The 57671-nt window shown below is 41.1% G+C and carries 55 protein-coding genes and 3 pseudogenes (2 of these 58 cut by a window edge); 17 read left to right on the top strand and 41 right to left on the bottom strand.

The window, feature by feature from the left end:
• The 13 genes and pseudogenes from AC59HZ_RS24560 to AC59HZ_RS24500 form a co-directional block, all read right to left on the bottom strand.
• On the bottom strand, positions 1–1259 hold the 5' portion of the coding sequence (locus tag AC59HZ_RS24560) for an ammonium transporter (protein ID WP_496548378.1). It extends 58 nt beyond the left edge of the window; 1259 of the gene's 1317 nt are visible here — the first part of the coding sequence; its start codon is at positions 1257–1259; its stop codon lies off the left edge, out of view.
• A pseudogene (locus AC59HZ_RS24555) lies at positions 1259–1623 on the bottom strand (P-II family nitrogen regulator). The gene AC59HZ_RS24560 and the pseudogene AC59HZ_RS24555 overlap by 1 nt, the downstream one beginning before the upstream one ends.
• A gap of 175 nt (positions 1624–1798) precedes the next feature.
• Positions 1799–2017, bottom strand: a complete 219-nt coding sequence (locus AC59HZ_RS24550) for a hypothetical protein (protein WP_496548377.1) — start codon at positions 2015–2017, stop codon at positions 1799–1801.
• A complete protein-coding gene (locus tag AC59HZ_RS24545; RefSeq protein ID WP_496548376.1) occupies positions 2007–3221 on the bottom strand; it encodes a Ger(x)C family spore germination protein in 1215 nt (404 codons plus the stop codon). Before AC59HZ_RS24545 ends, AC59HZ_RS24550 begins: the two co-directional genes overlap by 11 nt.
• The gene (locus AC59HZ_RS24540) at positions 3218–4327 is read right to left on the bottom strand and encodes a GerAB/ArcD/ProY family transporter (protein WP_496548375.1); all 1110 of its coding nucleotides are present in this window, start codon (positions 4325–4327) and stop codon (positions 3218–3220) included. The genes AC59HZ_RS24545 and AC59HZ_RS24540 overlap by 4 nt, the downstream gene beginning before the upstream one ends.
• 14 nt (positions 4328–4341) lie before the next feature.
• Positions 4342–5832, bottom strand: a complete 1491-nt coding sequence (locus tag AC59HZ_RS24535; RefSeq protein ID WP_496548374.1) for a spore germination protein — start codon at positions 5830–5832, stop codon at positions 4342–4344.
• A 202-nt stretch (positions 5833–6034) separates the two neighbouring features.
• Complete coding sequence (locus AC59HZ_RS24530; protein ID WP_496548373.1) at positions 6035–6757, bottom strand: amino acid ABC transporter ATP-binding protein; 723 nt, start codon at positions 6755–6757, stop codon at positions 6035–6037.
• Positions 6754–7410 (bottom strand): amino acid ABC transporter permease, encoded by a 657-nt coding sequence (locus tag AC59HZ_RS24525; protein ID WP_496548372.1) that lies wholly within the window; start codon positions 7408–7410, stop codon positions 6754–6756. Before AC59HZ_RS24525 ends, AC59HZ_RS24530 begins: the two co-directional genes overlap by 4 nt.
• Before the next feature lie 82 nt (positions 7411–7492).
• Entirely contained in the window at positions 7493–8299 is an 807-nt protein-coding gene (locus AC59HZ_RS24520) for a basic amino acid ABC transporter substrate-binding protein (RefSeq protein ID WP_496548371.1), read from the bottom strand.
• An 89-nt stretch (positions 8300–8388) separates the two neighbouring features.
• Positions 8389–9909 (bottom strand): histidine ammonia-lyase, encoded by a 1521-nt coding sequence (gene hutH, locus AC59HZ_RS24515; protein WP_496548370.1) that lies wholly within the window; start codon positions 9907–9909, stop codon positions 8389–8391.
• A gap of 266 nt (positions 9910–10175) precedes the next feature.
• Positions 10176–11345, bottom strand: a complete 1170-nt coding sequence (locus tag AC59HZ_RS24510) for a M20/M25/M40 family metallo-hydrolase (RefSeq protein ID WP_496548369.1) — start codon at positions 11343–11345, stop codon at positions 10176–10178.
• Between the two features lie 21 nt (positions 11346–11366).
• The gene (hutI, locus tag AC59HZ_RS24505; protein WP_496548368.1) at positions 11367–12608 is read right to left on the bottom strand and encodes an imidazolonepropionase; all 1242 of its coding nucleotides are present in this window, start codon (positions 12606–12608) and stop codon (positions 11367–11369) included.
• A 150-nt stretch (positions 12609–12758) separates the two neighbouring features.
• Entirely contained in the window at positions 12759–14480 is a 1722-nt protein-coding gene (locus AC59HZ_RS24500) for an N-tau-methylurocanate hydratase (RefSeq protein ID WP_496548367.1), read from the bottom strand.
• A 309-nt stretch (positions 14481–14789) separates the two neighbouring features.
• Between AC59HZ_RS24500 and AC59HZ_RS24495 the strand changes: the two genes are divergently transcribed.
• Positions 14790–16511: a sigma-54 interaction domain-containing protein gene (locus AC59HZ_RS24495; RefSeq protein ID WP_496548366.1), complete on the top strand. Its 1722-nt coding sequence runs from the start codon at positions 14790–14792 to the stop codon at positions 16509–16511.
• 76 nt (positions 16512–16587) lie between these two features.
• Here AC59HZ_RS24495 and AC59HZ_RS24490 read toward each other — a convergent pair whose 3' ends face one another.
• From AC59HZ_RS24490 to AC59HZ_RS24475, 4 genes are all read right to left on the bottom strand, one after another.
• On the bottom strand, positions 16588–17109 hold the full coding sequence (locus tag AC59HZ_RS24490) for a YfiT family bacillithiol transferase (RefSeq protein WP_496548365.1): 522 nt from the start codon (positions 17107–17109) through the stop codon (positions 16588–16590).
• Between the two features lie 166 nt (positions 17110–17275).
• Entirely contained in the window at positions 17276–18220 is a 945-nt protein-coding gene (msrA, locus tag AC59HZ_RS24485) for a peptide-methionine (S)-S-oxide reductase MsrA (RefSeq protein WP_496548364.1), read from the bottom strand.
• Between the two features lie 109 nt (positions 18221–18329).
• Positions 18330–19766, bottom strand: a complete 1437-nt coding sequence (locus AC59HZ_RS24480; protein WP_496548363.1) for a hypothetical protein — start codon at positions 19764–19766, stop codon at positions 18330–18332.
• 39 nt (positions 19767–19805) lie between these two features.
• The gene (locus AC59HZ_RS24475; protein ID WP_496548362.1) at positions 19806–20666 is read right to left on the bottom strand and encodes a hypothetical protein; all 861 of its coding nucleotides are present in this window, start codon (positions 20664–20666) and stop codon (positions 19806–19808) included.
• Between the two features lie 274 nt (positions 20667–20940).
• On the opposite strand from AC59HZ_RS24475, the gene AC59HZ_RS24470 reads away from it, so the two are divergent.
• The 6 genes from AC59HZ_RS24470 to AC59HZ_RS24445 all read left to right on the top strand — a co-directional run bounded on the left by AC59HZ_RS24470 (position 20941) and on the right by AC59HZ_RS24445 (position 25254).
• Positions 20941–21414 carry a hypothetical protein gene (locus AC59HZ_RS24470; protein WP_496548361.1) on the top strand — a complete coding sequence of 158 codons (474 nt, stop codon included), beginning with the start codon at positions 20941–20943 and terminating at the stop codon, positions 21412–21414.
• Complete coding sequence (locus AC59HZ_RS24465) at positions 21411–21914, top strand: hypothetical protein (protein WP_496548360.1); 504 nt, start codon at positions 21411–21413, stop codon at positions 21912–21914. Before AC59HZ_RS24470 ends, AC59HZ_RS24465 begins: the two co-directional genes overlap by 4 nt.
• Before the next feature lie 154 nt (positions 21915–22068).
• Positions 22069–22491: an organic hydroperoxide resistance protein gene (locus AC59HZ_RS24460; protein ID WP_496548359.1), complete on the top strand. Its 423-nt coding sequence runs from the start codon at positions 22069–22071 to the stop codon at positions 22489–22491.
• A 144-nt stretch (positions 22492–22635) separates the two neighbouring features.
• Complete coding sequence (locus AC59HZ_RS24455) at positions 22636–23085, top strand: MarR family winged helix-turn-helix transcriptional regulator (RefSeq protein ID WP_496548358.1); 450 nt, start codon at positions 22636–22638, stop codon at positions 23083–23085.
• An 18-nt stretch (positions 23086–23103) separates the two neighbouring features.
• Positions 23104–24159, top strand: a complete 1056-nt coding sequence (locus AC59HZ_RS24450) for a glycoside hydrolase family 113 protein (protein WP_496548357.1) — start codon at positions 23104–23106, stop codon at positions 24157–24159.
• A 144-nt stretch (positions 24160–24303) separates the two neighbouring features.
• Positions 24304–25254, top strand: coding sequence for an isopenicillin N synthase family dioxygenase (locus tag AC59HZ_RS24445; protein WP_496548356.1), 951 nt, complete (start codon positions 24304–24306; stop codon positions 25252–25254).
• A 95-nt stretch (positions 25255–25349) separates the two neighbouring features.
• Here the strand turns inward: AC59HZ_RS24445 and AC59HZ_RS24440 are convergent, their stop codons facing one another.
• Both AC59HZ_RS24440 and AC59HZ_RS24435 read right to left on the bottom strand, forming a co-directional pair.
• Positions 25350–25829: a DUF2231 domain-containing protein gene (locus AC59HZ_RS24440; protein WP_496548355.1), complete on the bottom strand. Its 480-nt coding sequence runs from the start codon at positions 25827–25829 to the stop codon at positions 25350–25352.
• A gap of 12 nt (positions 25830–25841) precedes the next feature.
• Positions 25842–26180, bottom strand: a complete 339-nt coding sequence (locus tag AC59HZ_RS24435; RefSeq protein ID WP_496548354.1) for a hypothetical protein — start codon at positions 26178–26180, stop codon at positions 25842–25844.
• Between the two features lie 355 nt (positions 26181–26535).
• Here AC59HZ_RS24435 and AC59HZ_RS24430 point away from each other — a divergent pair, with 355 nt between their 5' ends.
• Positions 26536–26892: a hypothetical protein gene (locus tag AC59HZ_RS24430; protein WP_496548353.1), complete on the top strand. Its 357-nt coding sequence runs from the start codon at positions 26536–26538 to the stop codon at positions 26890–26892.
• Positions 26893–26970: 78 nt separating this feature from the next.
• Here AC59HZ_RS24430 and AC59HZ_RS24425 read toward each other — a convergent pair whose 3' ends face one another.
• From AC59HZ_RS24425 to AC59HZ_RS24415, 3 genes are all read right to left on the bottom strand, one after another.
• Positions 26971–27921, bottom strand: coding sequence for an endonuclease/exonuclease/phosphatase family protein (locus AC59HZ_RS24425; protein ID WP_496548352.1), 951 nt, complete (start codon positions 27919–27921; stop codon positions 26971–26973).
• A gap of 143 nt (positions 27922–28064) precedes the next feature.
• The gene (locus tag AC59HZ_RS24420; protein WP_496548351.1) at positions 28065–29021 is read right to left on the bottom strand and encodes an exonuclease/endonuclease/phosphatase family protein; all 957 of its coding nucleotides are present in this window, start codon (positions 29019–29021) and stop codon (positions 28065–28067) included.
• A gap of 252 nt (positions 29022–29273) precedes the next feature.
• Entirely contained in the window at positions 29274–29420 is a 147-nt protein-coding gene (locus AC59HZ_RS24415) for a COG4315 family predicted lipoprotein (protein WP_496548442.1), read from the bottom strand.
• A 284-nt stretch (positions 29421–29704) separates the two neighbouring features.
• Here AC59HZ_RS24415 and AC59HZ_RS24410 point away from each other — a divergent pair, with 284 nt between their 5' ends.
• Complete coding sequence (locus AC59HZ_RS24410) at positions 29705–30604, top strand: SDR family NAD(P)-dependent oxidoreductase (protein ID WP_496548350.1); 900 nt, start codon at positions 29705–29707, stop codon at positions 30602–30604.
• Between the two features lie 50 nt (positions 30605–30654).
• Positions 30655–31248 carry a TetR/AcrR family transcriptional regulator gene (locus AC59HZ_RS24405; RefSeq protein WP_496548349.1) on the top strand — a complete coding sequence of 198 codons (594 nt, stop codon included), beginning with the start codon at positions 30655–30657 and terminating at the stop codon, positions 31246–31248.
• 114 nt (positions 31249–31362) lie between these two features.
• Here the strand turns inward: AC59HZ_RS24405 and larA are convergent, their stop codons facing one another.
• From larA to AC59HZ_RS24390, 3 genes are all read right to left on the bottom strand, one after another.
• Positions 31363–32625 carry a nickel-dependent lactate racemase gene (gene larA / locus AC59HZ_RS24400; protein ID WP_496548348.1) on the bottom strand — a complete coding sequence of 421 codons (1263 nt, stop codon included), beginning with the start codon at positions 32623–32625 and terminating at the stop codon, positions 31363–31365.
• Positions 32626–32789: 164 nt separating this feature from the next.
• Positions 32790–33758 (bottom strand): 2-keto-3-deoxygluconate permease, encoded by a 969-nt coding sequence (locus AC59HZ_RS24395; protein WP_496548347.1) that lies wholly within the window; start codon positions 33756–33758, stop codon positions 32790–32792.
• 98 nt (positions 33759–33856) lie between these two features.
• Positions 33857–34162: a glycerate kinase gene (locus AC59HZ_RS24390; RefSeq protein ID WP_496548441.1), complete on the bottom strand. Its 306-nt coding sequence runs from the start codon at positions 34160–34162 to the stop codon at positions 33857–33859.
• 232 nt (positions 34163–34394) lie between these two features.
• On the opposite strand from AC59HZ_RS24390, the gene AC59HZ_RS24385 reads away from it, so the two are divergent.
• Positions 34395–35501: a CdaR family transcriptional regulator gene (locus AC59HZ_RS24385; RefSeq protein ID WP_496548346.1), complete on the top strand. Its 1107-nt coding sequence runs from the start codon at positions 34395–34397 to the stop codon at positions 35499–35501.
• A gap of 108 nt (positions 35502–35609) precedes the next feature.
• Here the strand turns inward: AC59HZ_RS24385 and AC59HZ_RS24380 are convergent, their stop codons facing one another.
• Together AC59HZ_RS24380 and AC59HZ_RS24375 are read right to left on the bottom strand one after the other, a co-directional pair.
• On the bottom strand, positions 35610–35966 hold the full coding sequence (locus tag AC59HZ_RS24380; RefSeq protein ID WP_496548345.1) for a nucleotide excision repair endonuclease: 357 nt from the start codon (positions 35964–35966) through the stop codon (positions 35610–35612).
• 106 nt (positions 35967–36072) lie between these two features.
• Positions 36073–36963 carry an SDR family oxidoreductase gene (locus AC59HZ_RS24375; protein WP_496548344.1) on the bottom strand — a complete coding sequence of 297 codons (891 nt, stop codon included), beginning with the start codon at positions 36961–36963 and terminating at the stop codon, positions 36073–36075.
• 191 nt (positions 36964–37154) lie between these two features.
• Here AC59HZ_RS24375 and AC59HZ_RS24370 point away from each other — a divergent pair, with 191 nt between their 5' ends.
• Positions 37155–39092 (top strand): electron transport protein, encoded by a 1938-nt coding sequence (locus tag AC59HZ_RS24370; protein WP_496548343.1) that lies wholly within the window; start codon positions 37155–37157, stop codon positions 39090–39092.
• Between the two features lie 216 nt (positions 39093–39308).
• On the opposite strand, the gene AC59HZ_RS24365 is transcribed toward AC59HZ_RS24370, so the two are convergent.
• From AC59HZ_RS24365 to guaD, 8 genes and pseudogenes are all read right to left on the bottom strand, one after another.
• Complete coding sequence (locus tag AC59HZ_RS24365) at positions 39309–40715, bottom strand: sensor histidine kinase (protein ID WP_496548342.1); 1407 nt, start codon at positions 40713–40715, stop codon at positions 39309–39311.
• A gap of 3 nt (positions 40716–40718) precedes the next feature.
• Positions 40719–41429, bottom strand: a complete 711-nt coding sequence (locus tag AC59HZ_RS24360; protein ID WP_496548341.1) for a response regulator transcription factor — start codon at positions 41427–41429, stop codon at positions 40719–40721.
• A gap of 81 nt (positions 41430–41510) precedes the next feature.
• Positions 41511–41867, bottom strand: coding sequence for a YxeA family protein (locus AC59HZ_RS24355; RefSeq protein ID WP_496548340.1), 357 nt, complete (start codon positions 41865–41867; stop codon positions 41511–41513).
• A 13-nt stretch (positions 41868–41880) separates the two neighbouring features.
• A complete protein-coding gene (locus AC59HZ_RS24350; protein ID WP_496548339.1) occupies positions 41881–43815 on the bottom strand; it encodes an FtsX-like permease family protein in 1935 nt (644 codons plus the stop codon).
• Positions 43816–44571, bottom strand: coding sequence for an ABC transporter ATP-binding protein (locus AC59HZ_RS24345; protein WP_496548338.1), 756 nt, complete (start codon positions 44569–44571; stop codon positions 43816–43818). It abuts the gene before it with no gap.
• Positions 44572–44818: 247 nt separating this feature from the next.
• Positions 44819–45157 (bottom strand): annotated as a pseudogene (locus AC59HZ_RS24340) (COG4315 family predicted lipoprotein); the annotation flags it as partial.
• 48 nt (positions 45158–45205) lie between these two features.
• A pseudogene (locus tag AC59HZ_RS24335) lies at positions 45206–45658 on the bottom strand (COG4315 family predicted lipoprotein); the annotation flags it as partial.
• Positions 45659–45805: 147 nt separating this feature from the next.
• Positions 45806–47179 (bottom strand): guanine deaminase, encoded by a 1374-nt coding sequence (guaD, locus tag AC59HZ_RS24330; RefSeq protein ID WP_496548337.1) that lies wholly within the window; start codon positions 47177–47179, stop codon positions 45806–45808.
• A gap of 250 nt (positions 47180–47429) precedes the next feature.
• Here guaD and AC59HZ_RS24325 point away from each other — a divergent pair, with 250 nt between their 5' ends.
• From AC59HZ_RS24325 to AC59HZ_RS24310, 4 genes are all read left to right on the top strand, one after another.
• Entirely contained in the window at positions 47430–48683 is a 1254-nt protein-coding gene (locus tag AC59HZ_RS24325; protein ID WP_496548336.1) for a dicarboxylate/amino acid:cation symporter, read from the top strand.
• A 109-nt stretch (positions 48684–48792) separates the two neighbouring features.
• Complete coding sequence (locus AC59HZ_RS24320; RefSeq protein ID WP_496548335.1) at positions 48793–49470, top strand: response regulator; 678 nt, start codon at positions 48793–48795, stop codon at positions 49468–49470.
• Between the two features lie 14 nt (positions 49471–49484).
• Complete coding sequence (dcuS, locus tag AC59HZ_RS24315; protein ID WP_496548334.1) at positions 49485–51080, top strand: DcuS/MalK family sensor histidine kinase; 1596 nt, start codon at positions 49485–49487, stop codon at positions 51078–51080.
• A 63-nt stretch (positions 51081–51143) separates the two neighbouring features.
• Positions 51144–52523, top strand: coding sequence for an NAD-dependent malic enzyme (locus tag AC59HZ_RS24310; RefSeq protein ID WP_496548440.1), 1380 nt, complete (start codon positions 51144–51146; stop codon positions 52521–52523).
• Between the two features lie 122 nt (positions 52524–52645).
• On the opposite strand, the gene AC59HZ_RS24305 is transcribed toward AC59HZ_RS24310, so the two are convergent.
• Positions 52646–52987 (bottom strand): zinc ribbon domain-containing protein YjdM, encoded by a 342-nt coding sequence (locus AC59HZ_RS24305; protein WP_496548333.1) that lies wholly within the window; start codon positions 52985–52987, stop codon positions 52646–52648.
• A gap of 174 nt (positions 52988–53161) precedes the next feature.
• Between AC59HZ_RS24305 and AC59HZ_RS24300 the strand changes: the two genes are divergently transcribed.
• Positions 53162–54079 (top strand): aldo/keto reductase, encoded by a 918-nt coding sequence (locus AC59HZ_RS24300; RefSeq protein WP_496548332.1) that lies wholly within the window; start codon positions 53162–53164, stop codon positions 54077–54079.
• Between the two features lie 79 nt (positions 54080–54158).
• Here AC59HZ_RS24300 and hxlB read toward each other — a convergent pair whose 3' ends face one another.
• The 5 genes from hxlB to AC59HZ_RS24275 all read right to left on the bottom strand — a co-directional run.
• A complete protein-coding gene (hxlB, locus tag AC59HZ_RS24295; protein WP_496548331.1) occupies positions 54159–54707 on the bottom strand; it encodes a 6-phospho-3-hexuloisomerase in 549 nt (182 codons plus the stop codon).
• Positions 54708–54709: 2 nt separating this feature from the next.
• Positions 54710–55345 carry a 3-hexulose-6-phosphate synthase gene (gene hxlA / locus AC59HZ_RS24290; protein WP_496548330.1) on the bottom strand — a complete coding sequence of 212 codons (636 nt, stop codon included), beginning with the start codon at positions 55343–55345 and terminating at the stop codon, positions 54710–54712.
• 64 nt (positions 55346–55409) lie between these two features.
• Complete coding sequence (locus AC59HZ_RS24285) at positions 55410–56387, bottom strand: LacI family DNA-binding transcriptional regulator (RefSeq protein ID WP_496548329.1); 978 nt, start codon at positions 56385–56387, stop codon at positions 55410–55412.
• Between the two features lie 160 nt (positions 56388–56547).
• Positions 56548–57183 (bottom strand): bifunctional 4-hydroxy-2-oxoglutarate aldolase/2-dehydro-3-deoxy-phosphogluconate aldolase, encoded by a 636-nt coding sequence (locus AC59HZ_RS24280; RefSeq protein WP_496548328.1) that lies wholly within the window; start codon positions 57181–57183, stop codon positions 56548–56550.
• 63 nt (positions 57184–57246) lie between these two features.
• Positions 57247–57671: the end of an MFS transporter gene (locus AC59HZ_RS24275; RefSeq protein ID WP_496548327.1), read on the bottom strand. It continues 856 nt past the right edge of the window; 425 of the gene's 1281 nt are visible here — the last part of the coding sequence; its start codon lies off the right edge, out of view — the gene reads right to left on this strand; the stop codon is at positions 57247–57249.

The following is a 57671-nucleotide window of genomic DNA, read 5'->3' as shown; positions in this document are numbered from 1 at the left end:
GTGGTTTCTTCGAAATTAAATAAACTAGTCGGCAGATCCGTGAAACGCTCCAATTCGTTGTATGCCGGAATACCGTGGTAGGACATGTCGAGACCCTCTTCTTCCTCCCGCTCTGTTGCCCGGAGGCCAACGGTTTTTTCGCAAACCTTCGCCATAAACGTTCCGCCAAGCAGCCCCCATACAATCACTACCGCTGCCCCTAAAAGCTGTATCTTTAAAAGCGAGAAATCACCCGTAGTCAACAATCCTGCCGAACGGTCAAACAACCCGACCGCGATCGTTCCAAACACACCGCTAAAACCATGGACAGCAACAGCGCCGACAGGATCATCCACCTTTACATAATCCACAAATAGCGTGGAATAAATCACCAGCAAACCGCTAACCGCCCCAATTAAAACTGCACTCCATTCGGAAACAAACGCACATCCAGCCGTAATTGCCACTAATCCTGCTAAAACACCATTGATCGTCATACTTGGATCAGCTTTGCCAAACTTCTTCATCGTTAAAAATAAAGCAGCCGAACCGCCGCTTGCTCCAGCTAACATTGTGTTGATCGCAATCGGTGCTAGGCTTGAGCTTGAGGCATCCAAGGTGCTGCCGGCATTAAACGCAAACCAACCGAACCACAGAATAAACGCACCAGCTGAAGCCAATGGAATATTACTAGGGGCAAAAACGTTCACGCTTCCGTCAGAATTGAATCTGCCCTTCCGTGGCCCTAACCATTTCGCCATTGCAAAAGCGGCAAAGCCGCCAACCGCATGAATCGCCGCCGAGCCAGCAAAATCCTTCATGCCTAATTTCGCCAGCCAGCCATCGCTATTCCAAATCCAGTGACCGGACAAAGGATAAATAATAATAGAAATAAGGGCAGCTGTGACCACATAGGCTTTAAAATTCATCCGCTCTGCCAGTGCACCCGAAATAATCGAAATACAAGCAACCGCAAATCCCATTTGAAAAAGCACAAACGCCACACCGGGCAATTCAATCGATAGGGTAATTTTTTCCGGGCTGCCAATCAGGCTTGTGCCAACGAAGCCAAAGGCATCCTTGCCAAACATAATCCCAAAACCAATCAGCCAAAACGCTAAGGCGCCAACCGTTAGATCGACAAAAATCTTCATCGTGACATTGACGGCATTTTTTGTCCGGACAAACCCTGCCTCCAATAAACTGAAGCCGCCTTCCATAAATAACACCATGGCCGAAGCTAGGACCACCCAAATGGTATTGACATACATAAGTTCCATTATGATCCCCCCTCTCGATTTACTAAATCATCGATATCATAATCAATCGTTCCCGTCCGAATATTGTACGCCTCAAAATCGGATAGACGTATATTTTCCCATCTCCATCTTCGCCTGTCTGGGCTGCCTGGACAACGGTGCGGATGGTCGACTCCACCAAATAATCGGAAAGCACAATTTCCAGCTTTACCTTTGGATGCAAGGTCACCTGATAATTTTTCCCGCGGTACACACCTTGGGTATCTTTCTGCTTCCCACGGCCAACCACTTGGGATACGGTAAAACCGGTAATACCTATCTTTTTCAAGCCCTTAATGGTATCTGTAAGCCTTTCAGGCCGAATAATCGCCTCAATCTTTTTCATAGAAACACCCCTATGTTACATTTCCTAACATCGATATGTAAAAATATATAACATAGACGAACTCTTCGTCAATGGAATTTTTCCACCAATGAGTCAATTCTGAATATTTAAATAATTATGTAAGCCCTTACATAAAAAAAATATCCCTATATCAGGGATATTGAGACTAAGCTATTTATTCAAGAAGTTTTCCCAGAGGCTTGTACAACACATCAATTAATTCCGAAGGACCGGGTACATTCGGGAAAAAGATTAACAGGTTTGCAATCAGCCATCCAAAGACTGAAAAAACAATTAAAACCACTCTATCTTTTTTTATTTTTGTGAACTGGGAAAGGACCATAAATAAAACAAGCAGAGTCGTCCCCAATAAGGAAGCCATTTCATTCTCCATTCCCCTTCTTACTAGAAATGAGCGGATGACCGGATTCCATTCCTTGCCTTTTAATTTTGATTTTCGGTACTATTGTTACTTTTACGTTTGGAAAAATTTCATTCCAACGATCTTTTTCTTTTTTCCATATCTCAGGATACTCGCGGTGAAAGGCGTCAGCAAACCCAAAAACATCGGCTTTCATATCCTTTTGAACTTCCTTTAATGTTTCGTTTACTCTTTTAGCTAGATTGCTCTTTAATTGCTGCTCTAAAGCTTTAACTACTATAGGATTCGCAACGTCTAAATCGGTTGTATTTTGCATGATATCATCGTCCGCTTCAGCCTTGAGTACAACTTCCCATTTGCCATTTTTTATTTTCGGAAGGATTTTTGTATTAGCCCGCAGTAATTTCATAGAAACATAACCTTTTGCACCTTTAGGTGTAAGGGTGATGGTAGAATACTTCACTTCGTCCCTAAGCCACAAAAGCCCCCTAGTAACGGAATCATTTATTTTACCAACCATTTTGTCCCTCTTAAATATCGCTGTTCCTGTAATATAAGCGATGGTTCGCTTTTCCTCCTGACCTTCGATTGGAGGAAGAATCTTGATCCACGGAATGGCCGTATCGCCAGCCTCACTTAGCAACATTTCCGCGAAATCTTTGGTGGTAACCGTCATACCTATTTTTTCTTCCCCCAATTCTCGAACCACTTCTGCAATATCACGTTCCAGCGGCGGAAGAAGACTTAATATTTTTCGAGCTCTCTCTTTGCTGATAAATAATTGAGATCGTTCTCGAAGCTCTGGCATACGAATAAAAAAATCGACATGCTCTGCAATTCCCTCTTTAGCGATCGCCTCATTAAAGATAAACACTTCGCAATGACTCCAGAAAATTTGTCGCGGCAGCTTTTCTTGAAGAATCGACATTGCTTCAGCAATGGTATTTCCTTGTGCAGAGCGTATCAACGTCTGCATAGTTCCGCCGCCTCCTGAGCCCTCCATTCCCTGCTCACTGCCGCTGCCGCCTTTCGGTATATACAAAAGAACCGTAAGCTCCAATTTTCCATTTTGTTTTTTATCAATTCCAGCACCTCTTATCAATGCCAGATCATTTACTTCCCTTCTATCCCAACAGCCCGCTAATAAAAAAACAAAAAGAATAAGAAAAAGAAAAAAGATTTTTTTAAGGGAGGCCTTCCCATAATGCCGTCTCATCCTGTTATTGACCCTTTCATTTGCTGTCTTTTCTTTTTAATTAATGCAATGGTAAGAAGGATGACCGGAATGCCAACCTGGATGGACAGTAAATAAAAGGCAGCTGTAGTACTAAGAAAATGTGATAGTACCTGCAAATTTGGTGCTGACCATGCCCCAAATAAAATTAATAAAAAGCCAATTGGGAGCACAATCGGACGAAAATCAGAAAGCTTAAGCCACTGGGCAGTCCCCAAAACAAGCGCATAATAAAAAACCGTAATTTTAAGAAATGTACCGGCAACCCAAAGGGCCATCACGATCGATTCCAAATGGGCCAAAAAATCAGCAATACTAATATACCGGGCCGCTACCATAACAGGATAGGTTAATGAAGCTGTCAATCTTCCAAATAACACAAGGGACATTACATTGGTTAGCACCATATAAAACATAACACTAAAAACCGATATCATTCCCCATTTCATCCCTTTATCCTGATCCCTTAAATAGGGAAAGAAAAAAGAAACAAGGATAAATTCACTAAACCAGCTTTGCAAGACAACCGAACCCTTTAGGGATGGCCCTAAGCCGTTTTCCAGCATCGGAAAAAAGTTTTTGGTATCCAAATCCTTTAACAGCATAACAAATATAACCAAATAAAGGACTAACAAAACGGGGACAATCATCTCCGAACATCTCCCTATCACTTCAAGGCCGCCATAGACAGCCATAGAGGAAACAATAATCATGGTCGAAAAAATAACGACCATGGGTGTCTGATGGAGGAAGGTGCCTGAAACAAATTCTCCATACTCACGGACGATAATGCCCGTTACATGAAAATAATAAAACACCAAAATCACGCCAACAATTTTCCCTGGAATTTTTCCGAGAATTTGCTCGCTGTATTCAAACATGGTTTCCTTCGGATAGAGCTTATGCAGTCGATAAGCAACAAATACGATCATAAAACCAATGAAAGATGCCCAAATCGGCGATAACCACAAATCTTGTTTGGCTGTTTTCGCAGTGATCGCAGGGACGAGCAGTAAACCGGTGGCTAAAATGGTCGGATTCATCATAAAGGCCATTTGTAATGCCGATATTTTGCCTCGTTCAAGCATGTCCACTTCAACTCCTATTCAGTTCCCTTATGCGGGTTAGGTTTCTGCCCCTCCTGCTGCCGATATGTATTAGAATATCCTGTGAAGCGAGGACGCTTTTTTAGGGACCACCATGGTGCTCTAATCAATACATCTTTCATCTCCGTTCCCTTTATTGGTGCCATTGGAGATAGATAGGGAACACCAAAGGAACGGATCGTATTTAAATGAACTATGATGGCAAGAATCCCGAGCATAATCCCGAGTAACCCCAGTGTTCCTGCTGCTACAATCATAGGGAAGCGGAGCATTCTAATAGCGGTAGATGCGTTGTACCGGGGGATGGAAAAAGAAGCGACCCCTGTGAAGGCTACAACCATGACCATTGGTGCCGATACAAGCCCCGAAGAGACAGCTGCCTGGCCAATGACCAAAGCCCCAACAATACTGATAGCAGAACCGATTTGTTTGGGCAGACGGATCCCAGCCTCCCTTATGGCCTCAAACGTAATCTCCATAATAACCGCTTCAATCAGAGCAGGAAACGGAACTTGCTCTCTTGACTTTGCTATGCTTAACAATAAAGTTGTTGGAAGCATCTCCTGATGATAGGTAAGAATCGCCACATAAGTAGACGGAAGCAGTAAGGCTATGAGCAATAAAATATAACGCAGCCAGCGGATAAGTGTTCCAATCATATACCGTTGATAATAATCCTCAGAAGCCTGAAACAAAGAATAAAGTGTAGTTGGTGCAATCAAAACAAACGGTGTCCCATCGACTAAAATAACTACGCGACCTTCCAGCAGGCTTGATGCCGCAACATCAGGCCGTTCTGTATTTAAAATTTGCGGGAATGGTGAATAAGGATCATCCTCGATGAATTCTTCGATATAGCCGCTCTCCAATACACCGTCAATATCAATGCGGCTCAGCCTGTTATGGACTTCATCAAGCAGATGAGGATCAACAATTCCCTCGATATACATATAAACAATTTGCGTTTGACTATAGCGCCCCACGACTAATGATTTCATTTTTAAATTCGGACTCTTAATTTTTCTTCGTAAAAGCGATATGTTAACACTGATTGTTTCCGTAAAGCCATCCCTGGGGCCTCGAACGACGGATTCAGCTATCGGTTCTTCAATCGCACGTTTTTCCCATTTCGCCAAACCAATTGTGATGCCCTCTAGTTGTTGATCAATCAACATAACCGGATTCCCTGAAGAAATTTCCTGAACGGCCTGTTTGGTGTCAGTAAAAGGTTTCACCTTCGAAACGGACAGCTTCTGCTCAAGAATCGCCTGAATGTCTGGGAGTCTCGTTGTTTCTTGCTGCATCAGCGGGGAAAGAACATTTTTATCGATTTCTTTAATATCGGCCAAACCTTCTGTATAAATGAGAAGGGCTTTTGTTTTATTACCGATTAAAAAGCTGCGAAAAATAACATCGGGACAATCTGTGAAAGTAGATTTCAGGACTGCCTCATTTTCAAATAAATGACGTGAAAGTAAATCCATCATGAATTCCTCATTTTATTTGTTCAGTCTAATATCCCTTTTCCAAAATATATTTCCATGTTTTAGTATGCTTTCAAATGGTTTTATTATCCAAACACAAATACAAAATATGGATGGATTTGTCTCAAACAATCGAGAATGCCTGTTAGTAAAATCCGATTACAACAAAAAAAGACCAAATCGCGGCGCGAACTGGTCTAATTTTTTACAAAACCTTACTTAAAAAGGATATCGTCCGTTCTTCTTTTGGATTTTCGAATAATTCACTTGGGACATTTTCTTCCACAATGAAGCCGCCATCCATAAAAATGACACGGTCGCCCACTTCTCTGGCAAAGCCCATTTCATGGGTCACAACGACCATTGTCATTCCTTCCTTGGCGAGCTGCTTCATGACCTCTAATACCTCGCCGACCATTTCCGGATCCAAGGCAGAAGTAGGTTCATCGAAAAGCATGATTTTTGGCTCCATCGCCAAGGCTCTGGCAATTGCGACACGCTGCTTTTGCCCCCCGGAAAGCGAATCCGGATAAGCATCCGCCTTGTCTGTAAGCCCAACCTTTCTTAAAAGCGCCAACCCTTTCTCCCTCGCTTGTTCCTCAGAAACCTTTCTCACCTTCATCGGAGCCAACATAATATTTTCAATAACCTTTTTATGCGGAAACAGATTAAACTGCTGAAAGACCATGCCCACTTCCGTCCGCACTTTATTGATATCTGTTTTTTTATCAGCAAGATCGATTCCTTCTATATAAATATGTCCGTCTGAAATCGTTTCTAATAAATTGATGCACCGTAAAAAGGTGGACTTCCCTGACCCGGAAGGACCTATCACCACGACAACCTCCTGCGGCTGGACCGAAACATTAATGTTCTTTAATACTTCATGATGCCCAAATGATTTTTTTAAATTTCTCACCTTGATCATCCGGTCGCGAGCCTCCTCTCCAGTTTAGTTAGAAGAAAGCTTAAGCTGAGTGTTAACAGGAGGTAGATTACTGCTGCGGAAAGATACGGCTCCCAGACCCGAAAATACTGCCCCTGCATGGCTCGTCCCCAATACATGAGCTCTGGCGCTGCAATTAACGCGGCCAGCGACGAATCCTTGATTAACACAATAAACTCATTTCCTAACGGTGGGATCATCCGTTTGAAAGCCTGCGGCAAAATCACATAGCGCATCGCTTGGACATGATTCATCCCAAGCGAACGTGCCGCCTCCATCTGTCCCCGATCAATCGATTGAATCCCTGCACGGAAAATCTCCGCAATATACGCAGCAGAACAAAACGAAAGAGCTAAAATAGCTGCCACAATGGCATTGGTTTTTCCAAGGAACACCGGCACAACGGCAAAATGAATTAACAAAATTTGAACCAAAAAGGGTGTTCCGCGGAAAAAGACGATATACCAGGCAAACGGCTGCGCAAGCAATTTATTTTTCAACATTTTGCCCAGGCCAATTAAGAGCCCCAAAATCGTTCCGAACAAAATACTGGCAATGGAAAGACCAATGGTGAGCATTGTCCCTTTTAGAAAAAAAGAACTATATTCAGATATTAAATCAAAACGAAAATCCATAAGCTAATCCTCCTTTATTAAAATTTTTCTTACCCAAAAATTGCGTAACTGCTTTTTGTAGGAGAGTTACGCAATTCCACCATTATTTGCTTAACAAACTCACCTCAGGAGCAACCTTAAACCACTGTTGGTAAATCTTTGCATATTCGCCGTTTTCCAGCACTGTTTTAATGGCTTTGTCGAAGTCGGCTTTTAGCTTGCTGCCCTTTGGAAACATTAGTCCATAAAATTCTTTTTCAAAGGCTGCATCATCTTTTATCACGACTACTTTTTCGTTTGAATTATTTTTTACGTATTCTTCGACGACTGTGTTATCAGCAACCACGGCATCCACACCGCCGCCTTTCAATTCCATTATCGCTAAGTTGGTGCTTTCAAATTTTTTCAGGTTGGGACTGTTTTTTCCGAGGATGGCTTCAACAGCTTCTTGCCCTGTTGTCCCATTTTGCACAGCTACTTTTTTCCCTTTCAAATCTGCTGCACTTTTAATCGGGCTTCCCTCCGGCACGAGGATTTCATTGGTCGATAAAAAGTAAGGGGTTGAAAAATCATACGTCTGCTTCCGTTCATCGTTAATTGTGATCGCCGAGATACCAAAATCAGCTGTTTTCCCTTTTATTTCAACAAATAAAGGATCCCATCCGGTATTCACGACATTAATTTGATAACCGGCTTCTTTTGCCACAACTTTGATAAAATCAAGATCAAACCCTTTGATATCTCCCTTATCCATGTATTCAAACGGGGCGTATTCCGCGTTGGTCACAACCTTCAGTGTTTTCTTGTCCTGACTGGCTTCGCCACCTCCGCTGGTGGTCTTGCTGGTACCGCATGCTGATACAATCAACATTAACGCGAACACGATCGATAAAATTTTATACGACTTCATAATGAGCCCCCTTTATATTTAGAAATCCGAAAATTCAGACTTTTATTTGGAGATTGAGCCTTGAACAGCTCAATCTCTTGCTTTAAAACTTAAACCAAAGATGGATCCCTTAAAATAAATTGTGCCAGTTCTTCCATTTGATCCGATATCGCCCGGTCCGATTCAAGCGGCGGGCAGATTTCCCGGATTTTCTCTAAATACGCCCTTGTTGCCGGTGCCAATTCCTTTTCTGCTTTTTCCAAATAAATCGCCTGGGAGGCGCAGATCATTTCAATCGCAATCACCCTTGCAGAATTATGAATGATCTCGCGGGCTTGTCTTGAGGCAATCGTCCCCATGCTAACGTGGTCCTCCTGATTGGCCGAAGTCGGAATCGAGTCCACACTTGCCGGGTGGGCGAGAACTTTATTTTCCGAAACAAGCGAGGCTGCAGCATACTGAGCCACCATCAGACCGCATTCCAGCCCTGGGTCCACTGCCAAAAATGGTGACAAGCCGCTCAATTGCGGATTGACGAGCCGTTCCGTTCTGCGCTCGGAAATATTCGCCCATTCTGCTGCCGCCACCTTTAAAAAGTCCATCGATAATGCGATGGGCTGACCATGGAAGTGCCCTCCTGAGAGGATTTCACCGCTTTCTAAAACAATTGGGTTATCGGTTGTTGAATTCATTTCCACACTCAAACGCTGATCGACATACTGAATCGCCTGCCAGGAGGCACCATGAACCTGGGGAATACAGCGAATCGAGTAAGCATCCTGTATGCGGATTTCTCCCTGGCGGGTAATACGTTTACTGCCCTCCAGCCAATTCCTCATCCTGGAAGCCACCAATTCCAGCTCCGGATGCGGCCGAACCGCTAAAAGCTCGCTGTCAAAGGCAGAAATCACTCCGTTAAGTGCCTCCATCGTTAAACAGGCGGCCATATCAGCAGCAACACCGACACGTTCTGCTTCATTCAAAGCAAGGGTGCCAACAGCAGACATTGCCTGAGTTCCGTTAATAAGGGCAAGACCCTCCTTTGCTTGAAGGGATACCGGTTTAAGACCCGCACGTTTTAGCGCTTCTGCACCCAGCAGGATTTCGCCTTTGTATTCGGCTTTCCCCTCGCCGACCAATACAATCGCAATATGAGAAAGCGGAGCTAGATCGCCGCTGGCACCTACCGAACCCTTACAAGGGACAACCGGATGAACCCCATTGTTGATCATGTCGATGAGCAGCTGCAGCGTTTCTTCCCTAATTCCAGAGAAGCCTTTCGCAAGGGAGTTGGCCCTCAGTGTCATCATCGCTCTGACAACGGGGATGGGCAATGGTTCGCCGACACCGACAGCGTCGGCACGCAATAGATTCAACTGTAATTTCGCATTATCTTCCCGGTCAATTTCGATATCGCTGAGTTTTCCGAATCCGGTATTCACACCGTAAACAACTTTTCCATCATTGATTTGTTTTTCCACGCGCTTGCGGCTTTCCCGCACCCGCATCCAGTTATGCTCCGGTATGTCTACTTTCGCCTCGCCCTTTGCGACGCTTTCCACTTTATAACGGTCCAGGGTCAAGCCGTCTAATTCTACTAATTTCAACTCTACCATTTCTTTGCTGCCCATGATTTCTCACTCCTATGAAGGTTTTATCGACTTTATAAAACATTATAAAGCTCTTAATTAACTCTGTTAAACTTAGTTGTTTATTTGCGCTCCAGGCGCTTCGCGCACCTTAGGGCGTGCCGGGGAGCCTCCTCGGCGCTTTGGCGCCTGCGGGGTCTCCCCTGTCCCGTACTCCCGCAGGAGTCTTCGCGCCTTCCGCTCCAAACAACCGTGTTAAAATTTAACAGTAGCCTTTAACACAGCTTAATTTTAAAAAAACATTCCAATTATTCGGCGTTCTTATGGTTAATATACCACTGTTCAATCAGCGCGGCTGTTAATCTCCCGGTATTAATCAGGTTATCAATGCTGATACATTCCCTGAAGGAATGAATATTTTGGAATCCCAGTCCAAGCGTCAAACAGGTTAGTCCATGTTCATTTAACACATTCGTATCGGCACCGCCCAATGTTTCCGTTAAATACGGCTTCACGTTTATATTTTGAGCCGCAACTTCCACTGTTTTTACTAAAATATCATCCTCTGGAATATCAAAGCCGAGGTACTTTTTCTCAATCCTCACATCCACTTTTCCGCCATTTTTCTCGGCGGCCTGCTTCATGACTTCCTCCATATGCTTTAGCTGCACATCTAATTTTTCCTTTGAAAAACTCCGCACCTCACCGGCAATGGTGACACTGCCCGGAATGATCGATGTCAGTTCACCGCCTTTGATAATCCCGATATTGGCAAGTGTTTCCTCATCAATCGCACCAAGCTTCATATTCGCTAATCCTTCGGCTGCAAGAAGAAACGCGCTGTTGCCTTCTTCGGCATTGAGGGCGATATGGGCAGCAATTCCTTGAACCTCCATCCAAATCCGGCTGCTGTACGGCCCCTTTAAAATAATCTGGCCGACATCGCCGCTGCTGTCAAAAATATAGCCGGTTTTACTTTTTGCCTTGCTGTAGTCCATATATGTGGCCCCAACTAGACCTGGCTGTTCATTGACCGTTAAAATGAATTCAATCGGTCCATGCGGGACCCCGCTGTCGATAATGGCGCGGATCGCTTCCAAATAAGCCGCCAAGGCCGCCCTGTCGTCAGCTCCGAGAATGGTCGTGCCATCTGAATAAATGACGCCCTCTTTAATGACTGGCTTCAATCCTTCGGTTGGCAATACCGTGTCCATATGCGTTGAGAAAAATAACGGCGGAATCGACGGATCCGTTCCATCCCTCCAGGCGATTAAATTCCCAACTTCGCCGTCGAAATTTTTGTGCGCATCATCAAACTCCAAGGTAAAACCTAGCTCCGGCAGTGCCTTTTTCAAATATTCGGCCACAAGACTTTCTTTTGTGCTCGGGGCATTTATTTTTGCCAGCTCCAAAAATAATTCCTGCAGGCGGTCCGCATTAATATAGTCAGCGGCTTTTGCTGCTTGATTCGTTTTCATTCAGGATCCCTCCTTATATAGTTAGCGGCTGACGACAATCTTTCCGTTCTTAATCACTGTTTCCACAATGTTCGTCCCAAGCTCGTAAGCGATATGCTTATAGGTTGGGACATCCCAAATCTGCAAATCTGCTAATTTCCCTTCTTCTATGACACCCCTATCATCAAGGTCAAGCGCCTTTGCACCGCCATAGGTGGCCGCTTTGATCGCTTCTTCCACAGAGAACTGATAAAGCCGGCAGGCAAGGTTAATCACAAATTGCATCGATTCGGTATAGCAGGCGGGGCATAAATCCGTTGCCAAAGCGATGTTCATGCCAAGGTCGAGCATTCTTCGTGCTGCGAACGGACGCTTATGGGCTACCGCAAAATCGAGGGCCGGCATTAACACCCCGGTAACCTTTGCTTCAGCGAGCTTTTCCATTACTTCAACAGGCGTGTAATTCAAATGGTCGATCGACACCATTTTCATTTCGGCTGCGAGGTCCGAGCCGCCAATATAGGAATAGGCATCGGCATGAATTTTTGGTTTCATTCCGTACTGGAGTCCGGCTTTCAGGATGATTTCTGATTCCGCTGCTGTAAAATAGCCTTCATCACACCAAACATCGCAAAATTCCGCCAGTCCCCGTTCTCCTACCTGCGGAATCATCTCGCTGACGATTTTAAAAAGATATTCAGCCTTTGTTAAATTTTCTGGAAATCCATGGGCACCTAAAAACGTATTAAGTACATCGATTGGTGTTTCTTTATCCAGCCTTCTGCTGACCTCTAAAATTTTGATTTCACTCTCGGTTGTCAGGCCATAGCCGCTCTTGCTTTCGACTGTGGTGATCCCATAATCCAGCATGTTCATCAGCCGTTTTTTCGATTGTTCAAACAGCTCTTCAGCCGGTCGATTTCTCGTTAATTCAACAGTTCGGTTCGGTCCGGCAGAAATCCCAAGCTTTTTGGGGTCAAGTCCCGCCACCTTTGCTGCGTACTCTTCTACTCTAGTACCATAAAAAACTAAATGAGTGTGGGAATCTATGAAACCGGGGGCGACAACCTTTCCTTTAGCATCGATGACGGAAGAATGCTCTGTTATGAAGTCCTGCTTTATTTCCTCTTCCGTGCCGACAGCAGCAATTTTTCCATCCTTTATTGCAATCCAGGCATTTTGGAGGACGCCAATATCATTCATGCCTTCGCCCAAGCAGGTGATGACTTCGGAGGCATTGGTGATCAATAAATCTATTTTTGTCTTTAACTTTGTTTCAGACATTCTTTTTTCGAACCTCCAATCTTTATGTAAATCTAAAAAATTACACTTTATCAGCGGATTTTTAGAGTTTATCAGCAAATCAAATACTGATTAATAATGAATAGTAGAGATCAATCCAGGATCTCTACTATCCAGTTTTTATTTCAAGTTTTATGCCTTTACGTTTTCCTTTTCTAAATCCTTAGGGCCAAATGTTGCTTTTGGTGACCACCATAATGGCACCTTGATGCTTTCGTTCGTAAGTTTCCCTTTACCATTCGCTACATCGCGGGCCGTTTCATAGCCGGCTTGGGCATGGCGGATAACGCCGATTCCGGAGTCAACGGTCATCGCCACTTCCAGTCTCATATCCGATTCTGCTGTACCATCGGCAACCATCGTAACACCAGTGTGAACCGCTTCCCCCATCGAATAGTTGGCTTGAAGGGCAATCAAATCACACATTCCGACTGCATTTAATAGACCGTTCAATACTGGCCAGTCAGAGATTAAATCGCCGCCGTCCTTCATATTTTCAGATTCAAAGGTTGGGTTCACGATCGAACCGGAGTCTAAATTATCGCGGGAGAAAGCAACTGGTCCGGCAAGCTCGCCCTTTCGGATCATATCATTTACTTTTAACGCGAATTTCTTCCGCTGGCCAAAGCCCATGTAACAAATACGTGCCGGCAGGGCTTCGATTGGAATATGTTCTTTGGCAAGCTTAATCCAGCGGGTTACGAGTAGGTCATCACTGAATTCTTCTAAAATCATATCGTCAATTTTTCTTAAATCCTCTGCTTCACCGGATAGACATACCCAGCGGAACGGGCCGCGGCCTTCACAGAAGAGTGGACGGATGTATTCAGCAACGAAGCCTGGCAAGCGCTTCGCTTCCTTCGCATCCATGCCGGCATCGATACATTCCTTTCGGATACTTGTACCGTATTCAAATGATTTCACACCTAAGTCTAAGAACTTAATGAGCGCTTCTAGCTCACGAACCATCGTTTCACGTGCTTTTTCTAAATAAAGCTCACGGTTGTTATCACGAAGCTCCTCTGCTTCCTGAACAGTATAGCCAGCTGGCAGGTAGGAGATTGGGTCATGGGCTGGTGTCATCGATGTGGCGATGTCTGGTAAGAAGCCTTTTTGAATGACTTCTTCAAAAATATCAGCGGCGTTACCGACGACAGCGATCCCTATTGGTTTTCTCGCCGCCGCATATTCCTTTGCCAATGCGATGGCATCATCCAAGGAATCTACTAAAACATCAATAAACTTCTTTTCGATTCGGCGCTTAATGATCTCGGGATTGGAATCACAAAGGATGGCTACACCGCCATGCATCGTCATCGCTCTTGTTTGGTTGCCCCCCATACCGCCTGCCCCGGCCGTTAACAGAATCTTTCCAACCAGAGAATCGACATAATGTAAACGGGCAATCGCTGATAGAGTTTCAAATGTACCTTGGATAACACCTTGGGTACCTATGTACTCCCATGGAGCCGCTGTATAGTTGGCATACATGGTTAAGTTTTTATCTTGAAGATCATAGAATGTCGGCCAGTCTGCCTTCATGATGTTCGTCGTTGCCATGACAACGGTTGGCGCATATTTATGAGTTTTGAAGACGGCTACAGGCATCCCGGATTGGACAACCAGTGTTTCATCATCTTCCAGTTCCTTTAACGATTTTACGATGGCGTGGTAGGACTCCCAGTTACGGGCCGCTTTTCCGATCCCGCCGTAAATGACGAGTTCTTCTGGCTTTTCAGCGTTCTCCATATTGTTTTCAAGCATCCGCAAGATGGACTCCTGTCTCCAGCCCTTACAGCGAAGTTCAGGTCCCCTCTGTGCTTTAACGGAATATAAGATTTCTGGTTTTGACATGAATAATTCCTCCTCGATTAAATGGTGTACTCGTATTTTTATGTTGCAAGTACCGTGCCAAGTTGGAGGAATGGAGCTTTTTCTATAAAAATCGCGCTACTAACCTATTAAGTTAATGTCTAGCATGTCAAAGAGACCGCAGATAGTTTTTGCAGGGTTAACGGAGGGCAAACTAGATTAAAGCTACGACATTGAAAACGATTGCATTTTTTAATAGTGCAGATAAAATTTGCATGCAGATTATTTTAAATATTCGTAATAAATGTTATATTTTCAGATATAGTCAGGTTTTTTAAAGGGGGTTTTGGTATGAGTAATGCTGCATCAATTGGTTTGCTGATTAGAAGCTTTGTAGACGGAGTCATTGTCCTAAATGGAAGCTACGAAATTTTATGGCATGATATAAATGAGGACCTCCAATTAGATCTTCCCATTGGGGCCAATATCTTTGAATTACTTCCAAATAAAGAAGAACTTTTAGTAGAAAATGAAACTTATCAAATTAAAGTGAAGGATAAGAAGCTGATAGTAGAGGTGAAAAAATTCTCTATCGACCAAGATTATCTGATTCTCTGTATTGAAGATACAACCAATTTAACAACCAACCAGAGAGCGAGATTGTATTGCCTCGAAAAAATTATCGAATCACTGAATGAAGGCGTGATGATGAGTGACCGCGATGGCAAAATTGTCTTGTACAACGGGACTCAGGAAAAATTAGAAGGTCTGGACAGCCGGGAAATTCTCGGGAAACACCTGTGGGAGGCCTATAATTACAACCCGCAATATTCTGAGCACAAGCACACTTTTAAAACAGGCAAGCCAATTTTCTCCCGATACAGGGCTCACTCTACAGTCAATGGAGTACCGAAGTATGTGAATTACAGCACCTATCCGATCCAGAAGGACGGGGAAACGATTGCCGTTTTTTCGATTAGTACGAATGAATCCAAGCTCAAGAATTTGCTTCATGAGACAATCGAGCTTCGGAGGCAGGCGGTTCAATCGGATTCTATTAATCGTCCGTTTAAAAACGGGACAACCTTTTCCTTTGATGATATTAAAGGAAAAAGCATTGCCTTAAAAAATCTCATTCTAGAGGCGCAAAATATTGCCATACATAATACCGACGTGCTAATCGTTGGGGAAACGGGAACGGGAAAAGAATTATTTGCTCAGAGTATTCATAATCACAGCCCAAGAGCAGAAAATCCATTTGTCGCGATTAACTGTGCGGCGATACCGGAAACTCTTTTAGAAAGTACGTTATTCGGGACGGTTAAGGGGGCGTTTACCGGGGCAGCCAACCAGATCGGTCTGTTTGAATATGCCAAGAACGGGACTCTGTTCCTCGATGAAATTAACTCGATGCCGCTGACGCTGCAATCGAAATTAATCCGTGTTCTTCAGGAACGATTAGTTCGAAGAGTGGGGTCAAATGAAGTAACCCCTGTGGAGTGTACCGTAATCAGTGCATCAAACGAGGATCCGGAAAGGTTAATAGAGGAAGGAAAAATGCGCCTCGACTTATTTTACAGACTCGCGCATACAAGCCTTTATATTACTCCTTTAAGGGAGCGCACGGAGGATATTCATTTTTTCATTCATTTTTTCCTCGACAAGTACCGGCGGAAATTTAACAAAGAGGTTCCGAATCTCTCAACTGAGCTGCTCTCGATTCTTCTTCAATATCATTGGCCCGGGAACACAAGAGAGCTCGAGCATTTAATCGAAAATTTAATCATTAGGGCTAGTGAAAATGATGCAGCGGTCGATGTTGACCATCTGCCAGCATTTATGAAAAAGAAATTATTGGCGGCTAAATCGGGGAATGTCGAAAAGGAAAAGGAGTTGAAGAAGAATCCGTTTAAATCGATTTTCTCCAATTCGCAAGAGTACTATATTCAAAAAACGTTAGATGAAGCGGACTGGAATATCTCGCAGGCAGCCAAAACTCTTGGAATCACCCGGCAAAGTTTGCAGTATCATATTAAAAAACATGGTCTGGTTAAACCAGGCAGCAACATCTAAAAGGATAGGAGGTAGATACCTCCTATTTTTTATGATTCGCTTAATAGATGAAGTCTTTCCTTCTTTGTATAAAAAGCTAGCTGCGATTTCCTACATTTGCAGCTAGGATATGTGCAAGATGATGCTTACCATGCCATGAATAAATACCAATATTATTTCCTACAGTCACTTCTCCTGACTCTGGATGGATAAACTTCTTTTCTAGATCATCAGGACTTAGATTTCGCAGCAGATGGACCCAACGGCAGTGCAAAGCTTCCAGCAGCGAAAGTGAAATATCAACCGGCAAGCTAGAATCTGGCAGCTCAGCCCATTTGCCTTCTTCATATGGCTTGATGACAGGAGTTTTCTCTGTAAGAGCTAATTTAAAACGAATATAGGCATTCATATGACTATCCGCAAGGTGATGGACTACCTGCCGGACTGTCCACCCTCCAGAACGATAAGGCGTATCTAGTTGTCTATCATTTAAGCCACTTACCGCATCCCGTAACAATCCAGGTAATGCTTCAATCTCATTGATCCAGTCCTCTACAATAGAGGGCGTAATCTCACCATCAAACTGAAATTTCCCAATTGGGTATCTCACGTTCATCATTTATTCCTCCTCTAAAAAAAGGACCACTCATTTATCAGAGCAGTCCAAAAGTGCGTAAAGGTGGGCATCACCTTACTAGAACTTATTCTTGCCACTAGGTATATAGAATGATAAAAAGCAAATAAATTTTAAACTATTGAATATTCAGAGAGCTAAAGAATGTCGTTTATTCGAACAGTTTTATAAACTCTCCGTACCCTTCTTCCAAGAGTTTATCCTTTGGCACAAACCGGAGCGCTGCTGAATTAATGCAGTACCGGGCACGGTCGGGGCCTGGTCCATCATCGAATACATGGCCGAGATGGGAATCCGCCGTTTTGCCTCGGACCTCGATTCTCCTCATTCCATGCGAAGTATCGAAACGCTCTTCAATTTCCATCCGGCGCAGCGGCTTCGTAAAGCTCGGCCAACCGCAGCCTGCATCATATTTATCGGTTGAACTGAACAGAGGATCGCCCGAAATAATATCGACATAAATTCCCTCATCCGTATGGTTCCAGTATTCATTTTGGAACGGCGGCTCTGTTTTGTTATTCCTGGTAACCTCAAACTGAAGCGGCGTCAGATCCTTCCGTAAATCCTCATCACTTTTGCGCTTTTTCCAGTTTTCTCGAATGAAACGCGCCCGCCCGGAACCTTCCCGATAGTGGTTATAGTGAAAAGGCATTTTTTTATAATAATGTTGATGCTTTTCCTCGGCCTTATAAAAAGGACCTACAGGGAGGATTTCGGTTACAATTGGCAGATCAAAACGCCCGCTTCCAGCAAGTTCCCTTTTTGAAGTTTCCGCCATCTCATGCTGGGTTTCATTGTGATAAAAAATCGCAGTCCGATACGAAAGCCCCCGGTCATTGAACTGGCCGCCTGTATCCGTTGGATCGATTTGCTGCCAGAACAGCTCAAGTAATTTTTTATAGGGAAAGACTTCGGGATCAAAGGTAATTTGAACCGCTTCATAATGACCGGTTGTATCAGAACATACTTCCTTATAAGTAGGGTTTTCAGTATGGCCGCCTGTGTAGCCAGAGATTACTTCTTGAATCCCAGGCAGTTCGTCGAATGGCGATACCATGCACCAAAAGCAGCCACCTGCAAATGTTGCTTTTTCCATCGGGGGTCAACTCCTTATTCGTTCTGAGTATTACATTAAGAATACACAAAATTCAATAAAAAAAGAAACCGAAGGAAAGATCCATCGGTTTCTTTTAATAAATAATAGATTATTCTTTTGCAGAAGCATCAACAGTAGCTTCTTCTGTTACTGCCTCTTCAGAAACTTTAGCTCCAGCTAATACAGCAGAATTTGCTGCTGCATGTTCTACTGCATTTTGGCTTGCATTTACGCTAGCTTGTGCTTTTGCTTTGTTTTCTGCAGATTTGTTTACTTCTGTAGCTTCTTCAGTTACTGCTTCTGTTGCTTCTTTTCCAGCTTCTTCAGTTACTGCTTCTGTTGCTTCTTTTCCAGCTTCTTCAGTTACTGCTTCTGTAGTTTCTTCCCCAGCTTGTTCGTTTTCAGTTGCTGCTTTTGCAGCTTCATTGGCAATTACTACGGCTGAGTTCTTTGATGCATGTTCTAAAGCATTTTCACTTGCATGAGTCGCTTGAGATTTTGCTTTGTTCGCAAAAGAAGGATTAACCTTTGCTTCTTTCTTATCAGCTTCTTCAGTTACTGCTTCTGTTGCTTCTTTTCCAGCTTCTTCAGTTACTGCTTCTGTTGCTTCTTTTCCAGTTTCTTCAGTTACCGCTTCTGTTGCTTCTTTTCCAGCATTTTCAGTTACTGCTTCTGTAGTTTCTTCCCCAGCTTGTTCGTTTTCAGTTGCTTCTTTTGCAGCTTCATTGGCAATTACTACGGCTGAGTTCTTTGATGCATGTTCTAAAGCAGTTGCACTTGCATGAGTCGCTTGAGACTTTGCTTTGTTTGCAAAAGAAGGATTAACCTTAGCTTCTTTCTCATCATCTTCTTCAGTTACCGCTTCTGCTTCGTCTTCATCTTTTGTTTTGACTACAGCTTCTGTTTTAATCGCCGTTTGCTTTGAATCTGAATCTTGATCATGATCAGCATCTTCTTTATCTTCTGTTTTCACAGCTGAATCCGAATCTACCTCTTCAGACTTTTCATCTTCTTTAACTGCATCAGCATCTTCTTTAACTGCATCAGCATCTTCTTTAACTGCTTCATCATCGGCTTTTACAGCTTCATCTTTTTCAACTTCTGTTGTTGCAGAAGCTGCAGCTTGTTTTTCAACTGTTTCTTCAGCAGGTGCCTTTGCAGCCTCTTCAGTTGCTGGTTCTTGAACCTGAGCTTCCTCTGTTTTTGCCTCTTCAGTTTTTCCAACCTTGCCTAAAACAGCAGAATTTGGATTAGCATGCAATTTTGCATTCTCGCTTGCATGATAGATTGCTTGAGATTTGCTCGCTTTTCCAGATGTCGGCTGCTCTTTAACTGCCGGTGCTGCTGGCTTCACTTGAACTGCAGGCTTTGCATTTACATGGACCTTTACGCTTTGTTCAGTTTTTACATGAACGTTGTGTTCAGCTTTTTCCTTGCCAAGACCAGCTGCTTCAGTAAAATGTCCTCCCGCAAATACTCCAAACGATAATGCTCCAGCCAATACGAAAGATTTCACAACAGAATTAGGGTTTAAGTAATGTTTCATTTTTTAATTCGCTCCTTTTATTATCATGTTCCGTGGCATTTAGCGGCGGGTAACCATTTTTAATAAAGGAGCTTTTTGTGGCGGTGGTGCCGGCGGCGCATTCACCCATTGATTAGTCAATAATGCAGACCGTGAAAGGTAAAGCTGGACAAATTGGATCTCATAGTACTTATTCCATTCAAACCACTTATCCAACGTACTTATCGTGTTCAGCCCCTGACTGATTCGATCATTTGATGACCCGCCTGAACTATTGGAACGTTGAGTTGGGTTCGTCGCCCGATCGGCGTTAGGGATCTCATCCTTTTTGACCGGGACCTGTCTTTTGCTTGCTGGTTTTGCCGCAAGTGGTTCATTAGGTTCGATCTTTTTCGGTTGCGATAAGTGTGAATCTTCCCTTTGAGTTTCTAAGCGGCTCTTTAACTCGCCTGAAATATTTACACCAAGATTAGAAGAAACAGACACATTTCTTGAAGTCTGCTTATCCTTTCCTAACCCTTGGTTACTTTCGTTTGTAATGGTTTTTTTCTGTTGGCCTGGTGCCTCAACGTTTTTCGCTGTCTTGTTTACAACAGACTGGACGTTTCCTTTTGCCTGAGCCGGCAAACTTTTCGGCGTTGCAGCCTGTTTTCGGGACATCGCCTGTTGAGAGCCATGATTGGATGACTGCTGTTTTACTGCGGCTTGATTTTTATTAGCAGTGGCAGGTACTGTCTTATCCATTGCCTTAGCTTGGACGTCAGCTTGCAGGTTTTTGCTATCAGCTTTTGCTGCATGTGCTGCTGCATTTTGGGAATTCTGCTGCCCGTTAAGCTCGTTCTTTTCTGCAAAGGCATTGTGTGGTAAAAACAAAGCTGCTCCAACCATTAGGCCTGAAATAATAAAATGGCGGAAGTGCAATTTCTCACCCCCTTTCAACGAGTCATTTCTTACATGACACCATTCGACTCGTTGAAACATTTTTTGACCGTTTTCTCCTTTTCACGATACAAACGATTCTTTTTGCCTATCTCCCATGATTCAATTGGCTCGTATTTTTCATGCTTTTTAATAAAATTGGACTAAGCCAGCAAAGATAAAAAGTAAGGTGAAATTCATAAATTCCATTTATTAGAACAAAATAATTTGAAGAACATTTATTCAAAAATTGAAGGGGTTAAAGGAGCACCCTTGAATGACTTTAATCTTTTATTCAGTACTAAATGTGTTAGCTGTATACTTATTTATCAAAAAAGAGAAATACCTGCATATCCTTGAAATTCTCGTTTATTGGCTGCTTGCTTCTTATCTTTTTCAAAACTTTTCCGCACTTTGCTACATGAATTTTAAAACAATCATAATTCCCGCTCAGTTAAGCAATGCGTTTGCCCATTTTATAAACCGCATTGTTCTTATTCCTTTGCTCATGGTCACTTTTCTACACTTTTTCTTAACAGCCAGTTCCAATTTGAAAAAGCTGCTGTTAATGATCATCTTTATAATCCTGTTTGTAGGTCTGGAATGGCTCGCTGATTTTTTAGGTGTTTTTAAACATGTCCATTGGCGGCTTTGGTGGTCATTTTCCTTTTGGTTTGCCAGTCTGTTAGTGTTAATTGGTTTTATGAAATTTTTCCGTAAAATCCTTTTTAAAGGTGGATTTTATGTATGAACGTTACCTTTGATTGGAATGAATGGTTTAGCATTTTATCAGCTTCAACATTTTTTGGTTCGTTTTTCGTCATTCGAAAGTACTTCCCGCTTGTGATGGTAATCATTATTTGGGTTTATAATCTGGCGCTTGTTGCATCCATTGATTATTTTTTGATCGCTTCTCCCTTTAAACTTTATATTTTTGGTGATAATTCCAGTTATGAGCTTTCTGGCGGACTATTTCATTTTCTTATCTATCCTTCTGCCTCATTAATTTTTTTATTTGTTTATGATAAGTTCGATCTTTATGGAAAAAAAACAGTTTGGTATATTTTGTTTTGGACTGGATTTGCGTTATTTTTTGAATGGCTTTGCGTCATAAATCATGCTCTAACTTATAAAGGATGGAAGCTATATTATTCCATTCCTACTTACCCAATTGCGGCTATTATGTTGATTACTCTTTTTCGCTTTACCAAAAAGAAACTCCATAAGCTTTCCCTTCAAAAATCACCCTAAAGTTAAACGAGATGCTCCCAAAGCTTATTAATCGGGTGCATCTTTTTTGGTATTTAAATTGCATGCAATTTAATTGTTGACTATTAATATATTCCCCGTTATTATTTAGTTGTACACAATTTAATTTTATAAAATGTAAAAGGGGAGATTTTTGATGGAAGCATTATACACAGCAAGCGCAACCGCTGAGGGCGGAAGATTAGGAAAAGTAACAAGCAGCGATGGCACCTTGGATTTGGCTCTGTCCATGCCAAAGGCTTTAGGCGGACAAGGAAAGGAAAACGCCACGAATCCTGAACAATTATTTGCAGCCGGCTATGCCGCCTGCTTTGATAGCGCATTGAATTTAGTGGCACGGCAAGCAAGAAAACGGATTGAATCTAAGGTAACTGCTGAAATTTCTTTAGGAAAAGACACGGACGGAGGATACAAATTAGCAGCTGCTTTAAATGTGGCAATAGCTGGTGTCTCTTTGGAAGAAGCAGAGGAATTAGTAAAACTCGCACATGGAGTTTGTCCTTATTCTAAAGCTACTAATGGTAATATTGAGGTTGAATTAACAACTAGGTTATTATAAATGGATGGGAGAAAGGGAAACCAATGGTTTCCCTTTCCTGCTTTATATTAAGTAAATATTTTATTTATTACTCACTTGATTTTTTATAAAATAATTTGTATTATAGTAAATAAATATTTACTATAATAAAGGACCGTGAGCTTAATGAGCAGGAAAGATAAAATTTCCCAAGGTTTTGTACAGCTATTGCCCCTAATTTTTAACACCTTAAGTCAAGAGCCAGGCCATAAAACTCTTCCTAAACAAACGGAATTAACCCATCTCCAGTCCCATATCTTAGAGACACTATTCCATTCTCCCGCGGGGATTTCAATATCTGAAATAGCCAGAACCATTGACATTTCCAAACAACAAATGACACCAATCATCCATAAGCTTGAGGAAAGTGGTTACATCATCAAAGTTCGAGATGAAAAGGACAAAAGGTCTTTTCAAATAATGCTGACTGAAACTGGGAAAAGTGTGATTACAAGAAAATGGGAAGGTCTTTACCATCTGTTCTGCAATAAGCTGGAGCAGATTAGTGAAGAAGACCAGGTGGATTTAGAATATGCCATTTATAAAATCAATCGCATCTTAGGGAAACTTAAATAATGAATGGAGGATTTTGAAATGGATCAACAAATTCACAATCAAGCACTATCCCGCAAAGGCATCAATTACGATGTCGGGACTTTTACCCGCGGGAAAAACTCTTCATCCTCGCGCGACCTATTCGACCCTGCTGTTGTGAAACGGGAAATGGAAATTATCAAAAACGACCTGCATTGCAATGCCATCAGGATTTCCGGCCAAGATCCGGCCAGACTGACAATGGCCGCTGAGTTTGCCCTTCAACAAGGATTAGAGGTATGGTTCTCCCCTGCTTTAGTTGATGCAACAGAGCAAGAAACGCTTGATTACTTTGCCGAATGTGCCAAAGGGGCAGAAAAACTAAGAATGCAGTCCCCTGATATTATTTTTGTAGCAGGCTGTGAACTTACCTTCTTTATGAAGGGACTTGTGATTGGTGACACCTCCTTCGCCCGGATTAATACCTTCATGTCACCATGGCGTTTGTTGAAAAACACGATTCTAAAAGGCTCCTATCACAAACGTCTTAATGCTTTTTTAGCAAAAGCTGCAAAGGTCATTCGAACACATTTTCATGGCATGCTTACCTATGCATCAGGACCATGGGAAAACGTCGACTGGGATCTATTTGATTTTGTCGGTATTGATTATTACCTTGAAGCACATAACAAAAATACTTTCCGCGAGAAGCTAAGAACTTATTTTAAACACGGAAAACCTGTTGTCATTTTAGAATTCGGCTGCTGCACATACAAAGGCGCTGAAGAAAAAGGCGGATATGGTTGGGCCATTGTGGATCGAAGTCAAACACCTAATCAACTTAAAGGCCAGTTCACACGAGATGAGAGCGTGCAAGTGAATTATCTTAAGGAGTTGCTTGGTATTTTTGCGGATGAAAAAATGGATGGGGCATTTTTGTTTACTTTTGTCATGCCCAGCTATCCATTTAACGAAAATGCCTTATACGATTTGGATATGGCCAGCTACAGCGTCGTAAAAAGTTACCATGACCAAAAAGGGATAACCTATAAAGATATGCCATGGGAACCAAAGGAATCTTTTACGGCATTGGCTGAATATTATTCAAGTCATTAATCAGTTTTACCTTCATACCTTACATTCTTCCTAATCCTGATGGAATTAGGTCTTTATTCATATCTTTTTATTGTGTTTTTCTTTTAATTATGGTAATTTTTAATGGTTTGACAACGCTTACACCAAAGAAGGAGACATAATCATATGGCAAATCCAATCATTCGTACTTTAAACCTGAAGCATTTCACGTATGGAAACTCAGAACAACGCGCAGCTTTCGCAGAGGAATTTGCTGCTGGTTTAAAAGAAACAGGTTTTATTATTTTAGAAGGCCATGGAGTGGATCCAAAGCTAATCGACAAAAACTACGAGCTTTGGAAACAGTTATTTAGTCTAGATACAGAAACAAAAAAACAATATGAAGGAATTAATGGCGGCCAGCGCGGCTACACCGGTTTTGGTAAAGAACATGCGAAAAACCGTACCGTTGGCGACCTAAAAGAATTCTGGCATGTTGGCCAAGAACTGCCTGAAGGACATGCCCTGCTCAGTCAATATTCTGCTAATATTTGGCCAAATGAGGTTCCTGAACTGAAGCAAAATGGGGTAAACTTTTATCGCGAATTAGAACGTGTCGCTCGCAATATGCTAGAGGCTCTTGCGATGCACTTTGATCTGCGTCCGAACTTTTTTTCCGATATGATTCATGAAGGAAACAGCATCCTGCGTACAATCCATTATCCTCCATTAGAGGAATCCATGGATCCGAATGCCATTCGCGCTGCTGAACATGAAGATATTAACCTGATTACATTATTAGTAGAATCCACTGCATCTGGATTGGAATTGTTAACACGTGAAGGTGAATGGATGCCCGTAAAAGCAGAGACTGGACAAATTATTGTTGATGCGGGAGATATGCTGTCTCGGATTACAAATGAAGTCATCCCGGCCACCACACATCGCGTCGTGAATCCGGAAGGAGAAAATACAGCTCGTTATTCCATGCCGTTCTTCGTACATCCATACAGCACTTGTTTATTAGAAACCATTCCATCTTTTATTTCTGAAGATAATCCGGAAAAATATCCAGCAATCACGGCTGGCGATTTCCTGTATGAAAGATTGGTTGAGATTGGCTTAATTAAAAAATAGGAAGTCAGACAAACAATCTTCCTTATCTTTTATAAAATGAATTTAAAAAAGGGAAAGGCTCAAACCTTTCCCTTTTCATATCCAATGCTTTCTTATTAATACTTCTCCGATTCTGACTTATCATGGATTGGCTCGCTGCCTACCGCGTAACGGTAAACGAGATGTCCGCCCAACCACCCCCCGATCAAAAGAAAGATGAGCCCTAACAAAGAGAGAGAAACAGAACTCATTAACCGCCAACCGGATAATACATCAACACCGAAACGTATAAAAAAGCTGCACGTATACATCATGATTGCCGTAATCATCATGATCATATGGCGCATTGCCACACGATCAGCGCCCTCTTCCTGTGGGATGGCCATAAAGTCAATCATTCCAGTAATAAGCGCAGGCAGGGACAAAACCAGTCCTATGGCAAGATTATAAAACGAAAAACTCCACCAGAACGAAGCATCCTTCCAGATTCCAAGCAGATCACCTAGGAACGACACGGGTAATAGGGCCATTGGAAAATGCGTTACGACAGGGTGTACCGGATGCCCCAAAAACCTTAACTTACCCCGCTGTTTCATTTAACGCCCCCCTTACAAAACTCCAATAAGTAAGAGAACATATGCGATAACGGCAGCTAATGCATGAATGACGATTAGACCTTTAGGATGAGGCTTCCGGCGTAAATGGTAGGAAAAGAGTACGAATCCGCCAAGCGCGGCGATGAGGAATAGAATTAAGGAGGTAATAACAAGTGAGCCTGCACTACCCTGTACAACCCCAAGAATTAAAGTGATTAGACCAGCTGCAGCGACTACTCCATGGATAAGCGATAGCCCCATGGGCAAATCCCTCTGGCGAAGCCCTGAAACCCCAAGCACCAGACCACCAAGTGCCGCAATGGCAAAAAGAATAACAGATGAGAACAGCATCTTTACAATCCCCTCCATTTTTCAATTTTCAAGCAGTCAAATTCGGAAAAAACAATAAATCTAATTAATCAATATAAAAATTGATTAATAGGTTTATACATTATACTTCTGAGTTAATCAAAGAATAACTTGTTTAATTAAATTTTTTCAATTCAAAATAAACTTGTCTTTCTGTTGTATTTTTGACCTTTCTTCAATGGTAAAATCAGGGTAATATATAGTATAGTAATCATGAATTTCAATCATTAAAGTCTCCGAAAGGGAGTTTGGGAAGCCTTGAAAAGCTAGGCAGCGATTTCAAGTTTTAGCCTACCATGAAATCGGTGGAATAGGGAAAACCACCCTGTTGAACTTCTTGCACAAATCAGTAATCCAAAGACTGCGGGAGGAAAAAGCAAATGTTAGGCCAATATTAATCAGTATGGATGCTTTTGAGTTCGGCTCTCCAACGGAAATCCTCATTGCTATTCGTAAGCAATTGAATATCCCTGCTGTTATATTTGATTATGCACTGATTACCTATTGGTCTGCGGTAGGTGTAGCACCATTGGATTTGAAAAAGAGGTTTGGATTAGAGGACAGCATCATTTGGGACAGTGTGGAGGAAGTCGGCGGCGTTAGTGGAGTGAAAATCCCGCTGAAAATTATTCGCTCCGTAGCAGATAGATTAAATAGGCTCAAAAATAGGAAAGCAGGGGCTCCCATTTCTTAAGAACTCCCCTGCCTGCTATCCTAGCTCCAATGAAAATAAAGTCAAAGACATTCTTTTTTGTTTAATGCTTTTTCTTTTCTAAAAAGTAAAATCAGCAACGAGCCCCGTAGAATTAGACGGCCAAAGAGCATTCGGAGTCCGATCATTTTGGCTTTCACCAACAATATCAATCTTTTTCACAACTAGGTTGCCACGAAAAAGAATTAAATCCGATCTTCTGCTAAGCTGCGATACCAGGTTTAATACATCAAAATCCTGGCAGCACGTAAACCCAGGGCCTTCCCCTGCAATTGTCCATGCATCTTTAAAACCTGTATTCAAAAATAAGAGGTACGGTGGAGGATTGGTATTAACATCAAATCCAAAATCTCCTGTTATAATCAATGGGAGGTCAGCCGCATTGGTGAGTTGCACAAGTTCCGCTGCTTGTTGTTCCCGTACTTCCTCTGAATCAAAGTCGAGGCGAGTCGTCAATAATCTGAACTTCCTCCCATCCTTTTTTACATCAACGGACACCCAGCCTCTAGGTTCGATAAATAACTGGCCGCCAATGGGAGCCAGGAAATGCGCTTGATATTGTCTGGATTTTATGTTGGAGATGGTAAAATCCGAATCTTTCTTTGCGAGAATGATATTTCGATCCGTGAAATGAAGGATGAACCCGGTACTTGCCGGAACATCGATGTCTAAATTCTGATTAAACGCAATGGCCTCATAATTCAAGCCTCTATGTTTTAACTCTTTCAGAAGAATATCAAGAAAATCATACTCAAATTGAATCACGGGCTCAAATCCAGGTGGTGAGAATAGCTGCCATATAGCTGCGTCTTGGAGACAAATAAAATCAGGATTTTTCTTTTCAATCTGTTTGGCAATCGATTTTGCTCTTTCAGGAAAATTTGTAGCTTGTATTTGCCGGTAAATTTCTGTAACAGCTGGCGGAACTTGTTCAGGGGTGGTATTTAGTATGATTTCAGCATCTGCACCAAAATAGAGATCCCAAGTCATGACTCTTACTTGTTGTCCCATTACTCTTTCTACCTACTTTCTTATTAAATATATTGACTTTCTAGTTATTAATGACTATTCCCTGTCATTTCGGGGTGAGCAGTTAACACTCCGGTGAAACGTCGATCTCCACTATACCTTGAGTCTGCTTTCTTGACTCTTTCTTACCTAGTAAATGTAGCGACTTGCCCCCCAGAATTAGACGGCCAAAGAGCATTTGAAGCGCGGTCATTTTGGCTTTCCCCAACTAGATCAATCCCTTTTACACTCAGGTCACCACGAAAAAGAATTAAATTCGGCCTGATGTTAAGCTCCGATACCAGGTTTAATAAATCGGGATCCTGGCAGCATGTAAACCCAGTACCTTCCCCTGCAATTGTCCAAGCATCATCAAAACCCGCGTTTAAAAATAAAAGGTACGATGACGGAGGGGGATTGCTATTAGCATCAAATTCAAATTCCCCTGTTAAAATCAGTGGGAGATCAACCCCATTTGTGAGTTTTACGAGCTCTGCTGCTTGTTGATCGCGTATTGTCTCTGAATCATGATCGAGATGAGTCGTCATTAATCTGAACCTCTTTCCATCCTTTTTTACATCAACAGATGCCCAGCCTCTGGGAATAGGTATAAACTGGCCGCCAATGGGAGCTAGAAAAACTGCCTGATATCGACCGGAATTTGCATTAGAGATGTTAAAATCTGAATGTTTCTTTGCAAGAATGACACTTCGATCAATCAAATGAAGGAGGAACCCTTCACTAGTCGGCACCACAATATCTAAATTCTGATTAATCACAACGGCCTCATACTTCAAACCTTTGTTTTCAAACGCCTCGAGAAGTATTTTAAGAAAATCATACTCAAAGTGAATCTCCGGCTTAAAGCCAGGAGGAGATAATATCTGCCATATCACTGCCTCTTGAAGACAAATAAAGTCAGGATGTTTCTTGGAAACCTGTTTGGCAATCGCCTCTGCTCGTTTCGGAAAATTTGTAGCTTGTACTTGACGGTAAATTCTTGTGGCAATTTCCGGAACTTGTTCAGGAGCGGCCCCTATAATTATGGTTGCATCAGCGCCAAGATAGAGATCCCAAGACATGATTGTTACTTTTTGTCCCATTAATCTACCTGCTTTCTTTCTAAATTTTTGACCTTCTAGGTATGATATGTAGACAAGCTCTTTTAAGTATAGACAGAGTTCATGGAGTAAAGCTCATTTTCACCTTTTTGTTTCAAAAGAATGGTATGGAAAACCTCATTTACTTATGATACGGTTCACACCGATTAATCTGAAATTTCGACGTTAAAGTGAATGATAAAAATGGAAAGAGGCTTCCTCACAAACAATCAGTGAGAAGCCTCTCTTGATTAATTAAAACGTAGTTCCCGCATTAACAATATACCAAACATTCCCCACACCCTGGCCTTTTACATCGCCTTTTACCTTGTCTTTTATCCAATAATAAAGCGGATATCCTTTATAGGTCACTTGCCCGCCCCCATTATCCTCCCGCTTGATCGTGCTAAAATCACTTGGGTAAAAACCTTCTGGAACCTTGAAATCTTTGGCTGAAAACGCCGACCAGTTTGCCAGACATTGTCCGCTGCAATTTCTTTTTCAAGCTTGATCCTTTGTAAAATAATACAGTGTCATTCCTTTTCATAAGTCCTTGGAAAATTTCAAACTTATCTTTAAATTATTTAAACCATAAATTGTAAATTTTTATTACATTTTCCAAAATACTAACATACACTTTTTATAAATGAATGAATTATTCATTCAAAAAGGGAGGCTTTAACGTTATGAGTGAACGAGAATGGAATCTTCAGGATAAATATGTATTGATTACAGGTGCAACAAATGGAATCGGGCTTGCAGCAGCAAAGGCTATTGCTGCACGTGGAGCAAATATCGGAATCATTGCCAGGAATCAGAGAAGGGCAGAAGAAATTTCTATACAATTAAAGAAGCAAACGAGTAAACCAATAAAAGTGGATATCTTCATTGCTGATCTTTCCTCTCAAAGTTCCATTCGCCAAGCAGCCGAACAAATACTGGAAAGGTGCCCACAGATTGATATATTAGTGAATAATGCCGGAGCTTTATTCGATACCCTTCAGAAGACGGAGGAGGGTATGGAAATGACATGGGCATTGAACCACTTGGCACCTTTTCTTCTCACATCGCTTCTTTTAAACCGTCTAAAGGAAAGTGATTCAGCTCGGGTGATCAATACCTCTTCACATGGGCATAAGATGGTAAAAAACGGTTTGGATTTTGATAATATCAACGGTGAATATCTCTATACGGGAGTAAAAAAGTTAATGGGCGGTCCAACACTTCGCTATGCTCAGACCAAGCTTGCTAATATTTTATTTACATCGGAATTGGCACTTCGTCTGGAAGGAACAAATATTACCGTTCATTGTTTTGATCCTGGACTCGTTTCCACGAATTTTAATCAAAACAATGGAAGGATGGCCAAAGCGACAATGGCTGTCATGAATCTTTTTTCCCGTAAACCGGAGGAGGGTGCGGATACATTAATCTGGCTCGCCGAAATGAAGGATGTCTCCTGGCTAAACGGAAAATACTGTGCTGACAGACGATTAAAAGAACCGACAGCCGTGGCTGCTGACAGTGAATTGGCAAAAAGACTTTGGAAAATTAGTGAAGAACAAGTTGGGTTATCATTGAAATAATTATTATTATTTATCGTGTGAATAAAGCTTATGGAAGAGGATGAACGAAGGTGGCTCCATTAAATGATCATCAACTGGACCAGCTCCGGGATGAGCGGAGAGAACAAATAAAGAAAGCAGCCCTAAAAGTATTTGCCCGCAGAGGACTCGTTGGAACTAAAATGAGCATGATTGCTAAGGAGGCGGGTATTAGCCAAGGCCTATCCTATCGATATTACAGTTCTAAGGATGAGCTTTTTATCGCACTTGTTAAGGATGCAATGGAAGAAACCGCCAAGGCATTTGCAACATTAGGACTTATGAAAGGCTCCCCTTCAGAAAAAATCAAAGAATTTACCATAAGAATGCTGGATGCAACCAATAGACATTCCTTTATGCTCATCCAGCAAGTACAAACATCCGATGAAGTACCTGAAGAAGCAAAAGATATTGTCCAGCAATATCCAACTACTTCTTTTATTGAGCAAATGTTCCCCATATTTAAAGAGGGGCAAGAGAAAGGAGAATTTAGTAGAGGCGATCCAGTTGAGCTTTTGATGCTTTATTTCTCAGTCATTTCCGGTTTGATGCTGCTTCCTCATGGATTAGATGGGATAAACTTAAATCATAAGGTTGATAATTTAATGAAAATATTAGAGGAATGAAACAAATTTAAGTCACCTATCGTCATGGTCTCTAACCGGCTCGTATGACGTAGGTGACTTATTTTTTGAATGTATTCGTTCCTAATAAGTTATTAGGAAGCTTTTGAACACTTTTTACTCTTCCACGTAAGGAATCGTTAATGGACCTAATGGTAAAACAGCAATCGACATATTCTCTCCGTAAGTTTGTTTCAATTCCTCTAAAGTTTGTTCAATATTATGAGTAGGTTTTAGCATGGAACCGATAACCTGTTCATCTGTGAGCATGGAGTATACATAAACATCTGCCCAAACTTGCGTAACCGCTTGTTTCTGAACCTGCCATTGATCGAACATTTTAAAATTCGGATCATTGATTAGATCCAATAAAGCTTGCGGGCTATCCGCAAATTCAAAAATCTTCGAATAATTCCCATGACTTGGAAGTCCATCCGAGCATTCAGAAGCGACAATAATCGTTCCGCCTTTTTTCACAATTTTATGTGCTGCACTCATCCCTTTAACGGCTTGATAAAGATTTTGGTCAAGGGGGTAACCAGAATTGGATGTAATAACGACATCAAATCGATCGTCACACTTGATCATGGCATGTTCTTTTACAAATTCGCATCCTTTGTCATGGGCTTCATACAATTCACCAGCAAATACAGATGTGATTTCTTTTTCTCTATTTAATGTAACATTTAACATGAAATTAGGTTTACACATACGATTGATCTCACGAGTCATCTCTTGAACAGGGTTATCTTCCATATTCCCCCATGTAGAACGAGCATCCCCAATCATTCTTGCATTATGGAAGGTCATAATCGTTTCAATACCAGCAATGCCTGGCATAATCCCTTTTGGACCTCCAGAAAATCCAGCAAAAAAGTGGGGTTCGATAAAGCCAGTTACAATGCGAAAATCGGCTTCCACATATTCCTTATTTAAATATACATCACAACCAAACTTACTTTTTCCAACATTCACTAATGTTTCTTGATCATGACATTGATTGTTAATAATTCTTACATTATCGACAACCCAATCTCCAAGCATTTGAACAAATTCTTCCCTTGTTTGGTCACGATGGGTACCTGTTCCATTTATAATAACAAAATTTTCGATTGGAACATGATTAAGTTCTTCAATCAGTACGGGTACCATCTTGTGATTGGGTGTTGGTCTCGTAATATCACTGATAACTATAGCCACTTTATCCGTGGCTTTCACCATTTCTTTTAAAGGTGCAGTGCCAATTGGATTTTTTAATGCTTCTTTTAGGGCTCCAATATCATTTTCTAAACCTGGTAAATGATTAGGCTCAACAATAAATGCATCATCAGACACTTCAACTTCAAGTTCATTTTGGCCATATAATAGCTTTGTTTTCATTTTAATCGCTCACTTTCAATTTTTAAAATGTTAAATTAGGTAGTTTTAGAAAAAACAATGCCATTTATTTTCCTAAATAATACTATTTTAACTGCAGTCAATTTAATATTAGCCCCTGAGAATGCTCTCAGGGGCATATTTTTCAATTTATTTACCCAGAGAAATTAACTTGCCTGTCGCTCTTGCAGGTTTAATTTTCCTTTCCTCTGAAGCCTGTTTGCGTACCAGGCAACCACTATTGGACATAGAATTGCACTTACAATAACACTTGCAGCAACCATTATTGTTGCAGATCCCGCAACTTCAGCATAGGCAGGGTTTGCAGCGGCCACAGCAGCTGGAACTCCAGCGGCATTGCCAGCAGTGGTAGCAGCAGATAATCCTGCAATTCCGTTCCCTCCTGTTAAACGGTCTGCAAAGAATAGGGCAGTCCCAGTAACAACTACGACAGCAACCCCCAACAAGATTCCAGTCAAACCGGAAGCAGCTACTTTTTTGAAATCTAGACCGCACCCAAGACCAAATGCAAAGAAAGGAATTAGAACAGGAGCTGCTTTCCCAAAAAATTCACGAAGATCTTTATCCAAATTACCTACAATCATTCCCAGAATTAATGGAAGTACTGCACCAACCATCGCTTGCCAAGGGAAACCAGCAAGACCAGCAGCACCTAAAGTAAGCATTGTAAGGAATGGACCAGATTCAAGAGACATTATAGAGTAAGCACCTGCATCCTCTGGCTTACCAAATTGACCCATCAGAGCCATGTACATACCGCCATTCGTGTCATTCATAGCAGCAACAATGGCAAGTACTGACAACCCACCTAGCACCATTCCATTACCCATGAACTGTGCAGCAATAATACCAACAATTGCAGCCACGCCAATCTTTGTGAATAATAACACGCCGCCTTTTTTCATGATATAAGGTGTGGCCTTGAAGCTTAATGTTGATCCCATACAGAAAAAGAATACAGCCAAAATTGGGAGAGCGCCCGTCCAAAGGGCACCAGTAAAGGAACCAAAAAAAGTAGGCGTTCCAGGAAATAGCGTATTTAGTGTTGCACCAATGAGAAGTGGAAATAGCATCATTGAACCGGGAATTCTATCGAGTGTTGCTTTAATTTTCATAACGGTGTAGCTCCTCTCTAGGATTAATAATTTTTTTAAAAACAAAAGGGTCAATAACCGTAAAAATACTTGTCGAATTCTTTAAACTGTGGGAAATTTTATTTCCAATAAGCTAGACAAGCATCTAAAATTGGAACCATCTCAGGAGTTGCTCCCTTTTGTGGACCGAACACATGTGATGCTCCGTTCGGGCCAATTAAAGGGGTTTCTACATCCGATGCAATAAGAAACTTACAATCTGCTATTCTCTCGTCAAACTCGCTTAAATCAATAGAATGAATCTTAGCAAGCTCAGCACCACCAGTGGAGATTTTGTTTCCCTGCTCATCTAAAAGTGATAAATCAAGAGCATGGAGCATCCCCGCCCCACCATCATTGGTAGCTGAACCTCCCATTGCTAAAATGCCTTTTGAATGCCTCTTTCTATTGCTCTGGCTGCCTCAATGCACTTAAACTCTCCTTAAATGAGTCAGAGGCTATTACAATCTTCAAATTATTCCCCTTTCGAAAACGTTTTCATTTCTAGTTCTCATTATACTAATCTTGATTATAAGAAACATCGTGTGTACCATATAAAAAAAGGGACTAATTTTTTGAAATTTTCGTATGATTTAACTAACTTCTCGGAGGAAAAAGATGTTAACGAGAGAAATTGCCCAAACCATTGTTTTAGAAACCTCTCTACGCCTTAATAGAAATATAAACATTATGGATGAAAAAGGGATTATTATAGCCTCCTGTGATCCTTCTAGGATAGACGATATTCACGAGGGGGCACTTGAAGTTCTAAAAAGCGGTGAAACACTTATTATTCCTTTTAATGAAAAAGGTGTTTGGAAAGGAGCCCATCCCGGCATCAACCTACCGATTGTTTTTCAGGATAGAATTGTGGGAGTAATTGGCATTACGGGAAATCCCGAAGATATACAGGAATTTAGCGGCATCGTAAAAATGATTACGGAGCTTATGATAAAAGAAAAATTTATCGCTTCTCAATTGGAATGGAAACTACGAACCAAAGAAATGATTATCGAAGAACTTTTGAAAAGTTCTCCTTCCTACAGTACTATCGAACGTGGACTTAACCTAATTGGCTTAAGTCTTGAGGCTCCATTTATCACACATGTGATTCAAATGATGGATCGCGCAATCTCAAATCAAACATTAACTAATAAAATAGAAGGAATGATTGGTGAAAACCACTGCCTTGTAGGCTTTATCAATACTAATCGGATGTTTATCGCCTTTTCCGGATTCTCTCAGCAAGAAGCAGACAAAAAGCTGCAAAACATATACGACGAATTGAAAAAGCTGAAGTTAAAATTCCGACTTGCATACAGCACTTCTTTTAAATCGATGAGTAAGTTTAACCAATCCTATATTGATTGTGACCTTGCCCTTCAAATCAGTGACGAAGCAGAGGATTTTATTTCATTTGCCGACGTGGAACCGAAGGCATTAATTTATAAAATAGATCGTGCATGGGGAGAAAGGTTTAACAACAGAATCATGAACAAAACCTTGCTTAAATATGCTGATACTTTAGAAGCCTTTTTTAAAAATAATTTAAATATCCAGCAAACGGCTGATGACTTATATCTTCACCGAAACACACTCATTTATCGACTAAGCAAAATAGAACAAGAAACGGGTTATGATCCAAAAACGTTTAAAGATGCGTTAACACTACAGCTTGCTCTTTGGACAGATAAAAAGTTAAAAAGCGAGGAGCTTGCTAACTAGATAAACACAAACAGGTCAGGTACCTAAGGTAGATCCTATCTTTAAGATATCAATTATAAAAGGCAATAGGTATCGTAATTTAACAATACCTATTGCCTTAATGAAATTTTACCTAAAAAACACCTTGTCTATATTATATTTTGACTTGAGTTCATTAATAATATACGTTTCGTAAATTTCTCTATATACAGGGTCTTCGATAACACAAACCGCAATTTTAGTGACTTCATCTCTATGCATTTTGATTGGGGATACAGTATCCTCAAAATGCTTTTTAATTCTTTGTCGCAACTTCCTTGCTTTACCAACGAATAGTAGCTCTTGATTATTGTTATAGAACATAAAAATCCCTCCCTTATCCCTAGGGATAAGATGGAATTCTGTAAACCCATAAATATTGCTTAGCTCAGGATTATTCTGTTTGGTAATAGTAACAGTTGGTTGTGGAATGGTTATGTTTATCACTTCCGCTCACTTCCTCCTTCATATATATCAGTAAATGCTATCATAACATACTTTAGCAAGTTGCCCACAACTATCAATTCTAGCGGTTTCTTGCTCCACCTATTTTTTATCCATTTATAGCGGTTCCTCCGTCTATATTAAGAATTTGTCCTGTTACATAGGAGGAGTCGTCCGACGCCAAATAAACATAAAGAGGGGCTAGTTCAAAAGGTTGCGCAGCACGTTTCATTGGGGTGTTGCTTCCCCATGTTGCATATATTTCTGGTGGGAGGCTTGAAGGGATAAGAGGGGTCCATACAGCTCCCGGAGCAACCCCATTAGCACGAATTCCTTGATTAACGACGGATAAGGCTAAAGAGCGGGTAAAAGAGACAATTGCTCCCTTGGAAGCAGCATAATCGATCGCGTCTTCGCTTCCAGTGTAGGCAGAAATTGAAGTTGTATTGATAATAGAGCTTCCTGTTTTTAAATAGGGAATGGCTGCTTGTGTGAGATAAAAAAATGAAAAAATGTTTGTTTGAAATGTACGTTTTAGTTGTGCCGGAGATATGTCACTAATACTTGTCTGGGTATGTACCTCTCCAGCATTATTAACGAGAATTTCAAGATGTCCAAATGCTTCCATTGTTTTCTGAACCACATATTGACAAAACTTCTCATCCCCGATATCCCCTGCAATCGTTAGGCATTTTCTTCCCAATTGCTCCACTCTATTTTTTGTTTCTAATGCATCACCATGTTCATTTAAATAGACAATCACAACATCTGCTTCTTCTTTTGCAAAGGCAATGGCGACAGCTCTTCCGATCCCACTGTCCCCGCCGGTTATGATAGCTGCTTTGTTCCGCAGTCTTCCGCTTCCAGTATAATCTGGGTTTTCGGATATAGGTCTTGGAATCATAAAGGATTCAATCCCCGGATGTTGAGGTTGGTATTGTGGAGGATATGTGACAGGAACGGTTTCACATCTTTTTATATACCCAAAATGGTGATACATACATATATGCCTCCTTCGGTTATTTGTTTTATAGCATATTCTTAAAAATAGATATAGGTGAATGCCTAAGGGGTCTGGTTTTTATCTAATACTTTGTTTCGAAACATGGATTAGATAAGTATATTTCTTCCGTAAAGGCGGAAAATTAAGGGTGGTTTTTTGCACTTAGTTCTTATAAAGGAGGTAATAGGATGAAATGGATGTATTGTCTTGGTATCATTTTAGCTTTCATTTTTACTTTACGTATACCGGTTCATGCATTTATTCCTTCTGAAAATCAAATTGTAGAACCTGAAAAGGTGACAGTGGAGAAGGCCGAAGATAAACCAGCCTTCGACCTCTGGGGAAGAACCTTCTCCCATAAAAAGGCACATGAATTAATGAAAACAGCAAAAGGAAGGGAGTTATTATCTCCCAAGAACGGTGCTGTCAAAATTGATCAAGCCCTGTTGAATTTAGGAAGAAAGTCATTTTACGAAGAAACATTTGGGAATGAAGTCTTTTTATCCGATATTCTTGGGGCTTTTAACGGACCGCTAACCATTGAAAATTTCCAACAAGCAATAAAAGAATTAAACGGTAAGGGGACAACAAATTTACAGGTCGAATTGGCTGAAACCATAACAATTGGAGGAAAAACATATAAAAAAGGAACAAAAGTGGATACCGGTTTTGATGTGGCAAAAGGTTCTGACGAAGTCCTGGGCTTGCCGCTAGTAAGATCAGAGGGAAGGTTAAAAGTTGGACTTAGCTGTGCAGCATGCCATGCCACTGTTGATCCAGTTAATCAAAAAGTGATTGAGGGGGCCGTTAATACGGATGCTAATTTCGGACTGCTCCTTGCATTAGGTACCAACACATCAGCTTATTTTGCACGTGCTGACATTGCATCTCTAAAAGAATATATTAAGAGCTTAGAGAAAACTGTTGTAACAAGCGAAGGAAAAAAAGAACCCTTACCGGATTCAAAGTCATTGGAAGCAGCTGTTGATGATAGTGTAATCAAATGGCCTAAGGGAAACTTTGATGTTTCCAGCGATTTTATAAGTAATCCAACGCAGATCCCGGATTCTTTCACTTTAGGGGATCATCCTTACAGCTGGAGTGGTTTTGCGATGGCAGGACCGTTTAAAGGTTTAAGTACGTTAAATAATGCCGTTCACGCCCAAGGTTCTGATTTGACGACGATTGCCGAAGCCAGTCGAGCTCTTCTTGGCATCGACACCGAGGTATATTTAGGAACCATTCTGCAGAATGCGGCGAATCCGAAATATCGATTTGATCCAACACAAGGAAAGAAGCCTTCAGAGTTTTTTGCACAGGTTGATCCTACACCAGATGCTCCTGGATTAAACCAAGCGATTAAATTGCCCACCTATCCGAGGTCATCACTTGTATCACCGAATGGGGTAATTGTTAGCTCTCCAGGAACAAAAGCAGGGGAACAAAACAATGCTATGTCAGCATTTCAAAATACTCTCGTTCCTCCAAAAGCACCTGTTAAGATAACTGATAAGGAAAAGCAATTAGGCAAACGAGTATTTGTACAGGGTTCTTGTATATCGTGTCATGCAGGAAGCTTTTATACCAATAATCAAATTATACCCGTAGAAAAAATTGGTACGGAACCGACGCGTGCGCTTGGTTTAAAAAAGGCAGGCGAGTTTTTGAAAGATCCCGTGATTTATTCACCTGATACACCTGTGCCTGTACCAAAAGGTGCATTAGTGTTAAAAGTTCCGACTCAAGGCCTAAACCCTGGGCAAATCAATCTTGCGTTTGGAATTGGCAATACAAAGGGAGGATATAAAGTTCCTAGTCTTATTGGCCTTTATTGGTCTGCGCCATATCTCCATGACGGAGGGGTTGTAGTTGGAGCAAATATTAAAACTCAATTAGGACCAGAAGGAACATTAAATAAAAGTATTTTACCTGACCCGTACAACAGTTTACGTGCATTAGTAGATAAAAGCTTGAGAGCTCAAGTCATAAAAGCAAATCAGACTTCGGAAAGTCTAAGGAAATCAAATGTGACAGGGCAAGGGCATGAATATTGGATAGATGCTTCATCAGGTTTTTCTCAGCAAGAACAAGATGCTTTAATAAAATATTTACTAACATTGAAATAAACCTTTTAAAGACAGGCAGTCATAATCAACGCCTGTCTTTAAAAGGTTTATAATTATTTAGGCTGAAAATATTAGAGTAAATTTAATAACCTTATCGTAATAAGGTGTAGTACCATCAATTTGTTGGGTGTAAAATTCCTTCCAAAAATTATATAATTCCATTTTGCAACTTTAACAATCTTTGGATGGATATTCATTCCTCACAGCCAAACGCATTTATATTTGAATTTCAATCATTGTTCCATGACCAATTTCACTTTTCATAATAATCTCCCCATCATGGGCTTGAATAATATCATTGGCGATGGCCATTCCAAGGCCGGAACCTTTATGCGCAGCTCCCGTGTTGGTTCCTCGATAATAGCGGTCAAAAATTCTCTCAATTTCCTCTTTTTTAATCCCTTTTCCATTATCTTTTATGACGATATGAGTCCGTTCTTTCCTTTCGATACTTACAACAATTTTTACGTCTTGATCATTATGAACAATTGCATTATAAATTAAATTATTAATTACTCTCCGAAAGAGAATTTCATCTACTTCTATTGTAATATTCTCTTCTTCTACACGAAATTGAATATCACGTTTGCCGTATTTAGGATCGTTCAATATATCAATCACAATATTGCGCAGAAAAGACACAATATTTATCGCTTTTTTATTTAATGTTAATTCTTTGTTCTTTATTCTTGTCGTTAAATTTAGATCTTCAATCACTTCTTTTATATAGAGTGACTTCGTTTCTATAATCTCCGCATATTCCCTAATTTCGTCCAAAGAAAAATTATAATCGGGATCCTTGATCATTTCAGCATAGCCTTGAATCGAGGAAAGCGGAGTTTTCATATCATGAGAAATATTGGCTATCCATTCCTCTTTCATTAAGTCTAATTTCTTTCTTTCATTTTCATTTGCTTTAAGTTGGTTGGATAAATGATTTAAATTAAGAAATACATTTTTGTAAAGTCCCCGAGGTTCCGAATAATGATAGAATTCATGATTGGCCAGCTTTTTAATACCATCAATTAATGTATGTAATGGGCGTGTGAGCCTTTTACTAAAAATATACCCAATCAATAAAGCAATCAGAATATCAATCAGAAAAATAACCATTCCAACCTTAAATACTTGAAGGATGTCTCGATTATCATATGAAATAAAATATCGATTTAGATTTGGATTTTCAATTCCAATCAAATAGCTAAAATAACGGTTATTTCCCTTCTTTTCGCCAACATAAACAACCGTATTCGCCTTTTCTTTATACTTGTACATTTGAATCATTTCTAATGGCGTATATTTTTTCTTGATTTCTGAGGGGGCACGAAAACTGAATACATCTTGGCCATTTTCATCTAAAATTTGTATCCAGGCATTCCTTTTATTTAACTCTTTTTGTCCTTTTTCCGTAATTGTCACATGATCATTATTGGTGATCATTACGTTTTTTTGGAACTGTCTTGTAAATTGCTCTGGATTTGTTCTCTTTCCACTAAAAATCGGTATATCTAGATTAGATTGTAGAAATAGCAAAGTCAAAGCAAGGAACACATTAATGAAAATCACTAAGGTAACAACTAGTACAACAGAAAATAAATACCTTCCCGTCAACTTCCATTTCATAGATTATTCATCCTCTATAGCAAGCTTATAGCCCAAGCCCTTTATGGTAATCAAATATTTTGGCTGAGAAGGCTGTTCTTCGATTTTTTCCCGTAATCTTCGGATATGGACCATAACTGTATTATCCATTCCAAAGAATTCCTCGCCCCAAACGGTATCATAAAGCTGTTCTTTACTGATTACTTTGTTTTTATTCTGGAGGAAATACTTCATTAAGCCGAGTTCCTTTGGCTTTAAGTCAATTACTTCTCCGCTTTTTGTTAGTTGTGCCTGTTCCTCATGTAATTCAAATGGGCCAACTTTCATGATCGAATCTTTCACCACGTCTGTCTGCATATAATCGGCTCTCCGCAATTGCGCTTTTACTCGATATGCCACCTCTTTAGGGCTAAATGGCTTTGTAATATAATCATCGCCGCCTATGGCAAAGCCTAAAATTTTATCAATTTCTTCTGTTTTTGCAGACAAAAATAAGATTGGAACCTTCGAGATGTTTCTTATTTGTTTACATACCTCATAGCCTTCTCCGTCTGGCAGCATAATATCTAATAAAACGATATCTGGATTCTCTTTTTGGAATTGATGAAACCCCTCTTTCACCGTAGTTGCGGTCAACACATTTTCAATTCCCTCTTTAACCAGAACCGTTTTAATAAGTCTTAAAATATCTTCTTCATCGTCTATAATTAGAACCTTTTTATTATTGAATGACATCGAATCCTTACCTCCAATAACTTATTATAATCAAAAAAGAACCCTTTTTAATAAGGCTTCCCTTTGGATTTTTTCTAATCATCACTTCAATTTGCCAGCAGCCTTCTTAGGCATCTCTTTTTTTGTGACTTCCTGATAGGATGTAACTCCTTTTCCATCTTTCACAAATAGGGTTAAATAAGCCTTTTCCCGTAGCAGTTTTTGAGCAGTAAATGTAAATTCTTTTTGTTGGCCATTCTTATCAAATGCCGGCAGTTTATATTCATAGCTTACAAATTTTTCTCCCTTGCTACCTTTATATTCTATCTTTTTTCCTTCTCCAATAATTTGAGTATAATACTGGTTGGCTCCCATCCTGTTAAAGTTTACCTTTTGGATGATTACTAGACCACCAAGCAGTAGAGCTACGATGATGATGAACGGTATTATTTTTTTCATTTGTTTATCTCCTCTATTCATTTGATTTCGTTACCATTTTGTAGTAAGTATTCACTGTTAGGAAGTAATAAGCGATGTAAATACAAACATAAACGCCTATACAGATCATGACAGGAATAGCTAGGTTTGTTTGCATCAGCCTTGATAAAGCAGTCAAAGCAACTAAACAGTGTGCAATGCCTGCTAGTAATGGCAAAGCAAAAACAAATAATATTTGTTTCGAAATTGATTTCTTAACTTCCTTTTTATTTACACCAATTTTGTGTAATATTTCATAACGCTCTTTGTCTAGGTGTGCTTCCGTCAGCTGTTTAAAGTAAATAATGCTTCCTGTTGCTGCAAGGAATACAAGCCCTAAGAATCCACCCATAAAAATGAGTAAACCGGTTGCCTCCATTCCATTAGCATAATCAGAATAAAAGCTTGAATAGTTTGCTTCCTCTGGCAACATAGCTTGAATATCTTTTGTTAATCCTTTTGCGTCATCTTTATTCGTGATTTCGTAAACTTCCATGTTAACAAGGCTTGACCCATTTTCTAATTTTGAAAAAAGCTTATTACTCACAACAACCGTTATGTTAGATGTACGAAGATTGAGGACATTAAATTTCTTTAATTCTTTAAATGTAATGTTCTCGCTTCGATCCTTTACCTTCAAGGAAACTGTAGCTCCTACATATGTTGGTGATAAACCTTCAAAATAGCTTGCATCTAATGCAGCTGCCTCGTTTCCTTTCAATGATAGAGAATCATTTCTTTTCTGCTCGTTTATTAATTTGTTATAGTTCTCATTTGAAATAATGGTATATTCCACTTCATCAGCGGACATTTTACTATGCAGATTCGTAATATCTACATTGATCTGCAATGCCGGGATGACCTCATGATAAGTAATCTTGTGTTTTTTATCCTGAGAAATTCTCTCTTTTATCTGATTAGAAGTATTTTTATCCTGCGAAATAAACATCATGCTATTTGGATTCGCATTTTCAGCATTACCTCTATTGTTATAATAAAAACTATAGGATGCCCCAACCGCCGTTAATGTTGTCGCACTTAGAACGGCAATAATGGTTAACGTACGCGCATTACCTTTCATTCGATAGAGAAGCTGTGATGTGCTAATTAAGTTAATTCCCTTCCAAAAATGATTTTTATTTTTCCTTAAAATCTTTAATAGGTACACAATAAATGTACTAAATAATAAATAAGTACCTAAGATCACTGTGACCAAAATAACGACAGGTGTTACCATAATGCCCATTTTTCTCCATACTTCTGACTCCAATAAATTTTGAAGGGCAAGCCAATAACCAATACCAATTAATAAAACGGAGAAAATCGCAATTATGACAGACGCCATTGGCTCTTTCTCTCCTTCTTTCTCTGCCTTAAATAATTCAATTAATTTAAATCGATAAATTAATTGATAGCCATGAATGGAAGTAATCGCCGTAATCAGAGTGAACACAATAATTGTGTTAAGTATCGCTGCAGATGAAATGACAAAATTTCCAACTGCCTCATAGCCCATGACCTTCATTAAAAGGGCTACAAAAAACTTAGACAAAATGGATCCAAGGACAATTCCAATCAAAAGGGCTAAAATACCCATGATAAAGTTCTCATAAAATAACATTCGACCTATTTGTTTCTTGCGAACACCTAGTAACGAATACAAACCGACTTCCTTTTTGCGTTTCTTTGTAAAAAATGAGTTTGAATACCAAATAAAAACGGCAACAAAAATCATTAAAACAACCGACGCACCGTTAAAGACGGAACTGATTTTGGTAGAAGAATCGGTGGAAGTTTGGATCGTTTGATCGTATTTTAATGAGACGAAAGTAAAGTAAATGACAATACTAAAAATCATTGATGCAATATACAAAAAATAGTTCGTAAAGTTTTTCCTAATGTTTTTCCTAGCAATGCTGAATAAGGTCATTTACTGTCCACCTCCAAGTGAACCGAGGACATCTAATATTTTTTGGAAAAATTCCTGGCGAGATTTCTGCATTTTGTGGATTTCAGTAAAGATCCTGCCATCTTGAATAAATAATAATCGTTTACAGAAACTTGCAGCAAAGGCATCATGAGTGACCATCATAATCGTTGATTTATTCTGCTCATTTAGTGCTGTTAAGCTTTCTAGCAAGCTGGAGGCAGACTTTAAATCCAATGCACCTGTTGGCTCGTCCGCCAAGATTAAGCTTGGGTTTGTCACAATAGCACGAGATGCAGCTGTTCTCTGTTTCTGACCTCCTGAGATATTATAGGGATATTTATTCAGTATTTCGCGAATTCCAAATGTATCAGCAATTTCCTCGACACGTTCCTTAATCTCCTTTGCTGGTACCTTTGATAAGGCCAGCGGGAGTAAAATATTTTCCTTTACCGTTAACGTATCTAGAAGGTTATAATCTTGAAAAATAAACCCTAGTTGATTTCGCCGAAAATCGGATAGTTCTTCTTCCTTCATTCTGACGATATTTTGATTCGCAATAATGATATCTCCTGATGTTGGAGTATCGATCGTAGAAAAGATATTTAGTAAGGTCGATTTACCAGCACCCGAAGGCCCCATGATTCCTATAAATTCGCCTTCTTTAATTTCCAAATTAATATCTTCCAATGCTTTAAATTGATTTCCTTTTGAACCATATATTTTTTGAACATTTTTTGCTTGTAAGATTGTTTTCATTGAATAAACCTCCTTGAATGACTACAAATATGATTATAATGACTGGACCTTACAGCATTTTTATGTGAACCTTACATAAACCTTAAATAAATGAAGATTGACTAAAAGGTCGGGAAATTTACTTATGGTACGGTTCACCCCGATTAATCCGAAATTTCGACGTTAAAGTGAATTATAAAATTGAAAAAAGGCTTCCTCACAACATTCAGTGAGAAAGCCTTTCTAATTTTAAATATGTTTACTTGAATTAAAAAGTGGTTTCCGCGTTGACAATATACCAAACATTCCCGACACCCTGGCCTGTAACATCGCCCTTTACCTTGTCTTTTATCCAATAATATAGCGGATATCCTTTGTAGGTCACTTGCTCGACCCCATTATCTTCCCGCTTGATCGTGCCAAAATCACTTGGGTTAAAACCTTCCGGAACTTTGAAATCCTTGGCTGAAAATGCCGGCCAGTTTTCCAGACATTGTCCGCTGCAATTGCTTTTTCCAGCTTGATCCTTAGTAAAATAATACAGTGTCATTCCTTTTGCATCCGCTAAGTATTTACCAATTTTGGCATCTTCTAATAATTGTAATTGATTAGCCGTTGCCTCTTCAAACGTGGTTTGACTATTAACAATAAACCAAACATTCCCGACTCCCTGGCCTGTTACATCGCCTTGGGCCTTGTCTTTAATCCAATAATATAGTGGATATCCTTTGTATGTTACTTGCTCTACCCCATTATCTTCCCGCTTGATCGTGCCAAAATCGCTTAGGTTAAAGCCTTCCGGCACCTTGAAATCCTTAGTAGAAAACGCCGGCCAGTTTTCTAAACATTGTCCGCTGCAATTGCTCTTTCCAGCTTGATCCTTGGTAAACCAATATAACGCCATTCCCTTTGAATCCGCTAAGTATTTTCCAACATTCGCATTATCTAATAGTTGTAAACCATTCTCTTCGGACTTACTCCCTTTGTCAGCTGTTACCGTTTCGCTTTTTGGCTCCTTCTTTTTCGTAGTCTGATCAGTCTGGCTGTTACAAGCTGCTAATAATAAGATGACTGAAAAAACTGCTAAGAAAAACGTCCACTTCTTCATTTAAGTCCCTCCCCAAAAATTGTTTACATTTGAGGAAACGGACAATGTTTTAAACCGGTTTGATTTTTTTAAAAATTTTTTCAAAAAAATTCTTACCTTAACGATTAAGCATAGACCGACGCTCCCGAACAACCTTGACTGATAACGTCAACGGTCTTTTCGCGAATGAACCTTTTCCCCTTGGACCCAGACTTCACGAATATTTTCCGGCCGCACCAAATACATGATTTTTTGGAAAATATCGTTTAAATCTTCATTTGCATCATACAAAGGCAGCTTGGCAGTTTCTAGTGTAGTATCGATGAGTTGGACATCCCACACATAGTTTTCCGCAATAAGGCCGATTGGCAGACTTAAACTTTTCCCTCCGCCAGCTGTGGCCAAATAGAACGCTTCATTAATCGTAATCCGTGAATTGGGGACACCGCGTTCTTCAGCAGGAAGAGTGGTATCTACACCATCCTCCAACATTCTCGATGACATCACCGCTTGCCTGGCATTATCGAACAGACTAGGGGAAAAACCTCCTGAAATATCCGAGCCTAATCCAATTTCGACCCCTTTTGAATGCAAACGAGCGATCGGAATAACGCTATTGGCAAAGTAGGCATTGGAAATAGGACAATGACAGACAGCCGTACCCGTTTCTGCAAAGAGCCCAGCATCGTCATCATTTAAAAAATTACAATGCGCCATAACAGACTTTTCACGCAATAGACCAAAATCATGCAAGGCAAACGCATCATTTTTATGAAGACGATCCTGGACATACCCATGCTCCCAGTCACTTTCACTGCAGTGTGATTGGATGTAAGTATCATACTTTGCGGCTAATTCCCCTAAGCCTTTTAATGTATCGTTCGTACAGCTCGGAATAAACCGAGGAGTAACGACTGGGTAAACACCCTGTTTCGATTGCTTCGTCAATTCGTTGACCGCTAAAATAAACTCCTCCGTATCCGCCAGTGCCGATGCGGTATCAGCGTCGCGATAATAATCAGGGGTTTGGTCGGGATTATCCATGACAACCTTTCCCACTAATCCCCTCTGCCCCTTTTCGGCGCATATTTCCGCCAACAATAAACTCGCTTCTTTATGGACGGTTGCAAAATAAAGCGCGGTCGTTGTCCCGTTAGCGAGTAAGGTACTGACGACATCCTCGTACACATTTTTTGCAAAGTCTAAATCGGAAAATTTCGACTCAATCGGAAAGGTATACGTGTTTAACCATTCATAAAGCGGGATATCCAATGCCGTACCGGCCTGGGCCCACTGCGGGGCGTGCACATGCAAATCGATAAAGCCAGGCAACAAATACTGACCGAGAGCCAAACGGTGAAAGTTCTCTCTGCCTTGGTAAGCATCAAGTAAAGCTTGATATCCCACATCCTCAGGCGCCATGATTTTTTCAATCATTCCGTCCTCGTTAATACAAAAAAGATGGTCTTTTAAAATTTGAATTTCTTTTGGAGATTTACTTGTAAATGCAGTTCCTTGGAAAACTTGCGTATATGGTTTCATGAATGACACCCTCATATTCTTGATTTCATACTTGCTATTGTAGGGCAATGAACACGGCAAGTCCAACAAACTAAAGAAGAAATGATGCTCAGACCAAAATAACCAAAAAGAACGATATAACCAAAATATTGTCAGATAATTCACTAAAATTTATACTTCATTTATTGATAGCGAGTTTCTATCATTTTCATCTGGTTTAACATGTAAGTGTTTACATTTTTTTAAACTTAATAGATTAGGAGGATTGTCAATGAAAATCAATTTTAAGAGTCTTACCACGCAAGTTCTGATTGCCATTGTCCTTGGGATTATCTTTGGTGCCTTATTTCCGAAAATGGGTTCCGAATTAAAAGTGTTATCCGATATTTTTGTCAAAATGATCAAAATGGTCATTGCACCGATTATCTTCTTAACCATTGTCGTCGGTATTGCCGGTATGGGGGATATGAAGAAGGTCGGCCGAATTGGCGGAAAAGCTTTACTTTATTTTGAAATCGTTTCCACCATCTCTTTGGCGATCGGCATTTTGTTTGCCACGATTTTCAAGCCAGGTGCAGGGGTCAATGCCCACAGCGCAAAAGCGGACATTAGCCAATTCACCAAGCAGGCAGCAGAAGGAAGCCACAGCTTCATGGACTTTATCATGGGTATCATCCCTGAGAACTTTATGGGTGCTTTAGCCAACGGGCAGCTTCTTCCAATTCTTTTCTTGGCCGTCCTATTCGGAATCGCTCTATCAGGCCTTGGCGAAAGAAGCAAGTCTGTCATTGATTTCTTTGAAAAATTATCCGAAACCTTCTTCCGGATTGTTAACATTATTATGTATTATTCACCGATTGCAGCATTCGGAGCGATCTCCTATACGATTGGCCAATTCGGGATTGGTTCGCTTTTATCCCTTGGAAAATTGTTCGGGTTAACGGTTTTGGCGATGGCCGTGTTTATTGTTGTCATTCTCGGCGGAATTGCAAAATTTTATCGTTTTAATATCTTCAAATTTATCAGCTATATTAAAGACGAAATCTTTTTAGTGCTAGGTACATCTTCTTCTGAATCGGCTCTTCCAAAAATGGTGGAGAAGCTTGAAAATTACGGATGTTCAAAATCTGTTGTCGGTCTTGTTGTACCGACCGGGTATTCGTTTAACTTGGATGGAACCTCCATCTACCTATCGATGGCAGCCCTATTCATCGCTCAGGCTTTCGGAGTTGACTTAACCCTTGGACAGGAAGTCACCCTGCTTGGTGTATTAATGCTTACCTCTAAAGGGGCTGCAGGTGTAACAGGCTCCGGTTTTGTTACCTTGGCAGCAACTCTGGCAGCATTCCCGAGCGTTCCAGTCGAAGGAATTGCCCTTCTTCTAGGGGTTGACCGCTTTATGTCGACGGCCCGTGCCCTGACAAATCTTATCGGCAACGGGGTTGCAACGGTCGTTGTTTCCAAAATGGAAAATGAGTTTGATGATAAAGCGGCAGTAAAGTCATCTTTGAGCAAAACAGCATAACTCTGCTTACACAGGTATTGCTTTCAGCCACGTTATACGTGGCTGTTTCTTTGGTTATCGCCAAAAAGTAAGCTATAATGGGCAAAAAAGGAAGGAAAGGAGAGAATTCATGGAACTGATCCGAGTCTTGATTGTCGAGGATGATCCGATGGTCATGGAGATTAACGCTGAATTTGTATCGAAGCTTCCAGGCTTTATGTTAGTCGGAAAAGCCTTTTCGGGCAAAGATGCACTATCGTTAATGAAGGAAGTCCATCCCAATCTCGTCCTGCTCGATTACTTTTTGCCGGACATGAACGGATTTTCCCTCCTTCAGCTAATTAGAAATGAAAACTATCCTTTAGATGTCATTCTATTAACGGCCAACCGCGACCCCCAGCATGTCCAGGAAATATTCCGCGCTGGGGTTGTCGATTATATTGTTAAGCCGTTCCGGTTTGACCGATTTCAATCGGCGCTGGAGCAATACCGAAATACCTTTAAAAAATTCAAGGAAAATCGGCCGTTGGAGCAGGCTGATTTGGATGCGATGACAAGAGTCTCTGCAAAGCAGCCGGAGCCTGAAGATTCTTTACCAAAAGGATTAAATGACAGGACCCTGAAGCAGGTTTTGCAATATTTAGAAGGCCACACGGGGCCTCTCTCATCTGATGAAGTGGCCGCGGGAACCGGTTTAGCGCGTGTTACCGTACGCCGTTATTTAGAATATCTGGAGAAAAAGGGCGATATCATCATGGAAATTCAATATGGGTCCGTCGGCCGCCCTATGAACAAGTACCGTTTATAGAAAGAGGGGGCCTTGTGCGAAATAAAAAACCACTGTTTCGTCTGCAAACGACCATTACCCTTCTCGTCTGCGGAGTCGTGGCTTTAGCTTTATTTGTAACCGATCTACTCATCAGCCGGGAAATCGGGAGCACGACCAAAAACAATCAGGCAGAAAAAGCATTGAATATTGCCAGGATGACCGCTCATTCTCCCCTTATAATCGAAGCACTCGAGCATAAGCGGAACGAGGGAGACATCCAAGACTTTACCAATAAAATGACGAAAGCTACAAACGTCGAATTTATTGTCGTCCTTGATATGAAGGGGATTCGGAAATCACATCCTAATCCTAGTAAAATCGGGGAACGATTTGTCGGCGGGGATGAAGGGCCTGTCCTCCATGGCCATGAACATATCTCAACCGCCAAAGGAACCTTAGGCTATTCTTTAAGAGCGTTTACGCCTGCTTACTCAAGTTCAGGGAAACAAATTGGCGCTGTAGCGGTTGGAATTTCCCTTGATAAGGTCAAACAGGATGTAAATAACAGCAAAAAGGTTATTATACTTGCCGTCATTTTCGGGGTCTTGATTGGCATCATCGGAGCTGTTATTGTAGCTAGAAAAATTAAAAAAAGCATGTTTGGACTCGAACCGTTTGAAATCGGAAAATTACTGGAAGAGAGAAGCGCTATGCTTCAATCAACAAAGGAAGGTATCCTGGCAGTTGACCAGGACGCCCGGATCACGCTCATTAATAATGAAGCACTGCGTTTATTCGAAGAGGCAGGGATCAAGGAAAATCCAGTAGGACTTCTTGTCGACGAATGCATCCCTCAGATACATCTAAAAAACATCCTAAAAACGGGAAAACCTCGGCTGAATGAAGAAATCGATTTATCCGGTATTACCTTGTTAACAAATCAACTGCCCATCCGAGTCGGAAATGAAATGGTTGGGGCGATCACGACCTTCCGCAACAAAACGGAAATCAATAAGCTGGCAAAAGAGCTTACGGGAGTCACGCTCTATGCAGAAGCGTTGCGGGCCCAGTCCCACGAATTTATGAACAAGCTTCATGTGATTCTCGGGTTAGTCCATCTCGAACGCTATGAAAAGCTGGCAGACTATGTTAACCAGATTTCCGACCACCTTCAAAACGAAGTCGGTTATATCGTTAGTAAAATAAAAGACCCAGCCTTAGCGGGGTTCATTCTCGGGAAAATGAGTTACGCCAGGGAACTGGGGGCAGAGCTGTCCTTAACAGCAGAAGCGGTTTTGCCAGAGCCTGCTTCACCTGAGATCACGCATGAATTAATCACGGTAATCGGAAATTTAATTGATAATGCTTTAGAGGCTTTCACAGACCAGGATAACAAGCAAGTATCGGTTCATCTTGATTATTACGATCATGAGGTTTTCGTTGAGGTAGCTGATAATGGGCCGGGGATAAACGAAGAACTTTCGGAAAAAATCTTTTACAAAGGCGTTTCGACGAAAGGAAAGGATCGAGGAATTGGTTTATCTCTCGTGAAGCGAAGTGTGGAAAAACTTCATGGGAATCTGGAAGTTTCATCAGTTATTGGAGAGGGAACAAGATTTACGCTTAAGATCCCTTACCAAATTAAATAGAAAAATTACCTTCAAGGAGTGTTCAGAATGCCAATTGGAAAAGGTTCAAGTACACATATTATTATGCGTTTACAATTAGACGTGGAGGTTTTTTCATTCGGTGAAATTGCCAGCTGTATCAGCAATGCAGGCGGCGATATTATCGGGGTCGATGTAATTTCCTCAAGCAAAACTCATACCATCCGGGACATCACTGTCAACGTCCATGGTTTAAAGCACAGCCGGCTGATGGGCGAATTAATCTCCCAGCTTAAGGGGGTCAAGGTCCTACAAATTTCGGACCGAACGTTCCTGATGCATCTAGGAGGAAAAATCGAAACCGCACTCAAAACGAGAATTAAGAATAGGGAAGATTTGGCGAGGGTCTATACACCTGGAGTAGCAAATGTCTGCAGCGCGATTGCTGAAGAACCTGAAAAAGCTTATTCCTTAACAATTAAGCGCAACACGATTGCGGTTATCTCAGACGGAACTGCCGTCCTAGGTCTTGGGAATATTGGACCGTATGCCGCCATGCCGGTTATGGAAGGTAAGGCGATGCTCTTTAAACAACTGGCGAATGTCGATTCTTTCCCACTCTGTCTCGATACGGAAGATACGGAAGAAATCATTCGTACGATTAAAGCCGTTGCCCCGGCCTTTGGCGGCATCAATTTAGAGGATATTTCTGCACCAAGATGCTTTGAAATCGAAAAAAGATTAAAGCAAGAGCTCGATATCCCTGTTTTTCATGACGATCAACATGGAACCGCCGTTGTGCTTCTAGCCGGACTTTTAAACGCTTTAAGAATTACCAATAAAAAGCTTGAGGATATCAAAGTAGTCTTCACTGGCATTGGTGCAGCCGGAATGGCGTGTACAAAGATTCTCCTTTCAGCAGGGATTCGCAACATTATTGGGGTAGACAGGCATGGGGCGATCCACCGTGATGTTCAGTATGACAATCCTTATTGGAATACCTACGCTAAAATGACCAATCCCGATAATCTAAAGGGTTCTTTATCAGAAGTTATTGTCGGGGCTGACGTTTTTATCGGCGTTTCCGCTCCTGGAATCTTGAAGGTTGAGGATGTAAAAACGATGGCGAAGGATCCGATTGTATTCGCCATGGCCAACCCGGAACCGGAAATTAACCCAGATCTCGCCGAGCCATATGTACGGGTAATGGCGACCGGCCGCTCCGATTACCCGAATCAAATCAATAATGTTCTTTGTTTTCCGGGAATATTCCGCGGTGCGCTTGACTGCCGTGCGAGTGAAATTAATGAAGAAATGAAAGTGGCGGCAGCGAAAGCGATTGCTTCCGTTGTGTCGGATGAAGAACTAAGCGAATCGTATATTATTCCGAGTGTGTTCAATGATAAGGTCGTGGAACGGGTTCGCGCAGCCGTGGTCCAAGCAGCCCGTCAGACTGGCGTAGCGCGGAAAGAGCCGCGCCCGTGATTTTAGCTTTTTTAAGTTTTATCGGCGGATTTTTGAGGTTTATCGGCGAATCGAAAAATCACCCCTCTTAAAATAATTGGGACAGTTATCAAAACTGTCCCCTTTTTTGTAAAAAGATTAATTTATACTTTTTTTACAAATTCAGATTTTAATTTCATCGCACCAAAACCTTCAATTTTACAGTCTATATCGTGGTCTCCTTCTACTAACCGGATATTTTTCACTTTGGTACCGACTTTTAAGACTGAGGAGCTCCCTTTTACTTTAAGATCTTTGATGATGGTTACCGTATCACCATCATTTAGGACATTTCCATTGGCATCCTTGAAAACCTTTTGATCTTCACTATTATCTGTTTCTAATTCTGAAGACCACTCATAGCCACATTCAGGGCAAACAAAAAGATTCCCATCCTCATAAGTGTATTCCGAATGACATTTTGGACAATTAGGCAAAGTAGACATAGCGGCATTTCCTCCATTTATTATCTTACATAAAGCATAGTCCAGCCTATATCTATTTGCAAACTCTCATATCTCTTTTAAAAAATTTTTAGCCAACTTTCCCCCTTCAAAATTGATAGTTTTAAGAATAGTATGTCAAAATAGATAGGAATAAAAAATGGAGGGATATTGACCATGAGAACGATGAAACTCGGAAGCAGTTCATTAGAATTACCGGTTCTGGCCGTTGGCTGTATGCGAATTAATTCGCTGGACAAACCTGATGCTGAGCGCTTTGTCCAAACCGCTTTAGAAGAAGGGGTAAACTTTTTCGACCATGCCGATATATATGGCGGCGGAACATGTGAGGAAATATTCGCTGATGCCATTCATATGAATGCTGCGGTTCGCGAAAAAATTATTTTGCAATCCAAATGCGGGATTCGCAAGGGCATGTTCGACTTTTCGAAGGATTATATTTTAGAGTCCGTCGACGGAATATTAAAACGCCTGAACACCGAATATCTTGACGTTCTCCTACTGCATCGCCCGGATGCGCTTGTGGAGCCTGAAGAAGTCGCTGAAGCGTTTGATATTCTTGAAAGTTCCGGAAAAGTGCGGCATTTCGGTGTATCGAATCAGAATCCGATGCAAATCCAGCTTCTTCAGAAATTTGTGAAGCAGCCAATTGTAGCAAACCAACTGCAATTAAGCATCACCAACGCCACGATGATATCGAATGGAATCAATGTCAACATGGAAAATGATTCAGCCATTAATCGGGATGGAAGCGTGCTTGATTTTTGCAGATTGAATGATATTACTATTCAACCATGGTCTCCCTTCCAATATGGATTCTTTGAGGGCGTATTTCTTGGCAGCGACAAGTTCCCTGAGCTAAATCAGAAGATTGATGAAATCGCTGCTAAATATGAAGTGAGCAACACGACCATCGCGGTTGCATGGCTATTGCGTCATCCGGCCAAAATGCAGCCTGTCATTGGTACCATGAATCTGGACAGGTTACAAGATTGCTGTCAGGCAAGCGAAATTCATCTGACACGGGAAGAATGGTATTCTATCTATCGTGCTGCAGGCAACATCCTTCCTTAAATAATGTCATGTGTAAAAAAAATAAGTCGGCCTCTAAACTGGTTAGAGACCGACTTATTTTTCAATAATTCATTCGTTTTTACTCCAAATTACTATGCCGGCCAAACGCTTCGGAATGGTCCACTTCATTCAGCTTGCCAAACAGCAGACAGATGGTATCAAACAAAATATGCACACTTTGGTCAAAAAGAGATCCAAGCGGTTGAATCGTTTGTAATTCATTCTCGCGCCGATACTTAGTTGCTGCTGGTACATGTAGGATATGAGTAGCAGCCGCGGCCAGTGGTGACTCAGGATTGGTGGTAACTGCCATCACCGAGCAGCCGATTGATTGTGTTTTTTCAGAGGTCCAAACTACACTCTTCGTCGTACCAGATCCCGATACCGCCACCAGGAGATCCCCCTGTTCAATCGATGGGGTAATCGTTTCACCCACTACAAACACCGTTGCCCCCAAATGCATCAATCTCATCGCAAAAGATTTCGCCATTAAGCCGGAGCGGCCTTCACCAATAATGAAAATCCGCTTCGCCTGGTGCAATTCGGATGCTAATGTTTTGAGCTGCCCTTCTTCCACCTGACTAATAACCGTTTCTACTTCTTTTAAAATTGTTTGGATGACTGACATCTTTATTCCCCCTGCCCAATTTCTTGTTTAAATGTTGCCGCGGCCTCTGTCGGATTTTTTGCTTTTGTAATCGCCGAGCCCACAATGACCACTGATGGATTTAATGTCTTTCTTAAACTTTCCAACGAATCCAACGTAATTCCGCCAGCAGCTGCTAGTTTAAGAGTCGGATCCGTAAGAAGTCCGTCGTGCTTTGTACCCAAGTTCTGTGCCCCGGATTCCTCTTGCTCATCTTTACTTACATGAGCGCAAAATACGGCTTCGTTGTACTTTAATAATTCCCATACTTGTTCTTTTGAGGTATTCAATAAATCAAACATTACCAATTTGTTATAACGTTTGGCCACTTCTATGCAGGCATCAATCGTTACGAGCGGGGATACCCCCATAACAGTGGCGACATCTGCCCCGGCTTCGAAGGCCATTTCGAATTCATAACGGGCATTGTCAATCGTTTTCATATCAGCCACAATCACCTTATTTGGAAAAGCCTGCTTTAGCTCTTTTACACTGCTCATCCCAAATTCTTTAATTAAAGAGGTTCCTACCTCCACCCAATCAATGGAGTCCTCCACTTGTTTGGTAAGTTCAATGGCTTCGGCAATCGTCATTCGGTCCAAAGCAAGTTGTAATTTCATAGGTTTAATCTCCTTACTAAATCGGTTTAGTAAATCTGCAAATGAGATGGTGTCAGGCACCCGCCTACACCATCTGACTTGGGAACACAAATTCTTCCGGCTCTCGCTCGACTTTGTTGATTTGATCAAACAACAATTCCGCTGCCTTCCGCCCCATTTCCGTGGCTGGCTGGACAATAAACGAAATCGGTGTTTCGACTAAATGAGCAAACGGAATATTATCAAAGACAATCAATTCAACATCCTCGCCAAGTTTAAGACCCTTTTCTTTTAAAAATTCCACAACCGCTAGAAAAACACGGTCATTTCCAGCAAACAAAGCGGTCGGCCGCTCCTCCGAGGAAAAGAGTTTTTCTAATTTCCCCTGCATTTCAACAATGCTGGATTCAATAATAAAATCATCGGTTACTTTTAAACCGGCATCTATCATCGCTTTTTTATAGCCTTCCAATCGATCCCGGCGCGTACTGACCGTTAAGGGCTGAACAGCAAAGGCAATGTTTTGATGACCCTTCTCAATCAAAGATTGTATGGCCTTATAGGTGGACATAACGTTATCGGTTAGCACCGAAAACGCATCGAGATTTTCAACCCTTCGATCGACAAACACGACTGGATAGCCTTGCTTAATCATGCTTTCATATAAATCATTATTTTTTCCGGTTGGAAAAATAATTAAACCGTCTACTTGCTTAGCCCGCAGCATCTCAATATAACGCTTTTCTTTTTCCGGATTATCATCGGCGTTGCACACGATGGCATGCAAATCGTGATCTTGGCAGAAGTCCTCAATCGCACGGCTGATCTCGGTTGATAAATAGTGCATAATATTGGCCACGATGATGCCGACCATAGAGGTCCTCTTTTGCTTTAAGCTTCTGGCAATATAGTTGGGCTGATAGCCTAGCTTTTCTATCGCTTCTTCAATTTTCTGTTTTGTTTTCTCACCCATGTATTCAAACCGTTTGTTGAGAAATTGCGAAACGGTACTTTTAGAGACACCGGCTTCTTTCGCTACATCGGCCATTGTTACTTTTTCCATACAATCCACTCTTTCAATCTGCATCAATGACTTCATTTTAGCGATAAATCATCGGTTTTTCCAGTTTTGTAAATATTGTTTTAAGATAAGAGACGTGTGTTCATTGCCCGCGAAGCTCGAAATTGAGCTCTCATGGTAAATGAAATGATTTCTGTTCAGCTCATCCCCGCGCACTCTGAACCTCTTCCATCAACTTCCTGGCATTTTGTGTGACCTCGAATAAATATTCCTCTGTTAGTGCCCTAGCAGGATCAACCAATGAAGTGCCGACACCAACCGCCACCGCTCCAGCACGAATATAATCCTTGGCGTTTTGCAGGTTAATGCCTCCTGTTGGCATCAGCGGGATATGCGGCAGCGGACCGGCAATATTTTTAAAATAACCAGGACCCACCGTTCCTGCTGGAAAAACCTTTATCGCATCAGCGCCATGTTCATAAGCGTTTAGAATTTCCGTTGGGGTAAAGGCACCCGGCACACTAATGACCCCATACCGTTTCGTCATGCGGATTGTTTCCACATTGACCGTTGGCGAAAAAATAAACTTCGATCCGGCCATAATAGCAGCTCGTGCTGTCTCTGGATCGAGGACAGTCCCAGCACCAACTAACAAGTCATCCCCAAATACATCTGCAGCTTTTTCAATAATTGCTAAGGCCTTCGGTGTTTCCATCGTGATTTCAATAGCTGTAACTCCGCCTTCTTTTAGGGCGTTTGCCATTGGAATAATCGATTCAAGTGTGGCGCCGCGAATCACCGCAACAACTGCTCTATTTTTAAGTTCCTCCATACCCATTCAAAATCTCTCCCTTTAATGGTCAACAGCTTTAGAGATGAAACTCTAAAGCTGCGGACAGTTTTATGCACTTATATTGACATTTCCGGATTCCGTTTGTTTTTTCGCTGACTTTACTGCCCATACCGTTAAAAGAGCGGATAGGAATAGTGAGCCTGCCATGAAGATATATGAGGCACTAAATCCACCCGTTGCTCCATTCAAATAACCAACTGCATAGGACCCAGCAAAAGAACCTAATGCACCCATACTGTTAATCAGAGCCATCGCGCCTCCGGCTACATTACGCGGCAGTATTTCTGGAATGATTGCAAAGAATGGGCCATATGGAGCATACATCGCACCACCGGCAATTACTAATAAGATGAATGAAATCCAAAAATGGTTTGTTCCGATCGCATATGAAGCATAGAATGCAATGGCACCAATTAATAGGAACGGCCAAACAAATGCGTTTCGATTCAAGGTTTTATCAGAGAAATAAGAAG

It is taken from the genome of Neobacillus sp. DZ-9 (assembly GCF_059587065.1).
The sequence above is the reverse complement of the archived record's forward strand: the minus strand, read 5'-3'. Positions and strand labels throughout refer to the sequence as shown.

Excerpts from the sequence above, each read along its gene's own strand:
- AC59HZ_RS24550 (WP_496548377.1), bottom strand. The coding sequence starts at position 2,017 with ATGGAGAATGAAATGGCTTCCTTATTGGGGACGACTCTGCTTGTTTTA.
- AC59HZ_RS24545 (WP_496548376.1), bottom strand. The coding sequence starts at position 3,221 with ATGAGACGGCATTATGGGAAGGCCTCCCTTAAAAAAATCTTTTTTCTT.
- AC59HZ_RS24540 (WP_496548375.1), bottom strand. The coding sequence starts at position 4,327 with ATGCTTGAACGAGGCAAAATATCGGCATTACAAATGGCCTTTATGATG.
- AC59HZ_RS24535 (WP_496548374.1), bottom strand. The coding sequence starts at position 5,832 with ATGATGGATTTACTTTCACGTCATTTATTTGAAAATGAGGCAGTCCTG.
- AC59HZ_RS24530 (WP_496548373.1), bottom strand. The coding sequence starts at position 6,757 with ATGATCAAGGTGAGAAATTTAAAAAAATCATTTGGGCATCATGAAGTA.
- AC59HZ_RS24525 (WP_496548372.1), bottom strand. The coding sequence starts at position 7,410 with ATGGATTTTCGTTTTGATTTAATATCTGAATATAGTTCTTTTTTTCTA.
- AC59HZ_RS24520 (WP_496548371.1), bottom strand. The coding sequence starts at position 8,299 with ATGAAGTCGTATAAAATTTTATCGATCGTGTTCGCGTTAATGTTGATT.
- hutH (WP_496548370.1), bottom strand. The coding sequence starts at position 9,909 with ATGGGCAGCAAAGAAATGGTAGAGTTGAAATTAGTAGAATTAGACGGC.
- AC59HZ_RS24510 (WP_496548369.1), bottom strand. The coding sequence starts at position 11,345 with ATGAAAACGAATCAAGCAGCAAAAGCCGCTGACTATATTAATGCGGAC.
- hutI (WP_496548368.1), bottom strand. The coding sequence starts at position 12,608 with ATGTCTGAAACAAAGTTAAAGACAAAAATAGATTTATTGATCACCAAT.
- AC59HZ_RS24500 (WP_496548367.1), bottom strand. The coding sequence starts at position 14,480 with ATGTCAAAACCAGAAATCTTATATTCCGTTAAAGCACAGAGGGGACCT.
- AC59HZ_RS24495 (WP_496548366.1), top strand. The coding sequence starts at position 14,790 with ATGAGTAATGCTGCATCAATTGGTTTGCTGATTAGAAGCTTTGTAGAC.
- AC59HZ_RS24490 (WP_496548365.1), bottom strand. The coding sequence starts at position 17,109 with ATGATGAACGTGAGATACCCAATTGGGAAATTTCAGTTTGATGGTGAG.
- msrA (WP_496548364.1), bottom strand. The coding sequence starts at position 18,220 with ATGGAAAAAGCAACATTTGCAGGTGGCTGCTTTTGGTGCATGGTATCG.
- AC59HZ_RS24480 (WP_496548363.1), bottom strand. The coding sequence starts at position 19,766 with ATGAAACATTACTTAAACCCTAATTCTGTTGTGAAATCTTTCGTATTG.
- AC59HZ_RS24470 (WP_496548361.1), top strand. The coding sequence starts at position 20,941 with ATGACTTTAATCTTTTATTCAGTACTAAATGTGTTAGCTGTATACTTA.
- AC59HZ_RS24465 (WP_496548360.1), top strand. The coding sequence starts at position 21,411 with ATGAACGTTACCTTTGATTGGAATGAATGGTTTAGCATTTTATCAGCT.
- AC59HZ_RS24460 (WP_496548359.1), top strand. The coding sequence starts at position 22,069 with ATGGAAGCATTATACACAGCAAGCGCAACCGCTGAGGGCGGAAGATTA.
- AC59HZ_RS24455 (WP_496548358.1), top strand. The coding sequence starts at position 22,636 with ATGAGCAGGAAAGATAAAATTTCCCAAGGTTTTGTACAGCTATTGCCC.
- AC59HZ_RS24450 (WP_496548357.1), top strand. The coding sequence starts at position 23,104 with ATGGATCAACAAATTCACAATCAAGCACTATCCCGCAAAGGCATCAAT.
- AC59HZ_RS24445 (WP_496548356.1), top strand. The coding sequence starts at position 24,304 with ATGGCAAATCCAATCATTCGTACTTTAAACCTGAAGCATTTCACGTAT.
- AC59HZ_RS24440 (WP_496548355.1), bottom strand. The coding sequence starts at position 25,829 with ATGAAACAGCGGGGTAAGTTAAGGTTTTTGGGGCATCCGGTACACCCT.
- AC59HZ_RS24435 (WP_496548354.1), bottom strand. The coding sequence starts at position 26,180 with ATGCTGTTCTCATCTGTTATTCTTTTTGCCATTGCGGCACTTGGTGGT.
- AC59HZ_RS24425 (WP_496548352.1), bottom strand. The coding sequence starts at position 27,921 with ATGGGACAACAAGTAAGAGTCATGACTTGGGATCTCTATTTTGGTGCA.
- AC59HZ_RS24420 (WP_496548351.1), bottom strand. The coding sequence starts at position 29,021 with ATGGGACAAAAAGTAACAATCATGTCTTGGGATCTCTATCTTGGCGCT.
- AC59HZ_RS24410 (WP_496548350.1), top strand. The coding sequence starts at position 29,705 with ATGAGTGAACGAGAATGGAATCTTCAGGATAAATATGTATTGATTACA.
- larA (WP_496548348.1), bottom strand. The coding sequence starts at position 32,625 with ATGAAAACAAAGCTATTATATGGCCAAAATGAACTTGAAGTTGAAGTG.
- AC59HZ_RS24395 (WP_496548347.1), bottom strand. The coding sequence starts at position 33,758 with ATGAAAATTAAAGCAACACTCGATAGAATTCCCGGTTCAATGATGCTA.
- AC59HZ_RS24385 (WP_496548346.1), top strand. The coding sequence starts at position 34,395 with ATGTTAACGAGAGAAATTGCCCAAACCATTGTTTTAGAAACCTCTCTA.
- AC59HZ_RS24375 (WP_496548344.1), bottom strand. The coding sequence starts at position 36,963 with ATGTATCACCATTTTGGGTATATAAAAAGATGTGAAACCGTTCCTGTC.
- AC59HZ_RS24370 (WP_496548343.1), top strand. The coding sequence starts at position 37,155 with ATGAAATGGATGTATTGTCTTGGTATCATTTTAGCTTTCATTTTTACT.
- AC59HZ_RS24365 (WP_496548342.1), bottom strand. The coding sequence starts at position 40,715 with ATGAAATGGAAGTTGACGGGAAGGTATTTATTTTCTGTTGTACTAGTT.
- AC59HZ_RS24360 (WP_496548341.1), bottom strand. The coding sequence starts at position 41,429 with ATGTCATTCAATAATAAAAAGGTTCTAATTATAGACGATGAAGAAGAT.
- AC59HZ_RS24355 (WP_496548340.1), bottom strand. The coding sequence starts at position 41,867 with ATGAAAAAAATAATACCGTTCATCATCATCGTAGCTCTACTGCTTGGT.
- AC59HZ_RS24350 (WP_496548339.1), bottom strand. The coding sequence starts at position 43,815 with ATGACCTTATTCAGCATTGCTAGGAAAAACATTAGGAAAAACTTTACG.
- AC59HZ_RS24345 (WP_496548338.1), bottom strand. The coding sequence starts at position 44,571 with ATGAAAACAATCTTACAAGCAAAAAATGTTCAAAAAATATATGGTTCA.
- guaD (WP_496548337.1), bottom strand. The coding sequence starts at position 47,179 with ATGAAACCATATACGCAAGTTTTCCAAGGAACTGCATTTACAAGTAAA.
- AC59HZ_RS24325 (WP_496548336.1), top strand. The coding sequence starts at position 47,430 with ATGAAAATCAATTTTAAGAGTCTTACCACGCAAGTTCTGATTGCCATT.
- AC59HZ_RS24320 (WP_496548335.1), top strand. The coding sequence starts at position 48,793 with ATGGAACTGATCCGAGTCTTGATTGTCGAGGATGATCCGATGGTCATG.
- AC59HZ_RS24310 (WP_496548440.1), top strand. The coding sequence starts at position 51,144 with ATGCGTTTACAATTAGACGTGGAGGTTTTTTCATTCGGTGAAATTGCC.
- AC59HZ_RS24305 (WP_496548333.1), bottom strand. The coding sequence starts at position 52,987 with ATGTCTACTTTGCCTAATTGTCCAAAATGTCATTCGGAATACACTTAT.
- AC59HZ_RS24300 (WP_496548332.1), top strand. The coding sequence starts at position 53,162 with ATGAGAACGATGAAACTCGGAAGCAGTTCATTAGAATTACCGGTTCTG.
- hxlB (WP_496548331.1), bottom strand. The coding sequence starts at position 54,707 with ATGTCAGTCATCCAAACAATTTTAAAAGAAGTAGAAACGGTTATTAGT.
- hxlA (WP_496548330.1), bottom strand. The coding sequence starts at position 55,345 with ATGAAATTACAACTTGCTTTGGACCGAATGACGATTGCCGAAGCCATT.
- AC59HZ_RS24285 (WP_496548329.1), bottom strand. The coding sequence starts at position 56,387 with ATGGAAAAAGTAACAATGGCCGATGTAGCGAAAGAAGCCGGTGTCTCT.
- AC59HZ_RS24280 (WP_496548328.1), bottom strand. The coding sequence starts at position 57,183 with ATGGGTATGGAGGAACTTAAAAATAGAGCAGTTGTTGCGGTGATTCGC.